At 65.4% G+C, this 55,231-nt stretch carries 59 protein-coding genes, 1 tRNA gene and 1 pseudogene; 34 read left to right on the forward strand and 27 right to left on the reverse strand.

Translation table 11 applies throughout. From position 1 onward, the window contains the following. The 3 genes and pseudogenes from NO347_RS15500 to cydB all read left to right on the forward strand — a co-directional run. Positions 1–227: pseudogene (locus tag NO347_RS15500) on the forward strand (peroxiredoxin); the annotation flags it as partial. A 71-nt stretch (positions 228–298) separates the two neighbouring features. After that, entirely contained in the window at positions 299–1,705 is a 1,407-nt protein-coding gene (locus NO347_RS15505) for a cytochrome ubiquinol oxidase subunit I (RefSeq protein WP_256290580.1), read from the forward strand. Continuing rightward, positions 1,698–2,714 (forward strand): cytochrome d ubiquinol oxidase subunit II, encoded by a 1,017-nt coding sequence (gene cydB, locus NO347_RS15510; protein WP_256290582.1) that lies wholly within the window; start codon positions 1,698–1,700, stop codon positions 2,712–2,714. The genes NO347_RS15505 and cydB overlap by 8 nt, the downstream gene beginning before the upstream one ends. Before the next feature lie 18 nt (positions 2,715–2,732). On the opposite strand, the gene NO347_RS15515 is transcribed toward cydB, so the two are convergent. Together NO347_RS15515 and NO347_RS15520 are read right to left on the reverse strand one after the other, a co-directional pair. After that, positions 2,733–2,927, reverse strand: coding sequence for a DUF8073 family membrane protein (locus NO347_RS15515; protein WP_256290584.1), 195 nt, complete (start codon positions 2,925–2,927; stop codon positions 2,733–2,735). A gap of 229 nt (positions 2,928–3,156) precedes the next feature. Beyond that, entirely contained in the window at positions 3,157–3,366 is a 210-nt protein-coding gene (locus tag NO347_RS15520; RefSeq protein WP_256290585.1) for a hypothetical protein, read from the reverse strand. 231 nt (positions 3,367–3,597) lie between these two features. On the opposite strand from NO347_RS15520, the gene NO347_RS15525 reads away from it, so the two are divergent. After that, complete coding sequence (locus tag NO347_RS15525; protein ID WP_256290586.1) at positions 3,598–3,780, forward strand: hypothetical protein; 183 nt, start codon at positions 3,598–3,600, stop codon at positions 3,778–3,780. Positions 3,781–3,817: 37 nt separating this feature from the next. Here the strand turns inward: NO347_RS15525 and dpsA are convergent, their stop codons facing one another. Then, positions 3,818–4,363, reverse strand: a complete 546-nt coding sequence (dpsA, locus tag NO347_RS15530; RefSeq protein ID WP_256290587.1) for a DNA starvation/stationary phase protection protein DpsA — start codon at positions 4,361–4,363, stop codon at positions 3,818–3,820. Positions 4,364–4,576: 213 nt separating this feature from the next. Further along, on the reverse strand, positions 4,577–5,368 hold the full coding sequence (locus NO347_RS15535; protein WP_256290589.1) for a GTP cyclohydrolase III: 792 nt from the start codon (positions 5,366–5,368) through the stop codon (positions 4,577–4,579). Between the two features lie 164 nt (positions 5,369–5,532). On the opposite strand from NO347_RS15535, the gene NO347_RS15540 reads away from it, so the two are divergent. From NO347_RS15540 to NO347_RS15550, 3 genes are all read left to right on the forward strand, one after another. Continuing rightward, entirely contained in the window at positions 5,533–6,399 is an 867-nt protein-coding gene (locus tag NO347_RS15540) for an HAD-IIA family hydrolase (RefSeq protein ID WP_256290590.1), read from the forward strand. A 65-nt stretch (positions 6,400–6,464) separates the two neighbouring features. After that, a complete protein-coding gene (locus NO347_RS15545; protein WP_121570834.1) occupies positions 6,465–7,055 on the forward strand; it encodes a DJ-1/PfpI family protein in 591 nt (196 codons plus the stop codon). Between the two features lie 60 nt (positions 7,056–7,115). Further along, positions 7,116–7,289 carry a hypothetical protein gene (locus NO347_RS15550; RefSeq protein ID WP_199723118.1) on the forward strand — a complete coding sequence of 58 codons (174 nt, stop codon included), beginning with the start codon at positions 7,116–7,118 and terminating at the stop codon, positions 7,287–7,289. A 105-nt stretch (positions 7,290–7,394) separates the two neighbouring features. Here the strand turns inward: NO347_RS15550 and NO347_RS15555 are convergent, their stop codons facing one another. Next, positions 7,395–7,793, reverse strand: coding sequence for an OsmC family protein (locus tag NO347_RS15555; protein ID WP_256290591.1), 399 nt, complete (start codon positions 7,791–7,793; stop codon positions 7,395–7,397). 92 nt (positions 7,794–7,885) lie between these two features. Then, a complete protein-coding gene (locus NO347_RS15560; RefSeq protein WP_256290684.1) occupies positions 7,886–8,602 on the reverse strand; it encodes a metal-dependent hydrolase in 717 nt (238 codons plus the stop codon). 120 nt (positions 8,603–8,722) lie between these two features. Between NO347_RS15560 and NO347_RS15565 the strand changes: the two genes are divergently transcribed. The 8 genes from NO347_RS15565 (at position 8,723) to NO347_RS15600 (ending at position 16,452) form a co-directional block, all read left to right on the forward strand. Continuing rightward, positions 8,723–9,400: a TIGR00266 family protein gene (locus NO347_RS15565; protein ID WP_256290592.1), complete on the forward strand. Its 678-nt coding sequence runs from the start codon at positions 8,723–8,725 to the stop codon at positions 9,398–9,400. A 231-nt stretch (positions 9,401–9,631) separates the two neighbouring features. Then, positions 9,632–10,363 carry a fumarylacetoacetate hydrolase family protein gene (locus tag NO347_RS15570; RefSeq protein WP_256290593.1) on the forward strand — a complete coding sequence of 244 codons (732 nt, stop codon included), beginning with the start codon at positions 9,632–9,634 and terminating at the stop codon, positions 10,361–10,363. A gap of 124 nt (positions 10,364–10,487) precedes the next feature. After that, complete coding sequence (locus NO347_RS15575) at positions 10,488–11,093, forward strand: gluconate 2-dehydrogenase subunit 3 family protein (protein WP_256290594.1); 606 nt, start codon at positions 10,488–10,490, stop codon at positions 11,091–11,093. Between the two features lie 40 nt (positions 11,094–11,133). After that, positions 11,134–12,720 (forward strand): GMC family oxidoreductase, encoded by a 1,587-nt coding sequence (locus NO347_RS15580; RefSeq protein WP_256290686.1) that lies wholly within the window; start codon positions 11,134–11,136, stop codon positions 12,718–12,720. Between the two features lie 300 nt (positions 12,721–13,020). After that, a complete protein-coding gene (gene hisC / locus NO347_RS15585) occupies positions 13,021–14,118 on the forward strand; it encodes a histidinol-phosphate transaminase (RefSeq protein ID WP_256290595.1) in 1,098 nt (365 codons plus the stop codon). After that, positions 14,115–14,657: an adenylate kinase family protein gene (locus tag NO347_RS15590; RefSeq protein WP_256290596.1), complete on the forward strand. Its 543-nt coding sequence runs from the start codon at positions 14,115–14,117 to the stop codon at positions 14,655–14,657. Before hisC ends, NO347_RS15590 begins: the two co-directional genes overlap by 4 nt. After that, positions 14,654–15,274 carry a CDP-alcohol phosphatidyltransferase family protein gene (locus NO347_RS15595; RefSeq protein WP_121570841.1) on the forward strand — a complete coding sequence of 207 codons (621 nt, stop codon included), beginning with the start codon at positions 14,654–14,656 and terminating at the stop codon, positions 15,272–15,274. The genes NO347_RS15590 and NO347_RS15595 overlap by 4 nt, the downstream gene beginning before the upstream one ends. A 77-nt stretch (positions 15,275–15,351) precedes the next feature. Continuing rightward, positions 15,352–16,452: a S1C family serine protease gene (locus NO347_RS15600; protein WP_256290598.1), complete on the forward strand. Its 1,101-nt coding sequence runs from the start codon at positions 15,352–15,354 to the stop codon at positions 16,450–16,452. 105 nt (positions 16,453–16,557) lie between these two features. Here the strand turns inward: NO347_RS15600 and NO347_RS17495 are convergent, their stop codons facing one another. Then, complete coding sequence (locus tag NO347_RS17495; RefSeq protein WP_484494535.1) at positions 16,558–16,692, reverse strand: DUF8138 family protein; 135 nt, start codon at positions 16,690–16,692, stop codon at positions 16,558–16,560. Between NO347_RS17495 and NO347_RS15605 the strand changes: the two genes are divergently transcribed. The 3 genes from NO347_RS15605 (at position 16,628) to NO347_RS15615 (ending at position 18,692) form a co-directional block, all read left to right on the forward strand. Further along, positions 16,628–17,134, forward strand: coding sequence for a multiprotein bridging factor aMBF1 (locus NO347_RS15605; protein ID WP_484494536.1), 507 nt, complete (start codon positions 16,628–16,630; stop codon positions 17,132–17,134). The two genes, NO347_RS17495 and NO347_RS15605, sit on opposite strands and share 65 nt — an antisense overlap. A gap of 124 nt (positions 17,135–17,258) precedes the next feature. Beyond that, positions 17,259–17,903 (forward strand): triose-phosphate isomerase, encoded by a 645-nt coding sequence (gene tpiA, locus NO347_RS15610; protein WP_256290601.1) that lies wholly within the window; start codon positions 17,259–17,261, stop codon positions 17,901–17,903. A gap of 33 nt (positions 17,904–17,936) precedes the next feature. Beyond that, the gene (locus tag NO347_RS15615; RefSeq protein WP_256290602.1) at positions 17,937–18,692 is read left to right on the forward strand and encodes a DICT sensory domain-containing protein; all 756 of its coding nucleotides are present in this window, start codon (positions 17,937–17,939) and stop codon (positions 18,690–18,692) included. A gap of 100 nt (positions 18,693–18,792) precedes the next feature. Here NO347_RS15615 and NO347_RS15620 read toward each other — a convergent pair whose 3' ends face one another. The 6 genes from NO347_RS15620 to aroC form a co-directional block, all read right to left on the reverse strand. Next, positions 18,793–20,544 carry an ATP-binding protein gene (locus tag NO347_RS15620; protein ID WP_256290603.1) on the reverse strand — a complete coding sequence of 584 codons (1,752 nt, stop codon included), beginning with the start codon at positions 20,542–20,544 and terminating at the stop codon, positions 18,793–18,795. A gap of 84 nt (positions 20,545–20,628) precedes the next feature. Next, the gene (locus NO347_RS15625) at positions 20,629–22,041 is read right to left on the reverse strand and encodes a DNA polymerase Y family protein (protein WP_256290604.1); all 1,413 of its coding nucleotides are present in this window, start codon (positions 22,039–22,041) and stop codon (positions 20,629–20,631) included. Positions 22,042–22,275: 234 nt separating this feature from the next. After that, positions 22,276–22,704 carry an HTH-type transcriptional regulator LrpA1 gene (gene lrpA1 / locus NO347_RS15630; RefSeq protein ID WP_256290605.1) on the reverse strand — a complete coding sequence of 143 codons (429 nt, stop codon included), beginning with the start codon at positions 22,702–22,704 and terminating at the stop codon, positions 22,276–22,278. A 117-nt stretch (positions 22,705–22,821) separates the two neighbouring features. Further along, positions 22,822–23,760, reverse strand: a complete 939-nt coding sequence (locus NO347_RS15635; RefSeq protein ID WP_121570849.1) for a thiamine pyrophosphate-dependent enzyme — start codon at positions 23,758–23,760, stop codon at positions 22,822–22,824. Between the two features lie 2 nt (positions 23,761–23,762). Beyond that, a complete protein-coding gene (locus tag NO347_RS15640; protein ID WP_256290607.1) occupies positions 23,763–25,658 on the reverse strand; it encodes a 2-oxoacid:acceptor oxidoreductase subunit alpha in 1,896 nt (631 codons plus the stop codon). Between the two features lie 210 nt (positions 25,659–25,868). Continuing rightward, a complete protein-coding gene (aroC, locus tag NO347_RS15645) occupies positions 25,869–27,020 on the reverse strand; it encodes a chorismate synthase (RefSeq protein ID WP_256290609.1) in 1,152 nt (383 codons plus the stop codon). 119 nt (positions 27,021–27,139) lie between these two features. On the opposite strand from aroC, the gene NO347_RS15650 reads away from it, so the two are divergent. Continuing rightward, positions 27,140–27,601: a pyridoxamine 5'-phosphate oxidase family protein gene (locus NO347_RS15650; RefSeq protein WP_256290610.1), complete on the forward strand. Its 462-nt coding sequence runs from the start codon at positions 27,140–27,142 to the stop codon at positions 27,599–27,601. A 21-nt stretch (positions 27,602–27,622) separates the two neighbouring features. Here the strand turns inward: NO347_RS15650 and aroA are convergent, their stop codons facing one another. Beyond that, positions 27,623–28,924, reverse strand: a complete 1,302-nt coding sequence (aroA, locus tag NO347_RS15655) for a 3-phosphoshikimate 1-carboxyvinyltransferase (RefSeq protein ID WP_256290611.1) — start codon at positions 28,922–28,924, stop codon at positions 27,623–27,625. 282 nt (positions 28,925–29,206) lie between these two features. Next, positions 29,207–30,340, reverse strand: coding sequence for a PGF-CTERM-anchored ABC transporter substrate-binding protein (locus tag NO347_RS15660; protein ID WP_256290612.1), 1,134 nt, complete (start codon positions 30,338–30,340; stop codon positions 29,207–29,209). Between the two features lie 63 nt (positions 30,341–30,403). On the opposite strand from NO347_RS15660, the gene btuC reads away from it, so the two are divergent. From btuC to NO347_RS15675, 3 genes are all read left to right on the forward strand, one after another. Beyond that, positions 30,404–31,423, forward strand: coding sequence for a vitamin B12 ABC transporter permease BtuC (btuC, locus tag NO347_RS15665; protein WP_256290613.1), 1,020 nt, complete (start codon positions 30,404–30,406; stop codon positions 31,421–31,423). Next, positions 31,420–32,853 carry a heme ABC transporter ATP-binding protein gene (locus NO347_RS15670; RefSeq protein WP_256290614.1) on the forward strand — a complete coding sequence of 478 codons (1,434 nt, stop codon included), beginning with the start codon at positions 31,420–31,422 and terminating at the stop codon, positions 32,851–32,853. Before btuC ends, NO347_RS15670 begins: the two co-directional genes overlap by 4 nt. Positions 32,854–33,163: 310 nt before the next feature. Further along, positions 33,164–34,231: a transcription initiation factor IIB gene (locus NO347_RS15675; RefSeq protein WP_256290615.1), complete on the forward strand. Its 1,068-nt coding sequence runs from the start codon at positions 33,164–33,166 to the stop codon at positions 34,229–34,231. A 50-nt stretch (positions 34,232–34,281) separates the two neighbouring features. On the opposite strand, the gene NO347_RS15680 is transcribed toward NO347_RS15675, so the two are convergent. Beyond that, a complete protein-coding gene (locus NO347_RS15680) occupies positions 34,282–34,779 on the reverse strand; it encodes a halocyanin domain-containing protein (protein WP_256290616.1) in 498 nt (165 codons plus the stop codon). A gap of 101 nt (positions 34,780–34,880) precedes the next feature. Here NO347_RS15680 and NO347_RS15685 point away from each other — a divergent pair, with 101 nt between their 5' ends. The 4 genes from NO347_RS15685 (at position 34,881) to NO347_RS15700 (ending at position 37,231) form a co-directional block, all read left to right on the forward strand. Beyond that, entirely contained in the window at positions 34,881–35,210 is a 330-nt protein-coding gene (locus NO347_RS15685; protein WP_256290617.1) for an Htur_1727 family rSAM-partnered candidate RiPP, read from the forward strand. Further along, on the forward strand, positions 35,207–36,421 hold the full coding sequence (locus NO347_RS15690; RefSeq protein WP_256290618.1) for a TIGR04347 family pseudo-SAM/SPASM protein: 1,215 nt from the start codon (positions 35,207–35,209) through the stop codon (positions 36,419–36,421). The genes NO347_RS15685 and NO347_RS15690 overlap by 4 nt, the downstream gene beginning before the upstream one ends. A gap of 263 nt (positions 36,422–36,684) precedes the next feature. Next, positions 36,685–36,915, forward strand: coding sequence for a hypothetical protein (locus NO347_RS15695; RefSeq protein WP_256290619.1), 231 nt, complete (start codon positions 36,685–36,687; stop codon positions 36,913–36,915). 121 nt (positions 36,916–37,036) lie between these two features. Further along, positions 37,037–37,231, forward strand: coding sequence for a hypothetical protein (locus NO347_RS15700; protein WP_256290620.1), 195 nt, complete (start codon positions 37,037–37,039; stop codon positions 37,229–37,231). 8 nt (positions 37,232–37,239) lie between these two features. Here NO347_RS15700 and NO347_RS15705 read toward each other — a convergent pair whose 3' ends face one another. The 5 genes from NO347_RS15705 to NO347_RS15725 all read right to left on the reverse strand — a co-directional run bounded on the left by NO347_RS15705 (position 37,240) and on the right by NO347_RS15725 (position 40,801). Then, the gene (locus NO347_RS15705) at positions 37,240–37,908 is read right to left on the reverse strand and encodes a DUF7546 family protein (RefSeq protein ID WP_256290621.1); all 669 of its coding nucleotides are present in this window, start codon (positions 37,906–37,908) and stop codon (positions 37,240–37,242) included. A gap of 81 nt (positions 37,909–37,989) precedes the next feature. Then, positions 37,990–38,202, reverse strand: a complete 213-nt coding sequence (locus NO347_RS15710) for a CbaC protein (RefSeq protein ID WP_121570864.1) — start codon at positions 38,200–38,202, stop codon at positions 37,990–37,992. Beyond that, positions 38,202–39,998, reverse strand: a complete 1,797-nt coding sequence (locus NO347_RS15715) for a b(o/a)3-type cytochrome-c oxidase subunit 1 (RefSeq protein ID WP_256290622.1) — start codon at positions 39,996–39,998, stop codon at positions 38,202–38,204. The genes NO347_RS15710 and NO347_RS15715 overlap by 1 nt, the downstream gene beginning before the upstream one ends. A 1-nt stretch (position 39,999) precedes the next feature. Beyond that, a complete protein-coding gene (locus tag NO347_RS15720) occupies positions 40,000–40,515 on the reverse strand; it encodes a cytochrome c oxidase subunit II (protein ID WP_256290623.1) in 516 nt (171 codons plus the stop codon). 4 nt (positions 40,516–40,519) lie between these two features. Continuing rightward, positions 40,520–40,801, reverse strand: a complete 282-nt coding sequence (locus NO347_RS15725) for a ba3-type terminal oxidase subunit CbaD (protein ID WP_199723121.1) — start codon at positions 40,799–40,801, stop codon at positions 40,520–40,522. 99 nt (positions 40,802–40,900) lie between these two features. Between NO347_RS15725 and NO347_RS15730 the strand changes: the two genes are divergently transcribed. The 7 genes from NO347_RS15730 (at position 40,901) to NO347_RS15760 (ending at position 47,543) form a co-directional block, all read left to right on the forward strand. Then, positions 40,901–41,122, forward strand: coding sequence for a DUF8131 family protein (locus NO347_RS15730; RefSeq protein WP_121570867.1), 222 nt, complete (start codon positions 40,901–40,903; stop codon positions 41,120–41,122). A gap of 24 nt (positions 41,123–41,146) precedes the next feature. Further along, the gene (locus tag NO347_RS15735; RefSeq protein WP_256290624.1) at positions 41,147–41,968 is read left to right on the forward strand and encodes a sulfite exporter TauE/SafE family protein; all 822 of its coding nucleotides are present in this window, start codon (positions 41,147–41,149) and stop codon (positions 41,966–41,968) included. Positions 41,969–41,972: 4 nt separating this feature from the next. Beyond that, positions 41,973–44,573: a heavy metal translocating P-type ATPase gene (locus NO347_RS15740; protein ID WP_256290625.1), complete on the forward strand. Its 2,601-nt coding sequence runs from the start codon at positions 41,973–41,975 to the stop codon at positions 44,571–44,573. A 5-nt stretch (positions 44,574–44,578) separates the two neighbouring features. Then, positions 44,579–44,998 (forward strand): hypothetical protein, encoded by a 420-nt coding sequence (locus NO347_RS15745; protein ID WP_256290626.1) that lies wholly within the window; start codon positions 44,579–44,581, stop codon positions 44,996–44,998. A 45-nt stretch (positions 44,999–45,043) separates the two neighbouring features. Continuing rightward, positions 45,044–45,895: a universal stress protein gene (locus NO347_RS15750; protein WP_256290627.1), complete on the forward strand. Its 852-nt coding sequence runs from the start codon at positions 45,044–45,046 to the stop codon at positions 45,893–45,895. A 527-nt stretch (positions 45,896–46,422) separates the two neighbouring features. Next, entirely contained in the window at positions 46,423–47,415 is a 993-nt protein-coding gene (locus NO347_RS15755) for a class I SAM-dependent methyltransferase (RefSeq protein ID WP_256290628.1), read from the forward strand. 55 nt (positions 47,416–47,470) lie between these two features. Beyond that, positions 47,471–47,543: transfer RNA gene (locus tag NO347_RS15760), tRNA-Thr, on the forward strand. Between the two features lie 61 nt (positions 47,544–47,604). Here the strand turns inward: NO347_RS15760 and NO347_RS15765 are convergent. Next, a complete protein-coding gene (locus tag NO347_RS15765) occupies positions 47,605–49,395 on the reverse strand; it encodes a PAS domain-containing protein (RefSeq protein WP_256290629.1) in 1,791 nt (596 codons plus the stop codon). 193 nt (positions 49,396–49,588) lie between these two features. Then, positions 49,589–50,731 (reverse strand): mechanosensitive ion channel family protein, encoded by a 1,143-nt coding sequence (locus tag NO347_RS15770; RefSeq protein ID WP_256290630.1) that lies wholly within the window; start codon positions 50,729–50,731, stop codon positions 49,589–49,591. An 83-nt stretch (positions 50,732–50,814) separates the two neighbouring features. Between NO347_RS15770 and NO347_RS15775 the strand changes: the two genes are divergently transcribed. Beyond that, positions 50,815–51,099 (forward strand): hypothetical protein, encoded by a 285-nt coding sequence (locus NO347_RS15775; protein WP_256290631.1) that lies wholly within the window; start codon positions 50,815–50,817, stop codon positions 51,097–51,099. Between the two features lie 844 nt (positions 51,100–51,943). Here NO347_RS15775 and NO347_RS15780 read toward each other — a convergent pair. From NO347_RS15780 to NO347_RS15795, 4 genes are all read right to left on the reverse strand, one after another. Further along, positions 51,944–52,600: a lactate utilization protein gene (locus NO347_RS15780; protein ID WP_256290632.1), complete on the reverse strand. Its 657-nt coding sequence runs from the start codon at positions 52,598–52,600 to the stop codon at positions 51,944–51,946. 207 nt (positions 52,601–52,807) lie between these two features. Continuing rightward, entirely contained in the window at positions 52,808–53,068 is a 261-nt protein-coding gene (locus NO347_RS15785; protein ID WP_256290633.1) for a hypothetical protein, read from the reverse strand. A gap of 174 nt (positions 53,069–53,242) precedes the next feature. Next, on the reverse strand, positions 53,243–54,487 hold the full coding sequence (locus NO347_RS15790; protein WP_256290634.1) for an ABC transporter permease: 1,245 nt from the start codon (positions 54,485–54,487) through the stop codon (positions 53,243–53,245). Positions 54,488–54,489: 2 nt separating this feature from the next. Continuing rightward, complete coding sequence (locus tag NO347_RS15795; RefSeq protein ID WP_425492401.1) at positions 54,490–55,221, reverse strand: ABC transporter ATP-binding protein; 732 nt, start codon at positions 55,219–55,221, stop codon at positions 54,490–54,492. Positions 55,222–55,231 lie beyond the last annotated feature (10 nt).

Genomic DNA, 55,231 nt, shown 5'->3' on the forward strand with positions numbered 1-55,231 from the left:
TCGGCCGCAACATCGACGAGATCCTCCGCTCGCTGCGCGCGCTCCAGATGAGCGACGAGGAAGGCGTCGCCGCCCCCGCCGACTGGCCCGAAAACGAGAAATTCGGCGACCGCGTCCTCCTGTCGCCACCCGGCACCGACGCCGACGCCGAAAAGCGGACAGCCGAAGCCGAAGACGACGACGAACTCGACTACTACGACTGGTGGTTCGTCACCAAGCAGCAGTAACGCTGCCCACGAAACGGCGTCGCACGTAGTACAGCCAGTCAACCGAAATCCATCCGCACTCCCACACGAGAATGATCGACCCAGTCATCGCCAGCAGACTTCAGTTTGCGGTGACGACGATCGTCCACATCATCTTCCCAGTGATGAGTATGGGTCTCGCGCCCTTCCTCATCTACTTCACGTGGAAAGAGATTCGGACAAACGAACAGATATACGAACAACTCAGATCCTTTTGGACGAAGATCTTCGCGATCAGCTTCGTCGTCGGTACCGTCACAGGAATCGTCCTGGAGTTCGAGTTCGGGACGAACTTCGCCGCGTTCTCGAAGACTGCGGGCGAACTGTTCGGCGGGCCGCTCGCGATCGAAGGGATGATGGCGTTTATGCTCGAGGCGACGTTCCTCGGCATCTTCATCTTCGGCCGCGAGCGCGTCTCCGATCGGCTGTATATGCTGTCGAGCGTCCTCGTCGGTCTCGGAACGTGGCTGTCGGCGGTCTGGATCCTGATCGCGAACTCCTGGATGCAGACCCCACGCGGCTTCGAGGTCGCGATGGAGAGCGGCCAGCCGATCGTCTCGCTGGTCGACCCGATCGCCGCCTACGCCAATCCGCGGTTCCCGTGGATGTACGTCCATATGCAGAACGCGGCCGTCCTCTCGGTCGCGCTGTTTATGGCCGGCGTCGCCGCCTACTTCGTCTGGCAGAACCGCGACACGGAGTTTTGGCGCAAGACGATGAAGATCGCGATCGCGGTGCTCCTGGTCTCGGCGCCGTTCCAGGCCATCCACGGCGACGCCTACGGGCGACACGTCGCAGAGACCCAACCGCAGAAGTTCGCCGCGATGGAGGCCCAATACGAGACCGACTCCTCGGTCGGGTTGAAACTCCTCGCGTTCCCGACGAGCGTGGAGAGTCTCACCGATCCGCGCGCGGAGAACCTCTTCGTCGTGGAACTGCCGTTCCTCGCGTCGATCCTGGCCAGCGGGGGTGATCCGGGAGCCACCATCACGGGCTTGAACGACGTTCCGACGGAAGCTCCGCCGGTCGCCATCGTCTTCTGGGCGTTCCGCGCGATGGTCGGCCTCGGGATGTGGTTCATCCTGCTCGCGTTCTGGGGTGGCTTCCGCTGGTACCAGGGAACGCTGTTCGAGGACGACCTGCTGGCGAAAGCGCTCGTCGGCTCGTCGGTCCTCGGCATCCTGACAGTAGAGTTGGGCTGGATCGTCACCGAGGTCGGCAGACAGCCCTGGGTCATCCAGGACGTGTTGAAGACGCACGCTGGCGTCTCGCCGGGCCTGACGGGCGCTGAAGCGCTCGTGACGCTGGCCGGCTTCGTCGGCGTGTACGCCGCCCTGCTCGTACTCTACACGTACGTCATCGCGCGCATCATCCGCAACGAAGCACCGACGAAGCCGCCGACGCCCGAACGCGAGCGCGACGCGCCCGATTCCGTGGGGGTCGTCCCGAGCGATGACTGACCTCCTCGCTGCGACGACGCTCTCCACACTCGCGGACGGCCCGCTGTTCGGGCTCCCGTTAGCGAAGCTCTGGTTCGGTCTCATCTTCGCCGTGCTCGGGACGTTTCTGTTCCTCGACGGCTTCGACTTCGGCGTCGGGGCGCTGTTCGCGACGCGGAAGACGGACGCCGAGCGCGAGCAGTTGCTGGCGGCGATCGGGCCGTTCTGGGACGGGAACGAAGTGTGGCTCGTCGTCTTCGGCGGGATGCTCTTTGCCGTCTTCCCGACCATCTACGCCGACCTGTTCAGCCGGCACTACCTGCTGATGTTCGGCATCCTCGGCGCGCTCATCCTCCGCGGGCTCGCGCCGGAGATGTACGAACAGCGGCACGACGAGGCCTGGCAGCGGTGGTGGGGACGTTCGTTCGTCGTCGGCAGCGTCACCGCGCCCCTCTTTTTGGGGATCTTCACCGGCAACTGGCTGTTCGGCGTCGACGGCTTCGTGTCGGTCGCGAGCCTGCTCGTCGGCCTCGCAGTCGTCGCGCTCACGATCGTCGACGGCGCGGCGTACCTCGGCGTGAAGACGCGTGGTGACGTCCGAAGCGAGACGCGGGCGATGGGGCTGCTCGCACAGGTCGTGTACCTTCTGCTCGCGGTGGCTGCCGTGGTCGTCGGCTCACAGACCGCAGATCACGTCGCGTTGCTCTCCGGACCGGTGCTCGCGCTGCTCGGCGCGACGGTCCTGCTCGCGGCCACGTACGCTGTCGCCAGCCGATTCGGCCGCTGGTACGTCGCGTTCGTGGCCGTCGCCGGGCAGGTGTACGGACTCGTCGCCCTCGTCGCGACACTCCTGTATCCGATGATCGATCCGGTCACCGGACTCGCCGTCGGAGAGGCCATCGTCTCGACGCTGCCGCTCAATCTCACGTCGATCGGGGCCGCGTTCTTGCTGCCCCTCATTGCGACGTACTTCTATGTCCTCTACTCGGCGTTCAGCGGTCCGGTCGAAGAAGCAGAATCCTACGCCTGAACGCCGCCCGCCGCTTTTTTACTCGCTCCAGCGCCGATAGAACCCGACGCTGAACGCCAACAGGATCACGCCGATCCCGAGGTTGCGGAACAGGTTCCCGGGGTCGCCAGTGAGCGTGTACTGGAGCACGCCCACGCCGATCAAGAACCCGATCACCAGGAGTGACAGCAGTAGCATCAGCGTCTCGGTCTCGAAGGCGCCGCGGTCACTCACGACGACAGCACCTCCGTCGTGCCGCGGTGCTCGCGCGTCGGTGTCGGCTTCGACGCAGTCGGTGACCAGTACGTCGTCGCTGCGGATCGGTGCTGATGGAAGGAGACGGGTATCATCGCTGGGATGGGACAGGGAGGGGAACGAGTAAATCGTGGGGGACGACACCTCCCGAGAGGTGTCGGTTCGTCGTCGTGGTACGTCGTCGATACCGATCGGCCTCGGAGACGGCTCAGAGCGTCGCCTTCTTCGAGAGCCCGATGCCGCTCATCAATACGCCGGCGGCGATGAGAAGGCCGAGGCCCAGCGCCGTTACGATGTCACCGAGGCTGAGCATCCAGGCGGCTCCGATGACGCTCGCGAGGATGACCGCGACGCCGGCGACGAACAGCGAACTGTTGATTCGGTCTCGGTCCTGCCGCAGCGAACCCAGTTGACTCATATCTAGTTTTAACGCTCGAGCGGCCTAAAACACACAGTTGCGGGTGATTATCTGATCGTCTTTTCGAAGGGAAGCAGATCTGTCGGAAATAATTTCACAGCGTCTCATTTCTGAGGGTCATCTCCGTGGTAGCAGGCCTCACGGAGCTGAGAAGCCCCCTCTCGACTGCTCGTGGCAGTATTTTAGGCTCACCAAAAAAAGTTATATCCGGTGGAGCGTCACTTTCCGATAATGGATAGTACCGACGCGGTGAACTCCGAACCCACGAACGAACGCGACGAAGCGGCCGCCGATTCGACGGTTGACATCTCAGCACACCAGTCCTCACCCGACCGTGTCGTCTTCACCGAAGACGGCAACAGCGATGGATGGATCGCGTTCGACGCCGAATCCGTCGTCGCACTCCACCGCTGAGGAGCGCGCTCGGACGACGGTACCCCCCTGAACGACGCTACTCCGACTCCGTACTGACGAGCGTGTCGTCTTCGAGGTAGTGTTCGATGTGGTGGGCCGCTTCTTCGACCTCGATGAGATTCTCCCGGAGGAGATGTGCGGTCGTCTGATCGCCGAGGTTCGCCGCGAGTTCGATGTGCTCGCGGAGCGTCTCGATGATGTCGCCGTACATCTCCATATCGTTCCGGAGCGACGTGCGGACGTCGTAGACGTCCTCGTCCTCGGCTTCGACCGGCGCGTGCTCGGTGAGTGTCGTCATTCCGGCTATGGGGACGCCGCCGAGCGCCTGCACGCGCTCTGCGAGTTCGTCGGCGAACTCCTCGGCGTCTTCGGCCGCATCGCCGAGGAACAAGTGAAGGTCGCGGAACTCCGCACCCTCGACGTTCCAGTGGTGCTTTTTCAACTGGTGGTAGAGAACGTACGTCGACGCGAGGTCCGTATTCAGCGCGTCGACGAGCTGTGATGCTTTCTCAGCGTCGATGCGGAGCGCCTCGCTTCCCTCGACTTCGTCGGCGTGCTGTCGGACCGTCTCTTGGGTGCTCATCGCAGCCAACGGTTGGTTCGCGACGGACTTAATACTTCGACCTACAGAAACATCTTTTTGGTAAAAACAAATATATTCTATGCCCGGTGGGACCAGCGACGGCAGATCGAGTCCTGCCGTCGAGAGTACCGATCGTAGGGAGTACCGCAAGTCCGCATAGATGTCTCGCCGGACGGTACGGCGCGAATCTCCGAACGGTGACGATAACCCCTATCAGTCGGTCGTGATGCCGATATCTTCCTGCGGGTAGCTCATCTCCACGATCGTCTCGTGGTGGCGGCACTCTTCGAGCGCGTGCTTGGCGTCCATTCCCGCGGTGTGCGGGTTGTCGGCGATCCCGACGCCGACTTTGAGCTCGACGCCGGCCTCGGCCTCGACGTGCTCGATCGCGTCGCGGTAGTCGGCCTCGTCCATCGCTGGACAGATCGAGATGATGTTGTCGCCGCCGACGAAGAACGAGAGCGCGCCGTACTCCTCGCGGAGGTAGCGCATCACCGCCGCGTACCCCTGTTCGATCTGGATGAAGGAGTCGAACTCGTTGAGCCGGTCTGTGTACTTGCCCGTCGCGTCGTTGACGTCGAAGTGAGCGATCTGGACGTCGCCGGGCGCTCGGCGGCTCTCGGTGAGGTACTCACCCGCGAGCACCTCGCGGCGGTCGCCGTCCTGTGCGGAACCGGCGCGCTGGAGCCCCGCCGTCGCCGATTCGAGCGCCTCGACCGGCGATGGGTCGGTCCCCGTTCCCAGACTGATGGTGACGGGATAGCGGTTGCCGATCGACTCCTGGAGGAGTTCGTGGTCCGCCTCGTCGAGCCCGTTGGTGATCGCGACCATATTGTCGAAGCGCGTGAAGAAGGCGTAGCCGTCGCGACTCCCGATGAACTGCGCGAGGTCGGCGAAGAGGCGAGACTGGAGGGTCTGGAGGTCCATCTCGCGTCGCGGTTCGGGCGTCACGGTCCACGGCCCGTAGTTGTCGATCTGAACGAGAGTGAGCTGGGAGTTCGTCACATCTGTCCTCTGGGACGTAGCGTATATCGTTCTTTCCGTATCAGATTAGACCACCGTCTCACTTCTGGAACGTGTTGTCTGCTAACGAACGAGGACAGTACCGGCCGGTCGACTCCACCGTTGCACCCGCTACGTTCAACACCACCAGGTCCCTACCACCGCCAATGGGTGTTCGCGGAGTCATTTTCGACGTGGACGGGACGCTAGTGCGGGGGAACGAACCGATCACGGGAGCAGACGCCGGCCTCGCGGCCGTCGAACGCGCCGGCCTCCGCCGACTGTTCGTGTCGAACAATCCGACGAAGCCGCCCGCAGCGTACGAGCGCCGACTCGGTCGCGCCGGAATCACAGCGGAGGCCTCCGACGTCATCACTGCGGGCACCGTGACTGCGGCGTACCTCACCGAGCACCACGCGAGCGACGAGATCGCCGTGGTCGGCGAATCCGGCCTCGTCGACCTCCTTCGCTCGGCCGGCCTCTCAGTGACTGTAGTCGGATCCGGGACGGACACCGCGGGTGCCGCGTCTTCGGCCGACCGCGACGCCGAAGCACAGATGGACGGCGGTGCCACTCCCGACGTCTTGGTCGCATCGGTCGACCGGGACTTCAACTACGAGACGCTCCGGGAGTCGCTGTGGCTCCTCGAAGACTCCTCTGTCACGTTCGTCGGCACGGATCCCGATATCGTCATCCCCGCTCCGGAGGGTGACGTTCCCGGGTCTGGTGCGGTGATCGACGCGATCGCGAACGTCGCCGGGCGAGATCCCTCGATCGTTCTGGGCAAACCGAGCGACACGGTGCGGACGATGGCGCTCGATCACCTGGACCTCCCGCCCGAGGACGTGCTCGTCGTCGGCGACCGACTCGACACCGACGTCGCTCTCGGCGAGCGCGCCGGAATGACGACCGCGCTCGTCCGGACCGGCGTGACCGACGAGGCAGACCTCGCAGCGTCGCCGATCAAACCGGATTACGTGCTCGACTCGCTCGCGGGACTTCCGGAACTTCTCGCGGATACGGGTGACGTGTAGTTCGAGAACACATTCGTTTCGGACAATAAGTATAACAGATCTCGGTCCGTCTAGCGCGATGGATTATGGGCAAGAAGATCCTGATGATAGTCGGCGACTTCGGTGAAGACTACGAGACGATGGTTCCGTACCAGGCGCTGGAGATGGTCGGCCACGACGTAGACACGGTCTGTCCGGAGAAAGAAGCGGGCGAGACGGTCAAGACGGCGATCCACGACTTCCGCGGGGATCAGACGTACCTCGAAGAGCGCGGGCACGACTTCGAGGTGAACACGACGTTCGCGGAGATCGACCCCAGCGACTACGACGCGCTTGTCGTCCCCGGCGGGCGGGCACCCGAATATCTCCGCACGTACGACGCGGTCCTCGACGCAGTCAGGCACTTCTTCGAGGAGGACAAACCGGTGGCGGCAGTCTGCCACGGGCCGCAGATCCTCGCGGCCGCGGGCGTCCTCGACGGTTACGAGATGACCGCTTATCCGGCGGTACGCGCCGAAGTCGAAGCCGCCGGCTGTTCGTGGGTCGACGAGGTGACCGTCGACGGCAACCTCGTGACGGGGCAGGCGTGGCCCGACCATCCGGAGTGGCTCGCCGCCTTCCTCGACCTCCTCGGGACCGAGATCGACGCTGGCGTTCCGGCCGCCGCAGACGACTGATAATTGTCGTGTGGTAACGTCTGACAAATATTTATATACTATCGTGGCGTTCCTCACAGTATGGAAAGTCAGCCGAACAGTCCGTACGTCTACTCCGAGGACGCCCCGGAGCCTGCCGAACCGTACGTCTCACACGACGAAGTCGAAGAAGCGGCCCTACCGGATCCGGAGGGCCGAGACGTGATCATCGCCGACGGTCAGGCGATGAGTTTCCGCGCCTATCACCGGCGCTGAACGCGGGTTTCGAGTCGGTCGTAGTTATAGGGCTTATCGTCACCGTTCGGAGATTCGCGCCGTACCGTCCGGCGAGAAATCTATGACGACGTACGATAACCCCTATTAGAAGGCGTCGCCGTGAACGGTGGCGTCCGCGCGGAGTTCTTCTCGGAGCGCGGAGTGGACGTGACAGACGTCCTTCGCGCGCTCGAGGATCGTCGCGAGCGTCTCGTCGTCGAGGTCCGCTTCGACGTAGATGTCGAACCGGATGGCTTCGAGGTCGTCGTCCTCGTCGAGGTCGGCGTCGGCGTCGATCTGGACCTTCCCGAGGTCGTCGTGGCCGCGCTGCTGGCCGCCCACGCGGAACGCGGGGAGGAAACAGGAGGCGTAGTCGGCGACGAGTACCGCGTTCGGGTTCGGCCCAGCCTCGTCGAGCGCGTCGATGGTGAGTTCGAATTCGCCCACCTGACTGGTACTCGCGAAGCCTTCCTCGCTGACGGTCGAAGTCTGAATGTCGCTCATTCCGTCCGGAGGGACGGAAGGGACCGCCCTAAAGGTTACTTACCGTACCGAGCGGTGGCGCTCGAACCGCACTGTGACGGTCGTTTCGGGACTCACTCCAGCGTGAACGATTCGTCGCCGTCGAGGACGTGGACCTCCGCGGAGGCTCCCGTCGCTTTGACCTCGCGGACGACGTCGTCGGTGTCGATCTCGATCGGCGGGAACGAGTCGTAGTGCATCGGCAAGAGGTGATCGACGCCGAGCCAATCGGTCGCGATGGCGGCCTGCGCCGGCCCCATCGTGAAGTGATCGCCGACCGGGAGCGCAGCGGCGTCGGGTTCGAGGTAGGGTCCGATGACGTCTTTCATCTCGGACATCAGGCCGGTGTCGCCGGCGTGATAGAACGTCGTCGCGTCCGCGTCCGACTCCTGGGTCGGCTTCTTGTCGCTGATGATGAAGCCGGCGGGCATCCCGAGGCTGTGTTCATAGCCCGTATTGAGTCCGTTCGTGTGATCCGCGCGGTGCATCGTCACGAACGCTTCGCCGCACTCGACGGTACCGCCGATGTTCATCCCGATGCTGTCTGTAAAGCCGACTTCCTCCTCCATATACCCGGTCAGCTCCGGGACAGCGACGACTGTCGCGTCGGTGAACGCGTCGGCGTCGCCGATGTGATCGGCGTGGCCGTGCGTCAAGAGGACGTAATCCGGCGTCTCGACGTCCGAAGCCGAGAGTTCGGTCTTCGGGTTCGAGAAGAACGGGTCGATCAGGAAAGTCGTGCCGTCGACGTCGACGTGCCACGTGGAGTGGCCGTGCCAAGTGAGTTCCATCGTCATCGTCCGCTAGCATATTCTTCCGGATCGACAATAAAGCGTACTGTCGATAGAGAGAAATGTGCACAAGTGACACTCGTCGATCACGTATATATTCTCGGCCGTCGACGTGTGAGTATGGACCACGAGATCGACTACCAACCCTCGTTCGCCCTCCTGACTGTTTCACTCGACGCCGAGGAGTCTATTCGAGCGGAGGCGGGCGCGATGGTCTCCCACGACACGACGATCGAGATGCAGACGAACGCCACGGGCGGCTTTCTGTCCTCGATCAAGCGCTCGCTCGCCGGCGAGAGTTTCTTCCAGAACACCTTCACGGCGAATGCCGCCGGCGACGTCCAGTTCGCGCCCCCGCTGCCAGGCGACATCACTCACCTCGACCTCAGTGACGAGACAGTGTACGTCCAGTCCGGGTCGTACCTCGCGGGTGACGCCGACCTCGACGTCGACACGGAGTTCGGCGGCGGACGCACGTTCTTCGGCGGCGAAGGGTTGTTCCTCCTGAAGGTGAGTGGGAGCGGCCCGCTGTTCCTGTCGAGTTACGGGGCAATCCACCCGGTCGACGTCGCAGAGGAAGCGCCGTTCGTCATCGATACGGGTCACATCGTCGCCTTCGAGGAGTCGCTCGACTTCACCGTCCGTCGGGTCGGTGGCCTGCGATCGACGCTCACGAGCGGCGAGGGCCTGGTCTGTGAGTTCAGCGGCACCGGAACAGTCTGGCTCCAATCGCGGAGTATGGACGCGTTCGTCGCATGGCTCGCGCCGCAGTTACCGGCGCAGTCGAGTGGCAACTGATAGGGATTATCGTCACTGTTCGGAGATTCTCGCCGTCCCGTCCGGCGAGACATCTATGGAGACGTACGATAACCCCTATGAGCGTCGGCAGCGACGACGCCCTCGCAGCGCTGCCCGCGCTTCGCCGACAGCCTCCGAAACTCTTTCGTGAAACTCAGCATACGGGTGTGGAAGCCCCTCGTCGTTTCCGAGATAGAAAGAACGAAACACCGCCGCGCCGTCGGTTCCGACGTGCACACCGTTAGATTCCGAGACCCGGCAGGGTCGATCCGACAGGGCGAATGGCACGGTGAGGAAGTCTCCTTCGGCGGCGAGACGTACGACCTAGAGGAGGTCGACGTACTCCCACCGAGCGATCCGGACAAGATCGTCTGCATCGGTCGCAACTACGCCGACCACGCGGCTGAGATGGACAACGAGATCCCGGACCGACCGCTCCTGTTCCTGAAGCCCCCGAACACACTCGCGGGCCACGGCGATACGGTAACGCTGCCCGCCGGGAAGGACCAGATCGACCACGAGGCCGAGATCGCTGTCGTCATCGGCAAGCAGGCCCGGAACGTCGATGCCGCGGACGCGATGGACTACGTCGCGGGCTTCACCTGCCTGAACGATCTCTCGAATCGCGACGACCAGCGCAAGGAGAAGAACTGGGTCCGCGGGAAGGCGTTCGATAACGCCGCGCCGATGGGGCCGGTCCTCGCGAGTCCCGACGAGGTCCCCGCCGATGCCGACATCGAACTCCGCGTCAACGGCGAGACGAAGCAGTCGTCCTCGCGTGACCATCTCGCGTTCCCCGTTCCCGAACTGATCGAGGAGATCACGACGTATCTGACGCTGGAACCGGGCGACATCATCGCGACTGGCACGCCCGCGGGCGTCGGCCCGCTCTCGGACGGCGACACCGTCGAAGTGGAAGTCGAAGGGGTCGGCGTCCTCGAACACGACGTCCGAATCCCGTAGCGGCCACCAACGTTCTCCGTCGACATTCTCCGGTTATTTCGAGGACGAGCGGACACATCCGAGCGACTCTCCTCGGCGCCGACGAAGGAAAATCCATAAGTTTAGGCTCGCCTAATCCGGTTTCGTGGAACTGACTCGACGCGATGCGCTGGCGGCGCTGGCCGCTGTGGGGGCGACTGTCGGTGGCGGTGTTCTCGCCGGACGGTACGATCCACCACGGGCAGACGCCGCATCGGACGCCGGTAGCGGGTCGGCAGCGGAACCGACGCTCTCGACAGACCTTCTCGATCTACTGGACGCGGCCGCCGAGGTCGTCTATCCGAGCGGCGTCGACGGTCGCCGCACGTTCGTCGAAACGTACGTCTTGGGTCGGACCGAGAACCAACCGGCGTACCGCGAGGGACTTCAGGAGGCGGCGGCCCAACTCGACGCCGTGGCACGTGACTGGCGCGGGCAGCCCTACGCCGACCTCGACGCCGACGTCCGAGACAAACTGCTCCGCGATCTGGGTGTCGAGACGGCGGAACCGGTGGCTGACGGGACGATCACCGAGCGGATCCGATTCTACGTCGTCAACGACCTGCTCTTTGCGTTCTACTCGTCGCCGACGGGCGGTCGCCTCGTCGGCATCGAGAACCCGATCGGTCACCCCGGCGGCATCGAGAGCTACCAGCGCGCGTCGATGTCGCCCTCGTCGGCCGAGCGCAGTGGAGGGACAAATGAGCGCTGACGGCGGCAGTGGCGGATCTGACGGTGGTGTCGGCGACGGTATCGACCGAACGCCCTCGCCCAGCGCGGACGTCTGTGTCGTCGGCTCAGGGCCAGCGGGTGCGCTCGTCGCGCACCGACTCGCAGACGAGGGCGCGAACGTCGTCGTCCTCGAAGCGGGACCGCGCTTCGAGTTCTCCGAACGCACTGCACAGCAGGAACAGCACATCCGCCCGGGGATGGAAGACCCGTGGGAGATGGGCGGTCCGCGCGACGCCTACAGCACCGAGGGACGACACTATCCGCTGAACGCGGCGCGCGTGAAGGGCGTCGGCGGGTCGACGCTACACTGGCAGGGGATGGTGATGCGCCTCCACGAGCGCGACTTCGAGATGCAGACGCGCTACGGCGTCGGCACTGACTGGCCGATCGACTACGACGACCTCCGGCCCTACTACGCCGACGCGGAGCGCGCATTCGGGGTCGCGGGCGCGATGGACAACCCCTACGCGCCGCCACGCGAGGAACCGTTCCCGCTCCCGGCGTTCCCCCCGTCGTACTCGGATTCCCTCTTTGCGGAGGCCTGCGAGCGTCTAGAGATCGATATGCACTCGGTGCCGAACGCGCGTAACTCCGAGCCCTACGATGACCGTGCCCCGTGTCTAGGCTACGGGACGTGTAAGCCGGTCTGTCCCTCAGGGGCGAAGTACACCGCGGAATCGCACGTCGCGAAAGCCGAAGCAGCCGGCGCACGGGTGATCGACCGGGTGCCGGTCCAGCGCCTCGAACACGACGACGCGGGCGAGACGATCGAGGCCGCGGTGTATGCGACGCCCGATGGGACTGAACACCGACAGACTGCGGGGCAGTTCGTCCTCGCCTGTGGCGGCGTCGAGAACGCGCGGCTGTTGCTGCTGTCGGCGTCCGAGCAGCATCCCGACGGGTTAGCGAACTCCTCGGGCGCTGTCGGACGCTTCTTTATGGATCACCTGTTCGCTGGCGCTGGCGGGCGTCTCGACGAACCGACTCGGCAGAATCACGTCGGCTTCAACACCAGCGAGACGCACCAGTTCTACGACGACACGGAGCCGGTCGAAGGGCTGAAGCTGGAGTTCCTCAACTACGCTGGCCCCTCGCCCGTCATCGAGGCGCTCGGTGCGGACACCTGGGGCGACGAGCTCGCAGAGCAACTCAACGAGTCGTACGGCACCCACGTCGCGGTCGGCGGTCTCGTCGAGCAGTTGCCCGACGCCGAGAACCGGATCACGCTCGATCCGGACCGCCGCGACGACCACGGGAATCCGGTCCCGCACGTCGAGTGGTCGCTCGGTGAGCGGACCGAGCGAGCGATCCGGCGCGCGAACGAGATCCAGCACGCCATCTTGGGGGAACTCGGCGCGTCGATCGAGTGGACGGTCGGCCCCGAGAGCACCGGTCCCGCGTACCACCAGATGGGAACCACGCGGATGGGGTCGGATCCCGGACAGAGCGTCGTCGACGCCGACTGCCGGACGCACGACCTCTCGAACCTCTGGGTCGTCGGGTCGTCAGTGTTCCCCACGGGCGGTGCGATGAACCCGACGCTGACCATCGCCGCGCTCTCGTTACGGACGGCCGAGGCGCTGTCGGCGTCGCTGTCGGACCCCTAGTGGCTTCTATTGGCGAGCAGTCGGCACAGAGGCTGATAGGGATTATCGTAACTATTCGGAGATTCTCGCCGTCCCGTCCGGCGAGAACTCTATGAGGACTTACGATAATCCCTATGAAATCCCGCGTCGACGTGCCGAACGACCGCGGCCCGACGCGGGGTAGACGCTACGTCACGGGGGTCGCTGGCCGCGTCTTTGTATATAAATCTCTGTTGACACCGGGAATCCGCGGGTCGTTCCGAGAGCGCCAGCCGCTACTGAGACGCACCCTTAAAGACCCGCGGGCGACAGCGTACGAGTATGCAACCGAGGGACCTCTCCGCGCACGAGGCGTACGTACCCGGACGCGGAGCCGAGGAGGTGGCCCGCGACCTCGGGATGGACCCCGAGGAACTGACGAAACTGTCGTCCAACGAGAACCCGCACGGACCGAGTCCGGACGCGGTCGCGGCCGTCGAGGCCGCCGCGCCCGACGTGAACGTCTATCCGAAGGCGTCACACACGGATCTCACCGACCGGATCGCCGAGCAGTGGGGCCTCGACTCCCCGCAGGTGTGGGTGAGCGCCGGCGCCGACGGCGCGATCGACTACCTCTCCCGGGCGTTTCTGGAGCCTGGCGACGAGATTCTCGTCCCCGAACCGGGCTTTTCGTACTATCCGATGTCGGCGCGGTACCACCACGGCGAGGCGTCGTCGTACCGCATCTCGAAGGCCGACGACTTCGAGCAGACGGCCGACGGTGTCCTCTCGGCGTACGACGGCGAGCGGATCGTCTTCGTCACGACGCCGCACAATCCGACTGGCTCGGTCCTGCCGCGCGAGGAGATCCGCGCGCTCGCCGAGGGCGTCGCGGACCACACGCTCCTCGTCGTCGACGAGGCGTACGCCGAGTACGCCGACGAGCCCTCTTCGATCGACCTCCTCGACGAGTACGAGAACATAGCCGTCCTGCGGACGTTCTCGAAGGCCTACGGCCTCGCCGGTGTGCGGATCGGTTACGCCGCCGTCCCGGAGGCCTGGGCCGACGCCTACGCCCGCGTGAATACGCCTTTCGCTGCCAACGAGATCGCCTGTCGCGCCGCGCTCGCCGCGCTCGACGACGACGAGCACCTCGAACGATCGGTCGAGACCGCCCAGTGGGCCCGCGAGTACTACCACGAGCACCTCGACGTGCCGACGTGGCCCTCTGGCGGCAACTTCGTCCTCTGTGAGGTCGGTGACGCGACCGCGGTCGCCGAGGCGACCCAGGAGCGCGGCGTCATCGTCCGCGATACCTCCAGTTTCGGCCTGCCCGAGTGCGTCCGGATTTCCTGCGGCACCCGTGAGGAGACCGAGCGCGCCGTGGCGGTCCTCAACGAAGTCGTCGCCGAGGTCCGGCCGGAGGCGACCGAGCCGTGACGCGCATCGCGCTCACCGGAACCCCCGGAACGGGAAAGACGACCGTCTCCGAACTGGTCGCCGAACGGACGGGCGTCGACGTCGTCCACCTCAACGACGCGATACGCGAGGCAGACCTCTTCGAGGAGCGCGACGTCGAGCGCGACTCGCTGGTCGCCGATCTCGACGCCGTCGAAGCGTGGCTCGACGAGCACGAGGACCGCGTTGCCGACGAGAGCGACGCGGATACGCTCGTCGAGTCACACCTGTCGCACCTCTTGGACGCCGACCAGGTGATCGTGTTGCGCTGTCGTCCCGACGTGCTGAAGCCCCGGCTCCGCGAGCGCGGCGAGTCCGAGGCTTCCGTGGCTGAGAACGCCGAGAGCGAGGCACTCGACGTGATTCTCGCCGAGGCGGTCGAACGCCACGGAGAGGGGGACGTCTGGGAGATCGATACGACCGATCGAACGCCCGACGCGGTCGCCGACGACGTCGTCGCCGCGATGGAGGGCGAAGTAGAGCCCCGAGTGGGAATCGTCGACTTCATCGACTACCTGTGACTCTCGATCAGTACCGGGACCTCGCAGACCGACTGCTCGCGCCGTTCGTCGCCGCCGCCGACCGACTCGGGCTGAGTCCCGACGGCGTAAGCGTCGTCGCCTTCGGGTTCGCGGTCGCGGCCGGCGGCGCCTTCTACCTCGCGACGCCGCTTTGGTACGCCCTCGGCGCGTTGTTCGTCTTCGCCAACGGCTGGCTCGACCTGGTCGACGGCGCGCTCGCACGGGCGCAGGGCGTCTCCAGCGAGGGCGGCGACCTGCTCGATCACGTCCTCGACCGCTACGCCGACATCGCGATGCTCGTCGGCCTCGCCGCCGGCATCGACGGCTACGCCCTCGGTCTCGCGGCGGTCACGGGCGTCCTGATGACCTCGTATCTGGGCACGCAGATCCAGGCCGTGGGACTCGGCCGCGAGTACGGCGGCCTCGTGGGGCGCGCGGACCGCCTCGCACTCATCGGCGTGGCTGCAGTCGTCGCTGCCGTCTCGCTCGCGCTGGCTGCCGTGCCGGTCCGCGTCGTCGGCCTGAGCGTCGTCGGCTGGCTGTTGGTGTTCTTCGCCGTCGTGGGACACCTCACGGCGCTCCAGCGCTTCTGGGGCGCGTGGTCCGACCTCTCATAGCGCGTCGGGCCAAGAACGGCACGTCTGCCGGCGAGTCCGGAGTACACAAAAGCCCGTCCCCCGAACCGCTAACAAGGATGGCCGATCCGACCACGACTCGCAGGCGCCTGCTCGAACTCGGCGGGACCGCGATACTCGCCGCGCTCGCGGGCTGTAACACGGCGGCACCGCGTACGGGGACCGACACGCCCGCCAGCGCGATGTCGTCGGAGACGCCGGGGACTGAGACGGCGACCGAAACGCCGACCGAGACAGCGACGAGCCCCTACACTCGCGTGTATCGCCAGGTCAGCGACTCGGTCGTGCTCGTGCGCACCGACACCGGGCAGGGAAGCGGGTTCGTCGCCCGCCCCTCGTACGTCGTCACCAACGCGCACGTCGTCGACGACGCCGCGACGGCAGAGATCAGATTCAGCGGCGGCCGGTGGAGCCGGGGAGAGATCGTCGGCACGGATCCCCACAGCGACCTGGCGGTGATCGCGCTCCCAGGGTCGGCGCCGGACGCCGAGGCGCTCTCGTTCGCCGAAGAACCTGCCGTCGTCGGCCAGGAGGTCGTCGCGATCGGGAACCCGTTCGATCTGGACGGCTCCGTCACGGCCGGGATCGTCAGCGGCACTGATAGGTGGATCCCGGCCCCGACGGGGTCGCGCATCCCGGATGCAATCCAGACTGACGCGGCCGTCAACCCGGGGAACAGCGGCGGCCCGCTCGTGTCGCTCGACGGTCGGGTGGTCGCCGTGATCAGCTCCGGCGGCGGCGAGAACATCGCGTTCGGTATCTCGGCAGCCCTCGCTCGTCGGGTCGTGCCGGCGCTCGTCGAGGACGGCCGCTTCGAGCACCCCTACATCGGCGTCACGTTGCTCGGCCTGACGCCCGATCTGGCTCGCGCCAATGGGATGGCGACGCCCCGCGGGGTCCTCGTGACCGCGGTCGACGAGGACGGCCCCGCCGCGGGCGTCGTTCGCGGCGGCACCGAAATCCGCGTCGTTGACGGGCGGCGCGTGCGAGTCGGCGGCGACGTGATCCTAGCGATCGACGGCGAGCGGATGCAGACGACAGAGGACCTCGGGAGCTACCTCGCGCTCCAGACGCGCCCCGGCGACACGGTCGAACTGACACTGCTCCGCGACGGGACCGAACTGACAGTCGAGGTCGAACTCGGGGCGCGACCCGCCTGAGTCGCTGTCGTCGCCCGCGTTCGTGCTCGTGCCCGTTCCTGTTCCGTGTCGTCGTCTGCGCTCGTGGCGCTGTCTGGCGCCGCGGGCGCACGGCCGGCGTGTCCTTTATATCGCCCCCTCGACTACGACGGAGTATATGCCCCAGTGCGAGATGTGCGGCAAGGAACGGCCGTCCCTGACGACGGTCAAGGTCGAAGGGGCCGAACTCGAACTGTGCGACGACTGCAAGGAGTTCGGCACCGAGGTCCGCACTGAGTCGAGTTCCTCTCAGTCGACGAAGTACTCGACGTCGAGTTCCTCAGGCGAGTCGTCGGGGTCCTCCAGCGCGTCGAGCACGTCCTCGTCTGCCGGCGGCGGGTCGTCCGGCGGCTCCGGCCGACGGCGACGCGATATGTTCGACGATATGGACGAGATCGCTTCGGACTACGACCGCCGGATCCGCGAGGCGCGCGAAGACCGCGGACTGAGTCAGGAGGAGCTCGCGCAATCGCTCAACGAGAAGGCGAGTCTCATCCGCAAGCTCGAACGCGGCGACATTCTCCCCTCCGACGAGGTACAGAAGAAACTCGAACGCGAACTCGAAATCTCGCTCGTCGAAGGCGGCGACGGCGAGGACAGCGAGTGGTCTGGCGGTTCGTCGACGACCACGACGCTCGGCGACGTCGTCAAGCGCAAGGACTGACGCGGCTCTGTCTCGGTTTTGCGCTTTCAGTGCGTTTCAGGGAGCGGGAGCGACGCGCTCGCTCCGACCCAGAGCCAGCACGTGAGGAGCAACCTATTTTGTGTCGTGGGACCCAGGAGGGAACGTGTTCATCTTAGTCAATCTCAAAGCCTATCCCTGTGACCCCATCGAGGTCGCGACCGCCGCGCGCGACGTTTCGGAGGCCTCCGCCGTCCGAATCGCCGTCTCCCCGCAGGCGGCCGACATCGCCCGCGTCGCAGACACCGGCGTCGAGACGTGGGCCCAGCACGTCGATCCGAACGGTTACGGAAGCCACACCGGTAGCACACTGGCAGAGTCCGTCGCCGACGCCGGCGCGGTCGGCACGCTCATCAACCACTCCGAAAAGCGGCTGAAACTCGCGGACATCGACGCCGCCGTCCGCGCGGCCGAGCGCGCTGGCCTGGAAACGTGCGTCTGTGCGAACAACCCCGCGCAGATCGGTGCCGCGGCCGCGCTCGCCCCCGACAGCGTCGCCGTCGAACCGCCGGAACTGATCGGCGGCGACGTCTCGGTGGCGACGGCCGATCCCGAAGTTGTCGAGGACGCCGTCGCCGCCGCCGGGAACGTCGACGAGGCGGTCGACGTCTACTGCGGCGCGGGCATCTCCTCCGGCGAGGACGTCGCGACCGCGGGCGACCTGGGTGCGTCCGGAATCCTCCTCGCTTCGGGCGTTGCGAAGGCGGACGACCCGCGCGCAGCGCTCGAATCCCTCGTCGAACCGCTTTAAGACCCGCACAGACCCTCATTCGGTACCATTCTGATGTCACTGAGACAGTTCCTCGACGCGATCGAGTCGCCGGAGCGGTCCCTCGTCGTGCTCGATCGAGACGCGCCGGAGCCAGTTCAACGAATGCTGGAGAAGACGTTCGCGGACCAGCCGATCGACGTCGACGAGGTCGACCTCGTCGACGAAGGTGAGGACGTGGTCTTGATCGTCGAAGACGGGACTGTCGTCGCCAGGTCGTCGCTCCGAGACCTCCAGGACGCGATCCTGATGGTCAACTCCGATCTCTTCGTCACCGGCGCACGGCAGTTAGAGGACGTCGAACTTCCAGCCGTCCTGCAGGAGCTAGACGAGATCCCCTTCTTCCTTCGCGGTTACCCCGAATCGCACTCCGAAAAGCTGCTCTTGATCTTGGTTTCCCGATACATCGAACAGACCGCGTGGGAGCAGCAGTCGGGGACGCTGCGCGCGTCGTTTCAATCCCTCTCGCGGATCGAAGACGAGATCGGAACGCACCAGGTCTACCGGCGACTGGACGACGCTCCAGTCGATGTCCACGTCTACGGCGCGCCGGGGTGGGAACCGTCGCCGCAGTCGACGATCACGATTCACGCCGGATACGAACAGGACTTTCTGGAATCGTGGTTCGTCGTCTACACGCCGCCGGCGGGCGGCGACGAACACGTCGCGCTGCTCGCGCTTGAAGAAAGCCCAAACGAGTGGACCGGATTCTGGACGTACCGGCCGTCGCTGGTGGATGAGATCAACGAGTACATCATCCGTCAGTTGTGACTAAGGGGGCGAACTACCCGCTCGTAGTAGTTATCGCGACTGTTCCTCGATTTTCGCTATGCCGCTCGGCGAGAATCGACGCGGGCTCCCGAACTCAGTATCAGTCGTCGCCAGCTTCGACGTCTCTGTCCTGTCCGTTTACAGTGGCCTCGCCTGCTGCTTGCTCAGACGTTCCGGGGCGGAACGCGGCTTCGACGGCCGTGACGACCTCCCGTAGCTCTTCGTCGTCGAGCCGGTCGGCGAACTCCTGGCGAACGAGGTCCGGGAGGGCGTACGCGTAGCGGCCGCGGCCGACGTGTTCGACGAACCCCGCGCGACGGAGCGGCCGGTTGCGACTGTAGGCGAGTTGTTTGTCGCCGACCTCGCCGGCGGCGACGTGGGCGTCGACCGGATCACAGGCGTCGATCTCGCGGTAGAACGCGAGCATCCGTCGGGACGCCGGCGGCAACGACGACACGACGTTCCGCAAGCGTTCGATGACGTCTGCTCGCCCGGTCAGCATCGCCGTCCCCTCGTGAGCGCGCTCGGGTGCTGTGTCGGCGTCCGTCGACGGTTGGAGCTCAACGTCGCCGTCGGCGCCGACGTCGGCGTCGAGTCCTGGGTACGCGCCGGCGGCGGCCGCTGTGACGGCCTCCTCTTGCCCTTGGCTGGCGTCAGCCGTGGCAGTCGTGGGCGCCTCCTCGGTCCCGCCGTCGCTCGACGCCCCGGCTCGTTCCCCTTCGTCGTACTGATCGAGCGCGGCCTGCTGGTCTTCAGTCCGGGCCAGGTTCCGGCCGTCGCCGCCGCGGTACGGCGCTTCGGCCGTCTGGAACATCGCTTGGGCGAACTGGTCGGCCATCTGTGAGAGGTCTTTCGCCTCTTCGAGTTCGCGTTCGAGCTGTCGGATCTTCGCCTCCTTCTTCTCTAACTCCTGTTTGAGATCGGCGATCTCGCTTTCGCGGCGGGCTTTCTCGTCGGAGATGTCCTGCAGTTCGGAGACGAGGTCGCCGTCGACGGACTTCAGGTCCGGGCGCTCGAAGTCGTCGAGGCCGGGCGTCGCGCCCGCATCGAACGTCTGCTTCTTGTGGAATTTGACCCGCCGAAGCGACTCCGACCAGTCGGTGACGAGGAACGCCTCGCCGTCGTCCATCTCCTCGATCGCGTCGGCGTACTCCGAGCCGAGGATCCGCCCGACGACTTTCGTGTCGTTGTTCCAGGTCAGGCGGTGCCAGACGAGCCAGTCGCACTGGGTAATGAAGTCCTTCTTGACGTCGGCGGGGCGCTGGGAGATGCCGACGATCCCGAGGCCGTGTTTCCGCCCGCGCTTGCCGATCTTGATGAGCATCTTGCCCGCCTCGGTCATCCCGCCGCCCTCGGGGATGTACTCGTGGCACTCCTCGATGAGCATCAGGAAGGGCTTCTTGAGCTTCTTCTCTTTCGCGAAGAGTTTCTTCGCGACCTCCGTCAGCAACTCTTGAGCTTCGTCCTCGTCGAGGTAGCCGGAGACGTCGAGGATGATCGGGACGTTCTGTTCGAGCGCGAGATTCGCGAGCTTTTCGGCGTGCTCGGGGCTGACGACGATGTCGCACTCGTCGTCGGCGCCCGCGTGCAGTAGCTCGAACTGCTCTTTGAGGCCGTAGTACTCGCCGTCGGTGTCGACGATGAGTACTGGGAAGTTGTTCGAGAGCAGATTCTCGATCATCACGGACGCCGTGTTCGACTTCCCGGACCCGGATTTGCCCGTGATGAACCCTCGTCCGGTGAGGATGTCGACGACTGGTAGCTCGACGGACGTCCCCGGTTCGTGGTCCCCGTCGCCACCCGGACCCGCGCTGACGTTCGCGACGGCGATCGTCTCCGTATCCTCGGTCATCTATCGGGTGCTCGCCCTCGCGGGGCATAGTTCCTTCCCCGTGCGGCGACGACGCTGGCCGCTCGGCGATGCGCGCCTCCCCGACTACTCGCCGGGATCGAACTGGTCCAGCGACGATTGGCCGTCGCCGTACCCTGGTTCCTCGGAGACGCCGCGTCCGTCGGGGCGGGTCTCGGCACCGACCTCGCTGTCGGTGTCACCGCCGACGCTGCCGTCGACGTCGGCGGCCGCTGACCCGGCCCCCTCCCACCCGTCGAGTTGGGACTGTTCGCCGTCCGCGAAGGAGAGATTCGAGACGCGGACGCCGACCTTGCGGGCGTCGTCGTCTTCGAACTCCGCGAGCAACTCTAAGGCGACCTCCTCGACGAGCGCGGGGTCGTCGACCGGACCGGGAAGCGACCGCTCGCGGGTGTTGACGTCGTACGGCGGCACGACCACTTTGATCCCGATCGTACGGTACGTCGCGCCGCGGTTGCGAGCGCGTGCAGCGACGTCGGCCGCGAGCGCCGTCACCGTTTCGCGCTTTCGTTCGTCGTCGTCGGCCGCCTCCGAGAACGCCGACTCCCGAGAGAGGCTCTTGGGTCGGCCGGTCGGCGTCACCTCGCGGTCGTCGATGCCGCGGGCGCGGTCGTGGAGTTCCGGCCCGCGCGAACCAAACGCGTCCCGAAGCGCGGTCGGATCGGCCTCGGCGAGGTCGCCCGCGGTCTCGACGCCCATCGACGCGAGCCGGTCCGCCGTCACGGGGCCGACGCCGTGGACGGCGTCGACTGAGAGCGGGGCCAGGAAGTCGCGGACGGTCCCCGGTTCGACGACGACGAGACCGTTCGGTTTGTCGTGATCGGAGGCGATCTTCGCGGCGGACATATTCGGTGCGACGCCGACGCTCGCGGGAACGCCGACCTCGCGGGCGATCCGCTGTTTCACGTGCCGCGCGTAGCCCTCCGCGAGCGTCCGGTCGCCGTCCGGGGCGCGTTGCCAGGCGGTTCGGTCGGTCACGTCGAGGTACGCCTCGTCGATGCTGACCTCCCGGACGACGTCTGCGCACTCGTGAAGGATCTCTTTGACCGACGCTGCAACCGAGCGGTAGAACTCCAAATCGACCGGCCGGTAGTAGCCGACTGCTTCGGCATCGGTGTCGCTGACGGCTGCCTCGCCGGTGGGGGCTGCCTCGCCAGTGGGGGCCGCCTCGCCGGCAGTGGCCACCTCGCCGGCATCGTCGCTGTCTCTCTCTTGGCTCTCGGCGCGCGGGAGTCGACCGAGCGCCTGTGAGATCGGTTGGGCGCTCTCGACGCCGTATTCGCGGGCTTCGTAGCTCGCGGTGGCGACCGCCCCGAACGTCTCGCCGCGCTCGTAGCCCATCCCGACGACGACGGGCTCGCCTCGCAACAGAGGTTCGCGAAGGCGTTCACAGGAGGCATAAAAGCAGTCCATATCCACGTGGAGAACGATCCGCGATGGATCGCGCTCTGTGACGCCCGGCAGGGTTTCGCCGCTCATCGGTGCCCCCGGACGGCCCGCACGCTATGCAGAGTGCGCTTGGTCCGTCGACAGCGGGAGCGGTCGGAAGCCATCACGGTCTTTCGCCCGTCGTGAAACGAACGTTGGGACGTAGACGGCGAGCGCACTATAGCGTTCTCAAAGCGGAGTGAAAGTAAAGCGAATAGGGGAAGTGGCGCGGTCGCGACGTCCGAGATCCTCGACGTGCGTCGCTGCAGCGGGCGGTCAATCGAGTTACTTCAGCCGTTCCTGTAAGAACGAGGGGTGTGCCGCCGTGATCCCCTCGATCGAGAGCACCCGCTCGGAGATGACTTCGCCGAGCGCGTCGCCGTCGGGCGCACGAACTTCGGCCATCAGCATATGATCGCCCGAGGAGGTGTACAGCGACTCGACGGCGTCCAGTTCCTTGAGTTCACGCGTCGCTTCGACGTACCGCTCGGAGGCGACGTCGAGTCCCACGAGAGCGATAGACGTCTCCGAGAGTTTCTTCGGGTCGACGTCGGCCGAGTAGCCGACGATGATACCCTCCTCTTCCATCTTCCGGATGTACTTTCGAACCGTCGGCTTCGAGACGTCCGCCCGCTCTGCGATCTCAGCGTACGACGCTTGGGCGTCGTCCTCGAGAACGTCGAGGATCCGGCCCTCCGTCGAGGTAGTCTCCATACCGGTATGTTTCGGTTGCCGGAAAAAATACCTTCCGAATAGAAAAACCGAACTCCCAACGCCGAAACAACCCCGAAACGGGGCGCGTGAGCCGTCGATACCGCCGGTTCAGCGCTGTTACTTGTGCTTGTCGAGGAACGTGTCGTAGACGCGTTCCCACTCGTAGTCGTCGTCGAAGTATCGCTCTGCGAGCGGTTCTTCGGGGATCTCACCGATACGCTGTTTCTCCTGCTGGTAGGACGGGCGGTCCTCGTCGACGTAGTACCGGCCCGTGAGGACGGTGCCCTCGTGGAGCACATTTTCCGTCTCGAACATCATCTCGGACGCTTCCGAGCGGTCGGTGTTGTCGAACTCGTAGTCGTCGGACTCGTTGACGTCGATGTAGGGGACGTACTGCTTTGCGTCCTTGTTCCAGGTCGGACACTGGGTGAGGAAGTCGACGTGGGAGAACCCGTCGTGTTCGATCGCCTCGACGATGATGTCTTTCGCCTGGTTGGGGTTGACTGCGGCCGTCCGGGCGACGTACGATGCGCCGGCGTTCAGCGACATCGACAGCGGCCGGATCGGGTCCTTCGCGGACCCGTGCGGTTGGGTCTTCGACTTGTGGCCCTTCGGCGACGTCGGCGACGTCTGGCCCTTCGTCAGCCCGAAGATCTCGTTGTTGAACACGATGTAGGTGATGTCGTGGTTCTCACGAGCCGTGTGCATGAAGTGGTTGCCACCGATACCGTAGCCGTCGCCGTCGCCGCCGGCCGCGACGACCGTCAGGCCGGGGTTGGCGAGTTTGGCCGCGCGCGCGATCGGGAGCGATCGGCCGTGGATCGTGTGGAAGCCGTAGCTGTCGAAGTAACTGTTCAGTTTGCCCGAGCAGCCGATGCCGGTGGAGACGAGCATCTCCTCGGGGGAGAGGCCCAGTTCGGCCGCCGCGCCCTTCAGGGCCTTCAGGACCCCGAAGTCGCCACAGCCGGGACACCAGGTAGGCTGCGGTTCGAGGCCGGGCGTGTACTCGTTACGGTCGTGTTCGGCGTGTTCGCCGATTGCACTGAATGCGCTCATAGTTAATCACTCGCTGCGGGGACGAACTTGGTCTCGTGGCCGGGCAGCGTCCCGTCCTCGACGATGCTGGTGACGAACCCGTCGACGATCTCGGCGGGCTCGAAGGGATTGCCGTTGTACTTCAGGAGACTCGAGAGCTTCTCGCCGTAGCGACCGAGTTCCTTCTGGGTCAGGCCGCGGAACTGCGCGGAGGCGTTCATCTCGACGACGAGCACCTCGTCGACGCTCTCGACGAACTCGGTGACTTCTTCGACCGGGTACGGCGCCATCTCGGAGACGCCGAGCATCTTCACCGAGTGGCCGTCGTCGTTCAGTCGGTCGACGGCCTCCTCGACGGTACCCTGCTGGGAGCCGAACGTCATAATGCCGTATTCGGCTTCTTCGGGCCCGTAGTGGGTGTTCGTCTCCTCGTCGGCGTCGAGGTCGGCGCGGATGGCTTCCATCTTCTCCATCCGTCGGTCGACCTGATTGACGCGGTTGTCGGGGTCCTCTGCGATGTGCCCGGCGGGCATATGCTCGTTCCCGGTCGCGAGGTAGCGGCCGCCCTTCTGGCCCGGAATGGACCGGGGGCTGACGCCGTCCTCGACGTCGTGCTGGAAGCGGTTGTACTTCCCGGAGGGGTCGTGCGGTGCGTCGACCAGTTCCTCCTCGGTGATGACAGAGCCGAGGTCCGCGTTCGGCTCCTCGTCGAAGACGCTCGCAGGCACGTTCTGAAGCTCGCCGCCGTTCTTCTGGTCGTAGAGGACGATCGACGGGATCTGGTACTCGTACGCGATCTGGAACGCGCGGCGCGTCTGTTTGTACGCCTCCACGGCGTCAGACGGCGCGAAGACGACGCGGTGGGAGTCGCCCTGCGAGGTGTAGAGGACGTGTTCGAGGTCGGCCTGTTCGGGCTTCGTCGGCATCCCGGTCGAGGGGCCGGCGCGCATCGCTTCGACGAGGACGACCGGCGTCTCGGTCATCTCGGCGAGGCCGAGCGGTTCGGACATCAGCGCGAAGCCGCCGCCCGAAGATCCGGACATCGCCTTCACGCCGGCGTGTGAGGCACCGAGTGCCAGCGCCGCCGCCGCGATTTCGTCTTCGACCTGCTCGGAGATGCCGCCGACCTCGGGGAGGTTCTGCGACATAATGGTGAAGACCTCGGTCCACGGCGTCATCGGGTAACCAGCGATGAAGCGACATCCCTCGTCGAGTGCGCCGTAGGCGATGGCGTCCGAGCCGGAGATGAGGACCTGCTCTTCGTCGTGTTCGCCCTCCGGAACCGACACGTCGGGTGCGTCGGCGTCGTACTCTTCGAGCACAGTCTCGTAGGCGTCGTCGAAGACGGCCATATTCGGCTCGAAGATCTTCTCGGGCATCGTGTCGTCCATCAGACTCTTGATGACTTCGGGTTCGATGCCGGCGATGGCGCAGGTGACGGCGACGCCCGCGGTGTTCCGCATCACTTCGCGGCCGTGCTCGCGGGCGATCGTGCGGAGGTCGATGTCGTAGACGTGCCAGCCGTTCTCCTCGACGCGCTCGTCGAAGTTCGGGATGTCGTCGGTGTCGAGCAGTCCGGAGTCGTAGACGATGACGCCGCCTTCGTTGAGTTCGTCGAGGTTCTCCGAGAGCGGCTTGACCTCCTCGTTGCCGTAGTATGCGTTCTCCTGGGGGTTCCGAGCGAAGGAGTCGCCCAGCGCCAAGAGGAAGTTATACCCGTCACCGCGCGATTTCACGTTGTCCGCGGAGACGCGGACTTCCGTATAGGTGTGGCCACCACGGATGCGCGACGGGTAGTGACGATGCGTGAATACGTGCAGGCCCGCTCGCATCAGGGCCTTCGCGAAATTCTGGCTCGTCGAGGCGATCCCGTCGCCGGAACCACCCGCGATTCGCCAGATGAGTTCGTCGTCAGTCATATCTGAGCTCACGGCCCGTGTGGGCCACTACCGAAAACTTTCGGAAGGAATCGATTAAAGCCTTTGCTATAAGTTACCAAGGAAAGATGATGATGGACCTAATATGTGAACGTTTAGCACGCTAGTCGGTAAAATAACTGGACGTTCACAACCATTTTGCAAAAAGACTCAGCAATTATTTGTTATTCTCGTCGCTCGCCCGCTAGACCGTCACTCGTTGTCGGGGCTTGAGGGGTGATACTCGGTGTCGTATCTGCCCGGCTGATCGTCGAGCCGATCGGGGTTCATCCGGCCGCTGAGCAGCATAAAGTCGAGTATCGTGAGATTCAGCATCGCCTCGACGACCGGGACGGCACGCGGCGGCAGGACGGGGTCGTGACGGCCGACGACCTGGATGTCTTTCTCTTCTCCGGTCTCCCAGTCGACGGTCTTCTGCTCTTTCGGGATCGAGGTCGGGGCGTGCCAGGTGACCTCGCCGTAGATCGGCTGGCCGGTCGTGATGCCGCCCTGGAGGCCGCCGTGTTTGTTTCCTTCGGGCACCGGGTCGCCGTTATCGTCGAACTCCCAGTCCTCGTTACGGTCTTTGCCGGTCCACTCGCGGGCTTCCGTCCCGAGACCGAACTCGAACGCCGTCGTCGCCGGAATCGACATCATCGCCTGGCCGAGCCGAGAGGGGAACGAGTCGAATCGCGGCGCGCCCAGGCCGCGCGGGACGCCGCGCGCCTCGAAGTAGATCGACCCCCCGATCGAGTCGCCCTCTGTCTGGTACTCGTCGATCAGGTCGCGCATCTCTTCTGCGGTCTCGGGGTCCGCACAGCGAACCTCGTTCTCCTCTGTGTGTTCGAGCATCTCCTCGAACGACACTTCCGGCGCCTCGATATCGCCGATCTGGTTCACGTGCGCTTTGACCTGTACGTCCTGCGTTTCGAGGAGTTTCTTCGCGACCGCGCCGGCCGCGACCCAGTTCACCGTCTCGCGCGCCGACGAGCGGCCGCCGCCGCCCCAGTTGCGCGTGCCGAACTTCGCCGAGTAGGTGAAGTCGCCGTGGCTCGGGCGCGGAGCCGTGACGTAGGGCTCGTACTTGCCCGAGCGGGCGTCCTTGTTCTCGATGACCATCCCGATCGGCGTCCCCGTCGTGTAGCCGTCCTGGACGCCGGAGTTGATCACGACCGCGTCGGGTTCGCCTCGTGAAGTCGTGATCATCGACTGTCCCGGCTTGCGCCGGTCGAGTTCGGCCTGCACGTCGTCTTCGTCGAGTTCGAGCCCTGCCGGACAGCCCGAGACAGTCACGCCCATCGCATCGCCGTGGCTCTCGCCGTAGGTGGTGACCTGGAAGAGCCGGCCGAATCGGTTCCCGTTCATTACCTCGCCGTCGTGGTTCCGGCCATATATACGTTGCAGAAAGGCGCAATCGCCGGGCGGGGGAACGAATATACTTCCAGGCGACGAAGCGTGACACACCGAATTTTTCGGAGCACCGTATGGATCACATCGAATACGCATACACCCTCGGAATGGACGACGCGGCGGTCGAAGAGCGACTGGAGACGACAGGGACGGGCGTCCTCTCGCTCGCTGACGGCGACGACAGCTACGCCATCCCGCTGGCGCACTACTACGACGGCGACGGGCTCTACTTTCGTCTCGGAGTCACAGACGGGAGCCGGAAACAGGAACTCCTCGAGACGACAGACACCGCGTGCTACGTCCTCTACGGGACGGAGGATACTGACGATCCGCGGGGTATCGAGACCTGGAGCGTCCTCGTCACTGGCCGTCTCACTGAACTCCCGGATTCGGAGCACGAGCGGTTCGACACCGCCGAGATAAACGAGCAGTTCTCGCCGATCCGCGTGTTCGACGAGGACATCGACGAGATGGAGATCGTCATCGTCGAACTCGAAATCGAGTCGATCACCGGACGCCACACGCCGGAGGCCTGATCCGAGCGGAATCTCGCCGGGCTACTCGGCCCGCTCGACGGCGACGCCGAGCGACGCCATCGCGTCGAAGAAGTTCGGGAACGACACGTCGACGTGCTCACCGCCCTCGATGACGGTGTCGCCGTCGGCGACGAGGCCCGCGACGGCCAGCGACATCACGATCCGGTGGTCGCCGCGGCCGTCGACGCGTGCGCCGACGAGGTTACTCTCGCCGCCGTGGATCGTCAGTCGGTCCCGCTCCTCTGTCACTGACGCGCCCATCTTGCCGAGCTCTTCGGCCATCGCGCTCACGCGATCGGTCTCTTTGTAGCGGACGTGCTCGCAGTTCTCGATGACGGTGTTGCCGTCGGCGATCGCACCGAGCGCGGCGATCGTCGGCAGGAGGTCCGGCGTGTCGCCGACGTCCACGGCGGTCCCCGACAGCGACGCGCGAGAGATCGCGATTTCGCCCGCCTCGCGGTCCCACTCGATGTCTGCACCCATCGCGTCGAGGACGTCGACGATGGCGCTGTCGCCCTGTGCGCTCGGGCGTGCGCCCTCGACGACGACCGTTTCACCGTCGGCGGCGGCGACGGCCCCGGCCGCGAGGAGGTACGACATCGACGAGAAGTCGCCGGGGACGGCGTACTCACCGCCCGCAGGGTCGTAGGACTGCCCGCCCGGCACCGAGAATCCGTCCTCGGTCCGCTCGGCCTCGACGCCGAAATCCGCGAGCACTTCGAGCGTGATGTCGACGTACGGCGCGGACTTTAGCTCGGTTTCCAGTTCCACGTCGATACCCTCGTCGGTGACGGCGCCGGCCATCAGGAGCGCCGTGATGTACTGTGAGGAGACGTCGCCGGGGATCGAAACACTCCCCCCGGGCGTGTTGCCGCCGACGACGAGCGGCGCTTGGCCGTTGCCGCGGGTCGATTCCGCGCGCCCGCCGAGCTGTTGGATCGCGTCGAGCAGCGGTCCCTGCGGGCGTGAGCGGAGGGACTCGTCACCGGTGAAGACACAGAGCCCGTCGGCGAGCGCGCCACAGGCCGTGACGAGCCGCGTCGTCGTCCCCGAGTTCGCACAGTCGATCACGTCGTCGGGGACCTCGGGACGACCGTCGAAGCCCGAGACGGCGAGTTCGGCGTCGTCGGCCGCGCGGTCGACCGTGCCGCCGAACGCTTCGACTGCCCGCATCGTCGCGCGGGTGTCGGCGCTCACGAGTGGGTCTGTGACGACCGCGTCGTCGCCGTAGCCCGCTGCGAGAATCGCCCGGTGCGTGTAACTCTTCGAGGGCGGCGCGCGCACGCGTCCCTCGACGCGCGACTGCGAGATAGTGACGTCCATACGGGTCGTTCTCGCTGGCGTGGGTATGATACTTACTGTCGAGTGGGCGGGGATTTATACCGGAAGACGCGGCCAGCGCTCCCGTGACGTAACGACGACCCCGCACCGGTCAGCGGTTGCCCGGCACGTCGGTGCGGGAGTGGAGGTGCCGGCTGTCCGCTCTATTCCTCATAGGGATTATCGTAACTGTTCGGAGATTCTCGCCGTCCCGTCCGGCGAGACATCTATGGAGACTTACGATAACCCCTATCACCGCACGGAATCGAAAGGGGTGCGTCGCAGTTATCGACGGAGCGCCAGGAGCGCGGCGGCCGCGAGCGCGACAACTGACACCGAGAGACCGAACCCGGGGGAGTCGGTCGACGTCGTCGCGGGCGCGTCAGTCTCGGCCGTCGTTGTCGTGGTCGCCGCCTCAGTGGTCGCCGCCTCTGTGGTCGACGTCTCCGCCTGGGTCTGGAGCGTCTGGTACTCCTCGTAGGCGTCGGGATGGACCGCTTCGAGAATCGTCTCCGCCGCGCGAACCGAACGGGGCGCGGGCTGCTGGAGGTAGTTCGTGTTCACGCGGACGACGTTGCCCTCTTGAATTGCCCTCGTGCTGTTGTACGCCTCGTTCTCGGGGATCGGGCTGTCTTCGGGGGCCACGATCCACTGCGGGTCGAGTTCGACGACCGTCTCGTCGTTGATCATCTGAAAGCCCGTGATGCCGGCTTCTGCGGCACCGTTCCGCACACCGGCGCTCTCCATCACGTCGCCGATGAACGTGTTCGCCCCCGAGGTGTAGCCGTGGAAGACGTTGAGCGCGAGCGGCCGGTCTTCGTCTTCGAGCGCCTGCTCCATCAGCGCGATCGACTGCCGCATCTCGTCGGCGCGTTCGACACCACCCTCGCAGTTTCCGGTGAGGCGGCCGATGCGTTCGGTTTTGTTAGCGACGGCTGCCAGCGACGTGGGCTGTCCGAAAACGAACACCGGAACGCCCTGATCACGGATCTGCTCGACGCGATCGGCCGCGAAGCCGTAGGTGCTGTTCGGCACCAAGACGAGGTCCGGATCGGCGGCCAGCACCCTCTCGACGCTCGGCCCGCCCGCACCGGAGACATTGACGCGGTCGCCCGATTCGGCTCCCTCGAGGTAGGTCGCGTACTGCGAGAACCCGACGACTTCGTCGCGGGCACCGATCTCCCACATCGTCTGGGCAGCACTCGGATTGAGCGTCACGATGCGGTCGGGGTCGGAATCGAGCGTCACCTCGGTTCCGGTCGCGTCAGTTGCGGTATACCGGAACGAACAGGTCACAGACGGCCCTGTGTGCGATGCGTCGCCGACAGCGGCGGGAGTCGCGCCCGCAGCGACACCCGACGCCGGCCCGACGGCCGCGAGGACGAGTAGCACTGCGAGTACGAGCACGCGGGATTGCATACCTCTGTCTGATCGTCGTTGCAACAAGTATTTGCCTAATCCAAGTGAGTTTGTGAACGTACCGTGACCCTCCGAACACGCACGATCGGGTGGTCGATCGCGCTGACAGTCGCTCTCGCCGGCGTCGTCGTCGTCAGCGCCGGCATCGGTCCGGTGTCGATCTCGCCAGTCACGGTCGCGAAGATACTGCTCTCGGCGGACCCGTTTCCGTTCGGATTCGCCGCCGCCGACACCAGTCGGATCATCGTCCTCGACGTTCGGCTGCCGCGGATCGTCCTCGCGGCGTTCGTCGGATTCGCACTCGCGACGGCGGGCGTCGTGATGCAGGGCTTCTTCCGCAACCCGATGGCCGATCCCTCGATCGTCGGCGTCTCCTCGGGCGCGGCCGTCGGCGCGGTCGCGACTATCGTGCTCCCGTTCGCGTTCCCGTTCGGGCTCGAACTACAGGGTGCGGCGTTCGTCTCCGCAGTGCTCACCGCGTTCGGCGTCTACCTCATCGCCACGCGCGACGGCCACACACCGACGGCGACGCTTTTGCTCGCCGGCGTCGCTGTTCAGACGTTTCTCGGTGCGATGATCTCGCTGCTGCTCATCCACAGCGGCCAGAGCCTCCGCCGGGTCGTCTACTGGCTGATGGGCCACCTCGGGGGCACGACCTGGGACGACGTGCTCGTGATCGCCGTCATCCTGCCGCCGCTGTTCGTGCTCTTGCTGCTCTACGCGCGGGACCTGAACGTACTCCTGCTCGGTGAGGAAGACGCCCACGCGCTCGGCATCGAGGTCGAGCGCACGAAGCGACTGCTGCTCGCGGCGTCGAGCGTCGTCACCGCGGCGGCCGTCGCCGTGACCGGCGTGATCGGCTTCGTCGGCCTCATCGTCCCGCACGCGATGCGCCTGATCGTCGGCCCGGATCACCGCATCCTCCTCCCGACGAGCGCGCTCGCCGGTGCGTCGTTTCTCGTGGCCACCGACACGCTCGCGCGCTCCGGTGCGACGGAGGTTCCGGTCGGCATCGTGACGGCGGCTCTCGGGGCCCCGTTCTTCCTGTATCTCCTCCGCTCGCGGGAGGTGACACGGCTATGAACGATCCAAACGGCCCTCACGACCCCTCGGCTGACAGCCCGGCTGCGGCGCCGGAGGAGCCGCTCGTCCGGGTCGAAGACCTACAGATCGGATTCGGCGACACGACCGTGCTCGACGGATTCGACGTCGCCATCGACTCCGGCACGTTCGTCGGACTCGTCGGGCCGAACGGGGCGGGCAAGACGACGCTGCTCCGGGCGCTCAACGGGACGCTCAGTCCGACCTCCGGAACCGTCCGCGTGGCCGACGAATCCGTCCCCGACCTCTCCTCGAAGGCCGCCAGCCGACTCGTCGCGACCGTCCCCCAGGACACGACCGTCGCCTTCGAGTTCGATGCCCGCGCCGTCGTCGAGATGGGACGAAACCCACACCGGTCGCGCTTCGGCGGCTGGACAGCGGACGACACCGCGGCCGTCGAACGCGCCCTCGACCGAACAGACGCGCAGCGCTTCGCGGACCGGCCGGTGACGACGCTCTCTGGCGGCGAACGACAGCGCGTCCTGCTCGCGCGAGCGCTCGCACAGGAGACGCCACTCCTGCTTTTGGACGAGCCGACGGCGAGTCTCGACATCAACCACCAGGTCCGAACGCTCGAACTGGTGCGAGAACTCGTTTCACAGAACAAAACAGCAATCGCGGCGATTCACGACCTCAACCTCGCGGCGCACTACTGCGACGAACTGCTTCTCCTCTCGAACGGTCGCGTCGCCGCCCACGGTCCGCCCGAGTCGGTCCTGACGGAGACCGCGCTCGAAGCCGCCTTCGACGCCAACGCCGTCGTCTCACAGCACCCTGTCACGGGTTCGGTGTACGTCACAGCGCTGCCGGACGGCGACAGAGTCACCGAAAGCGAGCCGAGCGCCGACGCTGACGAGCGGAGCGGTCACGTCCACGTGGTCGGCGGCGGCGGAACGGCTGCACGGCACCTCTACGTGCTCGATGCGGCCGGCTTCGACGTCTCTGCAGGCGCGTTGAACGAAGGCGACACCGACACGGAGGCCGCTCGGAACCTCGCGCTCGACGTCGTGACAGTCGACCCGTTCGCCGGCGTCGGACCGGAAGCCCGTGCGGCCGTCGAGCGGCGAGTCGAGGCGGCCGACTGCGTCGTCGTCGCCGACGTCGAAGTGGGGACGGGCAATCTCCCGAATCTCCGGGCTGCCACGGCCGCAGATCGCGTCGTCCTCGTCGAGGACCGTCCGTTCGCCGAACGGAACTACGTCGGGGCCGAGGCAGAGCGAGTCTACGAGACGCTGCGCGACCGGGCTCGGGTCGTCGATCCCGCGGACGTACCTCGCGCGGTCGCCGCGGCACTCTCGGGCGGCGATGCGAGCCGCTTCGGCGTTGACTCCGACGACGACTCGGCGTCACGCGTCCAACCGGAGTCGACGCGCGTGGCGGAAGAGTTGCCGCCAGACGACGTCGAGTCGTAATCTCTGACTCCGAACGTGGCCGATCGACGTCGAACGTGGCCGAAAGTGTCGATAAAATGGTCTGTCTTCGCTGGCGGGGACTGTTCCCGCTGTCGAGGGTAATCGGTAGACGGCTACACACGGGCCACCGTGGGATTAATTACCATCGCCGTGGTAGTTCTGTATTCCCCTCGATTACTTCCTACGACCACCAACGTATCGGCTCGGTATTGTGTTCGCACACGGCCGACAGATTTTTTAGGCGCGCCTGATAACGTATGGTTGAGAACGAGGCGGTGGTTCGGTTCTCACCGGCCTCCAGTACAACAAAATGAGTGACGCCCTTCACGCGCGCACGCGAGACAGCACAGAGGAGCAGGAGCGAAAGTGGCGCGACCACAACGCGGCGGCTGATGCGACCCGCTCCGAAGCGACGAAGCGATCGGAATCGACAGAGAGCGAAGACGAGACCCTCCAGTGCCCCGAGTGTGGCTCGACCGACCTCGTCACGGACGACGAGCGCGGCGAGACGGTCTGTGCGGACTGTGGCCTCGTCGTCGACGAGGACTCGATCGACCGCGGCCCCGAGTGGCGGGCCTTCGACAGCGCCGAGCGCGACGAGAAGTCTCGCGTCGGCGCGCCGACGACGAACCTGATGCACGACAAGGGGCTGTCGACCAACATCGGCTGGCAGAACAAAGACGCCTACGGCAACTCGCTGTCGTCGAATCAGCGCCAGAAGATGCAGCGGCTCCGCACCTGGAACGAGCGCTTCCGGACGCGCGACTCGAAAGAGCGCAACCTCAAACAGGCGCTCGGCGAGATCGACCGGATGGCCTCGGCACTCGGCCTCCCCGAGAACGTCCGAGAGACCGCCTCTGTCATCTACCGCCGCGCGCTCGACGAGGAGCTGCTCCCCGGCCGCTCCATCGAGGGAATCGCGACCGCATCGCTGCACGCCGCGGCCCGAATGGCGCAGGTACCGCGGAGTATCGACGAAGTCGCGCGCGTCTCGCGCGTCGACGAGGACGAGTTCGAGCGGGCGTACCGCTACGTCGTACGCGAGCTCTCGCTGGAAATCCAGCCGGCGGACCCCGCCGAGTACGTCCCGCGGTTCGCCTCGGATCTCGACATTCCCAAAGAGACCGAGCGAACGGCCAACGAACTGCTGGAGAACGCGAAGCGCGAGAACGTCCACTCCGGGAAGTCGCCGGTCGGCCTCGCGGCTGCGGCGCTCTACGCCGCAGCCCAGTTGACCAACGAGGAACTGACACAGGCGGACGTGAGTGACGTGACGGACATCTCGGAGGTCACGATCCGAAACCGCTACCAGGAGCTACTCGAAGCCTGGGACCTCGACTCGCCGTACGGCGGTCGCAGCAGCGCGGCCGAGGCATAGGTCCGCCTCTGTTCCCGCTGGAGTAGTCTCTTTTCGGCGAGACGGTCCGATTATTCGACGACGACCACGCCCTTCATCCCGAGCGTCCGGTGTGGTGTGCAGTAGTATTTGACCACCCCTGACTCCTCGAAGGTCTGCGTGTAGGTGTGGCCCGCACCATTCCGCTGCTCGGAACTGAACGACCCGTCTTCGGCAACGACGTCGTGTGGGCCGCCGCGCCCGCTCCACTCCCAGACGACAGTGGTCCCGGTCGACACCCGAACGGCAGCGGGGCCGTAGCCCCAGTTGCCACCGTTAGCCTCGGCGCCGGCAGTGATCGCAACCTCCGAAGTTCTGGTTTCGTCGACGATTCCATCGTAGTTCGACGCATTCGAGAGATAGCCCTCGAAAGCGGGGGCCGACCCGGATCCGTCAGCGTCCGTATCATCGCTCGAACCACCCGCTTCGGAGGTGCCCGACGTACTGCCCCCAGAACAGCCGGCGAGACCGGCAGCGAGTGCCGCGGCCGCCCCGACGACCGTCCGACGCGAGAGCTGCGTTCGTGCCATCGCTTGGGGTAGGGGGTTCACATAATAAGGAGCATCCATTCGTTCTCAATCTCCGAAAACGGGCAGAACCGGTTCGCCTATGCGGTTCTTCGCCCCGATCGATGACTGACTCGACAGAGATGCGCGTGACCGAACCGCGGAGCGACGCGACTCCGGGGTGGGAAGTGTTCCTGCGCTCCGAAGAGAGCGAACCGCTACAGCACGTCGGGAGCGTCACGGCCCCGAGCGAGGCCGTCGCCCGCGAGCAGGCGACGTCGCTGTTCGAGTGGACGGCGCACACGCTGTGGCTCTGTCGTGCGGACGACGTCGCGCGGTTTACGAACCGTGACCTGGGCGAGACGCACGTCGACGACGCGCCGCCGGAGGCGTCGGTGCCGAACGCATCGACGCCCGATACGGGGGCAGACGTTCCGGGGGGTGCATCGCAGTGATCTCGATCAGCAAACTCCTGTGCGACCTCGATGCGGAGGGTGATGGCCTCCGGTACGACGACGGAGCGGACTCCTCACGCGAGCAGATCACCGAGGAGCGAACGACGAAGCCGGTCGTCGTCTGGAACGTCACGCGGCGCTGTAACCTCTACTGCGAGCACTGCTACGCCGGTGCAGACCTCGATGCCGCGTCGGGCGAACTGACGACGGCAGAGGGGAAACAGCTCCTCGACGAACTCGCGGACTACGGCGTGCCAGTCGTGCTGTTTTCGGGCGGGGAGCCGCTCGTCCGCGACGACCTCGAAGAACTCGTCGCGTACGCCTCAGACGCCGGCATCCGCCCCGTCCTCTCGACGAATGGGACGCTCGCGACGCCGGAACGGGCCGCCGCGCTTCGCGAGGCGGGCCTGAAGTACGCGGGCGTCTCCGTCGACGGGATGCCCGAGCGCAACGACGCCTTCCGCGGGCAGGACGGCGCGTTCGACGCCGCCGTCCGCGGCATCGAGAACTTCCTCGACGCCGGGCTGAAGACCGGCCTCCGCTACACGATCACCGAGAAGAACGCACCGGATATGGAGTCAGTCGTCGATCTCCTCTCGGACGTCGGCCTCGATCGGTTCTGCTTCTATCACCTCGATTACGGCGGTCGCGGGGGCGAGATCGCCGATGCGGACCTCTCGCCGACAGAGCGGCGGGAGGCCGTCGAACAGCTCTGTGAGATGACGCTCGAGTACCACGACGAGGGCGAGGAGATCGAGACGCTCCTCGTCGGCAACTACGCCGACGCGGCGTTCCTCGTCGAGTACGCTCGCGATCAGTTCGGGGCGGCGAAGGCCGACGCCGTCCGGCGGTATCTCGAAGTCAACGGCGGCGATCCAACCGGCGAGCGCGTCGCCGACGTCGACTACCAGGGCAACGTCCACCTGACGCAGTTCTGGCAGGGCTACAGCCTCGGCAACGTCCGCGATCGGCCGTTCGGCGCGATCTGGGAGGACGAGTCGAACCCGCTGTTGGCCGCGCTGCGGAACCGCGAAGACCACCTCACAGGAAAGTGCGCCAACTGTCGCTATCAGGACGTCTGTCGCGGGGGCTCGCGACTCCGGGCGATCGCGGCCGACAGCGACGTGTTCGGCCCAGATCCGCAGTGTTACCTGACGCCGCAGGAGCGCCTCGGATCGGCGGCAGACGTGGGCGGCTCAGCGGCGGACTGATAGGGGTCATCGTGAGTCCTCATAGCTTCTCCCGGACGGTGAGAAGCTATGAACGGTTACGATAACCCCTATGATACTGTCGGATACGAGTCCGGCAGTACGAGCGGGCCGGTAGTCGTGAAAAGACCCTGCACGACATACGCGTGGCAGTCTACGTTCTTCACGGGCGGAATTGGCTATCACGACCCATCAGGACGACGATTCCCGGCAATTGAGAAGCGGATTCTGTTTATATGCCCTTTCGGCTCGTAGTAGAAACTGTAATGAGCCACTCACGCCCCACCCAATCGGTCGGAATCGACCCCCTCAAGATCGCCCTCGGCGTGTTCGTCCTCGTCGGCGTCGCCCTGACGGCTGTGGCGGCGTACGCACTGGTCAACACGATGGCCGGCGGCGTCAGCGCGCTTCCCCCGGAGCTCGCGATGACGCTCATCTTCGGCGCAGCGCTGCTCGCCACCGGCGCTGCTGTCCGCCGAGTCATTCCCGCGCGGTAAGACGACTTTTCTGAAAATCGCAAACGCTACTGTAGTACGCTACCGGCCGCTGCTGACTCGTTCGTTCTGGGACGGCCAGCGCAAGCCTTAGGTCTCTCGTCGTGGTAACGAGTACCAGACAATGGAGGGTATCGACCCCGAATTCCCAGAGTGTTGTGCCACCTGCCCGCACCGCGATTCGTTCAAATCGACCTGTACGCACGAGCTTCGACAGTCGGTCGTCTGGGAGGTCGACGGAACGCGCCCCTGTCCCGTCTACGCACACGAGAAGACGGACGCGATGCGGAAGCTATCGAACTCGCTGTACGGACAGTAGCTCGGATTCTATCGCCCGAGCCCGAGCGTTCGCCAGAGTGCGGCGACTGTGAGGACGAACAGCGCGGTCGAGAGGTCGTAAGCGTACGCGCCCGTCGTCGCGCCGACGATCGCTGTCGACGCACCGCCGACGAACCCCGAGAGCACCGCCGCGATTACGGGACCGACGCAGCTCACACACGTCACGAGTCCGACGAGCCCCGAGAGCACTCCTGCTGCGGCACGAGCGACTCCCACGTACACGAGAACCGAAAGCGACAGGTAGCCGATGGTCTCGAATGGAACGAGCGCGAGCGAGATCGGCCCATCGACGAGCACGACTGGCCCCCAGCCGGGGAATGCCGGGACGAGCCGCGCCGATAGCGCACCACCGGAACCGGCGCCGATCAGTCCGCTCGTCCACCCGAGAACGACGAGGTAGCCGACCGCGACGCCCCCGGCCACGGCGGACCGGCGGGTCGTCGGCGCGGGGACGTCGACGGCGCGGACGGCGAGGATCCCGACGTTGACCCAGACGAACGGGTACGCCGCGTGGCGAACCGAGAGTATCGCCGACCCGGTCGCGAGCACGTAGCCCGCGACGAGCGCGAGCTCGACTGCCAGTAAGAGTCCGAGGAGGCGAATCGTCCGCAGTGCTGGTCGCGGGAGCGAACGTCCGAGCGTCGGTGTCGTGGGCATCGTGTGTCGGGGCGAACGTGTGTTCGTATCGGTGTTGGTCGGAGGAAAAGATGTTCGTCGTCGAGACGGTTCGTGCGCCGGCTACGGCGTCGCCGCGCCTTCCTCGTCGTCCGGCGAGAGCCGGCCGAGGACGTAGACGGCGATGAGAATCGCCAGGAGTAGGATCTCGAAGACGACGACGGCGATGAACGGCAGGTCGATGCCGAAGAACCCGAACACGGTCCGGAGTTCGACCGCGACCGGGATGGTGAACGCCGCGAGCACTAAGAACAGCGCGGGAGAGATCCGCCGCATCAGCGGCTCACCTCCTGCAGACTGTCAACGACGGCATCGACCGGCGCGACGCCGGCGAGAGAGTCGAGCGAGACGTTCGTGACCGCAGCGACAGTGGCGTCGACGAGCCACTCCAGCGAGAAGGCGACCGAGAAGCCGCGGCTCCCACCGAAGAGCCCGGCGTCGCTGATGATTCCCGCGAGCGGCAGCGTGTACGCGAGGATCACGAGGACGACGGCGATCCCGGTCCACAGCGCGAGGTTGTCGAGGACGAGCGGCGCCCCGCTCGACGAGGAGAGCGGCTCCGGAATGGTGTCGTCGACCGGCGTGTCGACGCGGTCGTCAGCCCACGTCGCGGCGACGTTGAACAGGAAGATCACGACGCTGACGAACAGCAGCACGCCACCGAGCGCGATCTGCATCCGGATCTCGCCGATGCTCCCCACCGCAGCGACGAAGTCGAAGTTCTGATACTGCGGTTCGGCCGTCCGGCGCGGGATACCGAGCAGGCCGCCGCGGTGCATCGCGTTGGACATAAAGACCATCCCGACGAACCAGGTGATGACCTGAAGTAGCCCGATCGGGCGGCTGTACACCGGCTTTCCGGTGAGTTGCGGCAGCAGCCAGTAGGTCCCGGCCATCATCGTCAGCGCCACGGCGGTCCCCACGGTCATGTGGAAGTGTCCGGGGACCCACAGCGTGTTGTGAACGAGGTAGTTGATGTTCATCCCGGCGTTGATCATCCCCGAGAAGCCGCCGGCCGCGAACATCAGTCCGGCGAGCGCCATTCCTGCGAACGCGGGGTCGCGCCACGGGAGCGCGCCGAGCCAGCGCAGGTAGCCCTCGCCACCGCGCTGTCGTGCCCCGTGTTCGACGCTCGCGACGACGGTGAACGCCGTCAGGAGCGACGGGAGCAGGAGGAACATCGTGTTCGTCATTGCGATGAACTTGAAGCCCTCCGCGATGCCGGGGTCGAGGTACTGGTGGTGGATCCCGACCGGCGTCGACAGCAGAACGAACAGCACGAAGACGACGCGGGCGAGCGGGTCACTGAACAGTCGACCGCCGGCGAGCTTCGGCAGCACCGTGTACCACAGGAGGTACGCCGGCATCAGCCAGAAGTACACGACCGGGTGGCCGAAGTACCAGAACAGCGTCCGCGTGAGGAGCGGATTGACCGTGTCGATGATCCCGAGCGACCACGGGATGAGGAAGACGACGACGGAGACGGCGACTCCGAGCGTCGAGACGAACCACATAATCATCGTCGTCAGGACCATAAACGCCTGCAGCGGGATCCGCTCGTCGGGGTTATCCTGCCGCCAGCCGCGGTAGGCCAGGAACCAGTCCGCCCCGGCGATCCACGTGCCGACGATGAACATCGCGGTTCCGATGTAAAACACCGGGTGCGCCTGCAGCGGCGCGTAGAACGTGTACAGGACGTCCGCGCTCATCGGGATCTCGGGAACGAAGCCCGCGAGGATCGCGGTCGTCGCGAGCACCGCGCCTGTCGTCATCAGACCGACCCACGCCCACGTCAGGCGGATGTCGGGGACCGGCCGATCGAAGCCCTTGACGATCGCCCACGTGAACAACCCGACCAGGAAGAAGATCGTGAACCACAGCGCGAGCAGGACGCCGTGTCCCGTCAGGACGGTGTAGTAGTCGACCGAGTCGATGACCCGGAGGACGTTCGTCCGATGCAGTGCCTGAATCAGCCCGAAGAACGCCCCGATCCCGAGCGAGATGAACGAGACCACGAGCGTCGCTTGGACGACCTTCGCTTCCTCTGGATACCTATCTACGAACGTAGCCATCTCAGTTCACCACCATCGTCTCGTTCCATTCGCTCTGCGGGACGACCTGGATACTGCCCTCCATCGCGTGGTGAGCAGAGCCACAGTATTCGTTGCAGAGTAGCCCGTACTTCCGCGGTTCGTTGAACTCGACGGTCATCGTCGAGACCTGTCCGGGAACCGCCATCGTGTTCGCGTTCGTGCCGACGATCTCGTAGCCGTGGATCACGTCGGCCGAGGTCACGTGGAACGTCACCCTGGAGTTCGCCGGAACCCGTATCGGCTCGGAGGTCCCGGGCTCGTAGAGGAACTGTTTCGCGATCACGTAGACGTCGTACTCGTTCGGTCCGGTCTTGTAGGTGCCCGGCTCGCTGAACTTCGGATGCTCGTCGAGCGCCGTCGAGTCCACCTGGCCCCCTTCGTCGTTGATCATCTCGATGCCGGCCCCGACCGCGCCGTACGAGACGGTCGCGATGAAGCCGACGATGAGAAGCAGTGCCCCCGCAAGCCAGATTTTTTCGTATCTGTGTATCTCCATAGTGTCACCCGATAACCGTCAGATCGCCGCCGAGGAACTCGACGAAGTACATAAATATCCACATCGCGCCGACGATAACCATATAGATCGCGATGAGGACGAGTGTCCCCACGGGGTCGAAGTCGTCGTGCCCGAGTTGCCTGACGACGCCTGATCGCCCCGACCCGATGACGAACCCCTCGTCGTCGATGGATTCCGTGTCCGGTACCGGAGTTCCCGTCTCTCCGGTGCCATCTCCGGCGGGAGTCGCCACCTCGCCCGTCTCAGTATTCGATTCCGCTGGCATATCGAAGCGTATCGACCGTACGTTCTTGAACGAGGCGTCAGATTCCTACACCGTGGGAATCGACGAAATGTGGAATCAAACCGATCCAGAAGGTCGAGTATGGAACTCACGCCGCGACTCGCAGGAATGATCGGCCTGTTGTCGATCCTGCCGGTGATCGCGTTCGGCATCTTCCGGACGTGGTGGGCCGGGCTCATCACCCTCGTCAACGTCATCGTCATCTCGATCGCGCTGTATCTCCTGTTTTCTCCTACAGAGGGGGAGGAACACGGCGGCCACGGCGAAAACGGGGCCGGTGCGGCGGGCGACGAGGCGCTCTGATCGGTCGTGCTCTCACCGCCGGCTGTGTCGCTCCCGTCGGTCGCCGGAACGTTACTCTCTGCTGTCGGCGTCGGCGAGGTGTCGGCATCAAACGTCGAGACCGGCGTCTTCCTCGTGATCGGCGCACTCGGCGGCGCACACTGTCTGGGGATGTGTGGGCCGCTGGTGAGCGTCTACGCCGACCGGATCGAAGCGACAGACGACAGCGACGTCGGTCTCTCGCCCCATCAGGTCCGCCAGCACGCCCTGTTCAATCTCGGACGGGCGGGCGGCTACGCGATCGTGGGTGCCGTTCTCGCTCTCGTCGGCGCACTCACCGTCGGCGCGGCCGATTCCGTCGTCTCGATCGGCAACAGCATCCGCGCGGCGACCGGCATCCTCGTCGGTGCACTGATTATGACGACCGGCGCGTCGTACCTGCGCGGCGGTGCTGGGGCGACGGTGCGGTTGCCCGGGCGACTCACCGCCGCGTTCTCTCGGGTCAGCACCGCGCTCACGAGCCGCGTCGACGCGCTCGTCGGTGACGCTCGTATCGCGGGGCTCGGCTTTGGACACGCCTTCCTGCCGTGCCCGATCACGTACCCCGCGTACCTCTATGCGTTCGTGATCGGCGACCCACTGCGGGCGGCATTCCTCCTGTCGTTGCTCGGACTGGGGACGATCCCGACGCTGTTCGTCTACGGGACGGCGCTGGGAACGCTGTCGACCGGCCGTCGTCGCACGCTGCATCGGGTGCTCGGCGCGGCGTTTCTTCTCCTCGGGTACTTACCACTGGCGCACGGACTGATGCTCGTCGGGATCCACCTCCCGCATCCGATGATACCGGTCTATCAACCGCTTGGGTGACACGATGACTGACAGAACCGACGCCGACGTGTGTTCGCTGTGTGATCTGCCGACGCCCGATCCGCCCATCACCGACGACGAAGTCGAGGGCGAGTACTGCTGCCGCGGGTGTCTGGAAGTCGCCCGAGCGCTCGGCGGCCCCGACAACGCGGCCGACGCCGACATCGAATCCGAACTCGGCGCGGGGACGGACACCAGCGAGGTTGAACCGCCGGACGACGCCGAGCAGACGTACCTCTCGGTCGACGGGATGCACTGTGCGACCTGCGAGACGTTCATCGAATCCACCGCTGCGAACGACGAGGGAATCTACGCGGCGGAGGCGTCCTACGCGACAGATATGCTCTCGGTCACGTACGATCCCGAGCAGACAGACGTCGACGATCTGGGAGCGCTCCTGCACCGCTACGGCTACGACGTAGACGACCCAGAGGCGACCGACGAGGAGGAGCGATCCGGGCTCGCGACGTTCCTCATCGGCGGCGGCGTCTTCGGAATGATGGTGATGGTCTGGTACGCCGTCTTCCTGTATCCGACCTACCTCGGCTTCCAGCCGCTCGTCGACCTCGGCGGCTTCGACGGACTCTACGTCCTCGGCAACGTCTGGGTGATGTCTTCCATCGTTCTCTTTTACACCGGCTACCCGCTGCTCCGCGGCGCGTACGTCAGCCTCCGAGCCGGCCAGCCGAATATGGACCTGCTCGTCGCGGTCGCGGCCGTCTCCGCGTACGTCTTCAGTATGGGTATGATGCTCGCCGGCCGCACACACGTCTACTTCGACGTGAGCGTCGCCATCGTGCTCGTGGTCACCGTCGGCAACTACTACGAGGACCGGATCAAACAGCGCGCCGCGAGTCGGCTGACAGACCTGACGAGCGCCCGCGTCAGCGACGCGACGCGGCTCACGGCCGACGGAGGGACCGAGACCGTTCCCGTCGACGAACTCGACGCGGGCGACAGCGTCCTCGTGCGACCGGGAGAACGGGTCCCCGTCGACGGCGTCGTCGTCGATGGCAGCGCAGCGATCGACGAATCGCTCGTCACCGGAGAGTCGCTGCCGGACCGTCGCGGCCCCGGCGACGACGTCCTCGGCGGCACCGTCGTCACCGACGACCCGATCACGGTCGAGGTGGGCGAGGCGGCAACGAGCACGCTCGATCGCTTGGTCGAACTCCTCTGGGAGATCCAGTCCTCGCGCTCGGGCGCCCAGCGGCTCGCGGACAAGCTGGCGACAGTGTTCGTTCCGCTCGTCCTCACGCTCGCCGTGCTGACAACGGTCGGTTTCGTCCTCACCGGGACGCCCCTCACCCAGTCGATCCTCACTGGATTGACGGTGCTCGTCGTCTCCTGTCCGTGTGCGCTCGGCCTCGCGACGCCGCTCGCCGTCGCGGCGGGTGTTCGCGACGCGGCCGAGGCGGGGGTCGTCGTCGCCTCCGACTCCGTCTTCGAGGACGCGCCCGACGCCGACGTCGTGGTCTTCGACAAGACCGGGACGCTGACCGACGGCCGGATGCGCGTGGTCGACGCGTACGTCCACGGCGACGACACGGACGGCGGGGGCCGCGTCCCGCCGACAGCAGCAGACGGCGGCGAGGTTCGATACGCGTCGGACGAGACTGCGGCGCGCGCACTGGCTCTCGCCGCCGCGGTCGAACGCTACGCCTCCCATCCGATCGCGCAGGCCGTCGTCGACGCCGGTCCCGACGTGCTCCCGGACGTGACTGACCCGAGCACGCATCCGAAAGGCGTGACGGGGACGGTCGACCTGCCCGACGGTGCAGCGAGCGGCGACGACACCGACGAATCCACGACAGTCGTCGTCGGCCACTCGGAACTGCTCTCCGAGCACGGAATCACGATTCCCGACGCGCTTTTCGACGCCGCAGAGACGAGTCGGGCTGACGGTCGCGTCCCGACGTTCGTCGCCTGGGACGGCCGCGCGCGGGCCGTTCTCGACGTGGGCGACGCGCCCCGCGCCGAGTGGGAGTCGGTCGTCGATGACCTCGGCGCGGACCGCGAGGTCGTCGTGCTCACGGGGGACGACGAGCGCGCCGCCGAACGGTTCCGTCGACACGCCGCGGTCGACGAGGTGTTCGCGGGCGTGCCGCCCGAGGCAAAAGCCGAGACTGTACAGCGGCTCCGCTCGCGAGGGACCGTCGCGATGGTCGGCGACGGTTCGAACGACGCGCCGGCGCTCGCGAGCGCCGACGTCGGAATCGCACTCGGCTCCGGGACCGACCTCGCCGGCAGCGCGGCGGACGCGGTGATCGTCGAGGAAGGACTGCACGCGGTGCCGGCGGTCTTCGACGTCGCGAGCGGGACGCACCGACGGATCCGAGAGAACCTCGGTTGGGCGTTCGTCTACAATCTGGTCGCGGTCCCACTCGCGATCGCGGGCGTGCTCAATCCGCTCTTGGCGGCCGTCGCGATGGGCGCGAGCAGCCTTCTGGTCGTCACCAACTCCTCGCGTTCGATCGCGGACCTGGACTCCGGGACGGTGACGGACGAGCGGTCGGTGCCGACGTCCGCCACCGACGGGCGGCCAGCAGCGAGCACGGGTCCCGAATCGGGAGTTACAAGTTCTGAGCCCCCTACCGTCGAGTGACCGTAATGACCGACGAGGGACGCTCCGGCGGCGCCGACGACGCAGGCGCGGACCCGTTCGACGTCGAACTGCCGCCCGGGTGGTCGGCGCAGCGACGCGACGGGACGACAGCCTACCAGAACGGATCGGGCGATCACCGCGTCCGAATCGTCGAATTCTCGAAGGGCTTGTCGCTCTACTGGTGGGTCGACGTCTACGTCTACGACGAGGGGTGGGAACACCGCGAAGTCGGTCTCGGCGACAGCTACACCGATCCCGACGACGCCGCCTCGGCGGTCGAAGCTTACATCGAACGCGTCGCACAAGGCGGCACGACCGAGACGAGCGACACCGGGTCCGACGTCGGCGATCCCGATGTCGAGGCAGCGCCGACCGCGGAGCGTCTCGAAGACTTCGATCCGACGGACCGCTCTCCTGAGAAGTGACTGACGAGGGCCGGATTTTTCTCCGCACCCGACGAACGGCCACCTATGAGCCAGCACGCGGCCGTCGACGTCGACCGAATTCTCGTCCCGACCGACGGGAGCGAGGGGGCGACGTCGGCGCTCGATCACGCGGTCACGATCGCGACGGAGACGGACGCGACGATCCACCTCCTGGCCGTCGTCGATCCGTACGGACTGTCGAGCGTCACGGAGCGGCGCGAAGTCGAAGCGGAACTCGAAGCGGTCGTCGCCGACGCCGCCGAGCGGGTCCGCGACGCCGGTATCACGGCCGAGACGGCAGTCGAGGCGGGCTTTCCCCACAAGGAGATCCTGAACGCGGTCGAAGACTACGGCGTAGACCTGGTCGCGATGGGGACGCACGGCCGGACCGGACTGGATCGCTACGTCCTCGGGAGCGTCGCCGAGAAGGTCGTTCGCCTCTCGCCCGTCCCGGTGCTCACGGTCCGCGTCGACGCCGCGGGTGAGCGCCCGTACCGCGACGTCGTCCTGCCGACGGACGGCAGCGACGCCGCAGCACCCGCCGAGCGATGGGGAGTCGATCTCGCCAGCCAGTTCGACGCGACCGTCCGGGCGCTGTCGGTCGTCCCACGGGGCCGGATCCGATCGAGTGAGACGGAGGCGGCCTACGAGGAGGCCGCACAGAAAGCACTCGACCGCGTCAGCGAGCGCGGGGCGGCGGCGGGAGTGGCCGTCCAGACGACGCTCGAACACGGCGTACCGCACCGATCGATCCTCGAATACTGCGACGACACAGACGCTGATCTCGTCGTACTCGGGACCCACGGCCGCACCGGCGTCGAGCGGTTCGTCCTTGGGAGTGTCGCAGAGAAGGTCGTCCGTCTCTCGGAGACGCCCGTCCTCGTCGTCCCCGCATAGCGTCGCAATCGGGGCAGTCTGTGGATTTTAGTTTTCAGCTCTCCTCTGTGAGTAGTCACTGAGTGGTTTGGAGCGTCGTTCGGCGTCACGGCTCGGAGGTCGAACCGCCGAGTTCGGCGACGAAGTCGGTCCGGATCGTGTGACAGTCCGTTAGAGACGAGCACCCCGGCGTATCTGATTATATTTACTATCGTTTCGTTTGTATTCACTGATTTTAACGATATTGGGGCGAGTACGACCCGTAGACGGAGATCAGTGAGTCTGACACTCGTCGAGGCCGCTTCCGTCTGGAGAACCACAAACCGTGTCCGTTGACACGGACGACAATGCTCCGTGGTACCACATCCTCGCCGCAACGGTTCACACCGCCGGCGAACGAGCCAAGGGGGACTGTCTTCGTCGACGTGCCCATCCTCGTGCGAGCGGGTGAGGGTGACAGACCACAGACGTAGTGACCCCGTCTTCGTCTCTCGCCTCGCTCGCGTCGAAACGTCACGCTTACTCCGGTCGCTCGCCACCCTCGGGTAATGACCGTTCCGTGCGTCCGCGTGCCGACGAGCGAGGGCGAGGAGACCCGTCAGGCGCTCGCGGACCGCGACCTCATCGATCGCGAGCGCGAGATCACGGTCGAGTCGGGATCGCTCTACATCCCCGTCACCGACGCGGCCGCGGTCCCGGCCGCGTACGACGTGGTCGATCACGACGCCCCCGCGCGGGAGACGCAGACGACGCCCGCGGAGGTGCTCGGCTTCGAACCCTCCTACGAGCGCCTCGGCGACGTCGTCATCCTCGACGAGGACGACGCCGACCGCGCCCGCCGGATCGCCGACGCCATCGTCGAATCGGATCTCCGCGCGCGGACGGTAGTCAATCGCGCCTCGAAAGTCAAGGGCGAACTCCGGGTGCGCGAGTGGGACGTCCTCGTGGGCGAGTCGACCGAGACCGTCCACCGGGAGTACGGCTACGAGTTCGCACTCGACATCGCCGAGGTCTACTTCTCACCGCGCCTCGCGACCGAGCGCCACCGCGTGATCTCCCAGGTCGGCGCCGGCGAGCGCGTGATCGATATGTTCGCCGGCGTCGGCCCGTTCGCGGTCCCGATGGCCGGCCGCGACGCGGACGTCGTCGCCTGCGATCTCAACCCCGTCGCCGTCGAGTACCTCCGGGAGAACGCCCGCCGCAACGGCGTCGAAGAACACGTGACGGCGATTCAGGGGGACGTCCGCGACCTCGCCGCCGACTACGCTGGCTGGGCCGATCGGCTCGTGATGAACCTCCCGCACAGCGCCGGCGACTTCCTCGAGACGGCGATGGGACTCGCAGGCGAGGGGTGTATGCTCCACTACTACGACATCCAGCACGAAGACGACCCGTTCGGCCCGGGAATCCGGGCGATCAGAGAGGCCGCGGCGGCCGCCGACCCGGCGTACGACGTCGCGGTCGAAACCGAGCACGTCGTCCGCTCGTACGCGCCACACGAGTACAACGTCTGTCTCGACGTTCGGCTCACGTCGCGGTGATTCGGAAGCCTTTTCTTACTCATCGCAGTACGGTCGAGTGCGTCCGAACGACCGCGCCGGTGTAGCTCAGCTGGCAGAGCGATTCCTTCGTAAGGAATAGGCCGAGGGTTCAAATCCCTCCACCGGCTTCTTTCTGCCGCACGTCACCCACACTGTGAACGGCTCGTATGTCGCACCTAGAACGAGGTGTTAATCTTCCGAACTGGTCGCTCTCGGCAATTCGACGACAGCGACCGTTCCCTCCGGTTCGTTGTCTTTCAGGGAGACGCTGCCGTCGTACTGTGAGACGAGTGTATCCACGAGATAGAGGCCGACGCCAGCCGCCGGATCGTCCAGACCAGCCTCGGTCCGCCCGAAGACGGCGTCTTTCTGCCCATCGGGAATCCCGGGTCCGTTGTCGGCGACCCGGACGACGACCGTCTCCGATCGAACGTCGCCGTCGATGCTCACGCGCGCCGTCTCCTTGTCGTTGTGCTGGACGGCGTTGTTCAACAGATTTCGGAAGACGGACGTGAGCAGTTCGTTGGCTCTCACTTCGGCCGCGGGTATCTCGGCGGCGTCGAGTTCGGCGTCCACGTACGCCGTCGTCCAACTTTCGAGGACCTGCTCGACGACCCGTTCGACGTTCACGGCCTCCAGCGTCGGCTCTGCGTCCTCTTCGAGCGTCTCGACGAAGTCGCGGACGGTCTTCGTGAGATCGATGACGTGTTGGTCGTGTTTGCGGATCCGGTCGACGATTTCGTGACCCTCTTCGTCGAGGTGCTCTTTCAGCATCTCACTCCAGCCGAGCGAGACGGACATGTCGTTGCGGATGTCGTGTCGAACGATCCGGTTGAGAACCAACAGCTGTTCGTTTCGCATCTCGAGTTCTTTTTCGTACGACTTTCGCTCCGTGATGTCTCGGGAGGTGACGACGATGCCGCCGATTACCGGATCGTCGAGCAGGTTCGTTCCGACCGATTCGAGACACCGCCAGGACCCCGACGCGTGTTTGAACCGCAGCTCTATCGAACGGGTCGGCCCGCCGCTTTCGACGTCGGCCGAGAACCGCTCGATAGCGCGCTGGCGGTCCTCGGGATGCACGTACTCGAAGATCGGCTCGCCGACGAGGTCGTCCGGTGAGTATCCGAGCACCCGTTCGATCGCCGGACTCTCGTACAGTACCGTCCCGTCCGCAGCGACGAGTGTGACGATGTCCTGGGAGTTCTCGATGAACGCCTCGTAGCGCTCCAGCTCGCGTTCGCGCTCTTTTCGCTCGGTGATGTCGACCGCGACACCGATGACACGCTCGACAGCCCCCGATTCGTCGAAGACGGGCCGATACAGCGTGTCGAACGTCGCGTCGTTGACAGTCACTTCGTCTCGGACACGGGCACCGTCGAGTGCGCGAGTGACGTTTTCGAGTATCGCCGGCGAGTCCCCGTAGACATCGAAGATCGACTCGCCGACCACCTCGTCTGCTGTCAGCCGTAGTTCGTCCAATCCTCTGCCCTGCGAGCACGTGAACACGCCGTCTGTATCGAGCGCGAAGAGGACGAGCGGTGCGTTCTCGAGCATCACCGAGAGCCGGTCCCGTTGCTGTCGCAGTTGCGCTTCGTACTCCTGCCGCTCGGTGACGTCCCGTCCCACGCCAGCGACCAGTCGCGTCCCCTCCTCGGTCGTCAGCGGAACCACGGAGAACTCGTATGGGACGTAGTCACCGCCCTCAGTTCTGAGATCCGCTTCGACGGTGGTGCGGTCGTCCGCCTCCAGTGCAGTCGAGATTGCGTCCGCAACGCGCGTTCGATCTCGCTCCCCGAAGAGATCCGTCGCCGAACTCGATTCGAGTTTGGCTTCCTCGAAGCCACTCACCGCGGCGAGCGCGTCGTTCCAGTAGACGAGATCACCAGCGGGTGTGCACACGCAGAAGGCATCGTCGAGAGCGTCGAGAGCGGCCGGGAAAAGAGAGAACTCTGCACTACGAGCATCGGCGTCTGTCATCTGTGCGTCCAGTGGGATTTCGACGAGGATGCGTGCCGGTTCATTGCATTCGCGTATCGTATACCTAGCGTTGCTGGTTCAAAGACACTGTGGTCCGAAACGTGCAGACGAGGCTCGAAGCGGCTGTCCCATATGCTGATACTGTCGGACAGAAGTTCGTGAACTGTGTTGGCGAAGCCGGAAAAACGCACGGCTATGTGGTCACGTCTCCGGATTCGCCGGGGGCTTCGTCAGCCGTACGGCGTTCGGACGTCGCAGTCCCCCCGGCGACAGCGGGACGGTCGGCCGCTGGTGTTACCGTCACCTCGCGCTTGGGATATGGGATCTCTATGCCGGCATCGTTCAGCGCCTTGTAGAGCGACCGGTTGAGTTCGTGTTGGGCACGTCGTCGCCGCGTCGGGCCGTTAACCCAGCAGAGCAGTTCGTACTGGAGCGCGGAGTCGCCGAACGATCGGAAGCGGGCGCGGGGCTTCGGCGAGTCGAGGACGAGAGATTCAGCGGCAGCAACGTCGACGGCGAGCTCCTCGAAGGCGTCGATGTCGGTTCCGTAGGCGACACCGATCGGAACCCGGACGCGACGGCGGCGCTGGGGTGCCGATTCGTTCGTCACTTTCGCGGCGTTGAGCGTGGCGTTGGGCACGGTGACCATCACTTCGTCGCGAGTGAGAAGCGTCGTCGATCGCACGCCGACCTTGACGACCGTCCCCGCGGTGCCGTCGTCGAGGACGATGTAATCGCCGATCTTGTAGGTGTCGTCGAAGTACAGCGCGATGCCGCCGAAGAAGTTCGCGACCGTGTCTTTCGCCGCGAACCCGACGGCGATACCGGCGACGCCCGCCGCGCCCAGCAGCGGCGTGATCTCGATCCCCCAGAGCCACAGCAGCGTGCCGGCGCTCCCCAGCAGGACCGACAGCGTCCAGACGTTCGAGAAGACGGGGGCGAAGTCGAATCGGCCGCCCTCCTCGTTGACGGCGGCGACGAGTCGGTTCACCACTTCGTTGGCGGCGTAGGCCCAGACGAGAACGATGACCGAAAGCGAAGGCTTTCCGAAGGCCACATCGAGCGTCTGGGCATCCAGGAGTACCGACGAACGCACCGCGGGGACCTGCGTGAGTACGTACACTCCAACGAGCGCCGCGGTGATGACCAGTGGGGCCCGTAGCGAGGAAATGACGATGTTGTCGTACTCGGTGCTGGTGTTCGAGACGTAGCGCCTGGCGATGCGGAGGATGACGAACTCCATCACGATGGCGCTCGCGAACGAGAGGACGAGCACGAGGGCCGTCGCTTCGATCGCAGAGAGCCCCTCGAACAGTTTCACCAGCGGCGAAAGCATACGGAACCGACGCGATGGGGTGGGATAACCATTTCTGCGCTGTGCATCGGACGCCCTCTGCCGCTGGAGAGGTGGGTACCGCGGTGACGTTCGACAACCAACAGAACCGGGCGTCCGACCCCCAAGTCGTCGTCAGAAACGCGACGGGCGGGACCGTCATCGATCGGACGACGACCATCGACAGCAGGACCTCCGGCCGATCGAGATATCCGGTCGATACCGAAGGTGAGTACCCCGTGACCGTCCAGGGGCGCGACCGATTCGAGACGACAGTGCAGTGGAACACCGAGGAGTGTGAAACGCTCCAGATCCAAGTGCGGATGGCCCCCGACGGCGTGAACGCGGCGAGCCGTTGTGCAGAGAACTGATCGTGGTTATCGTACCCCTGCATCGATTCTCGCCGAACAGGATGGCAAGCATCGATGCGGACTTCCGATACTCATACTGTCGGACAGCAGTTCGTGAATGATGTTGGCACCCACGGGGTGCCGATGATTTTCACACAGTTCTGTCCGACAGTATCACTATGAGCCGACTGTCAGGTCCGTGGGGGTCGCTTCCGCGAACGAAGCAGCGCGCCCGTCGGCAGTATCAAACGCCAGTGCGTCCCACGCTATCGACGTGCTCCTGTACCGACACACAACTTAGCTCAATTATTTCTTGTACTTTGGAGTGGCTATTCGCAAAACAAGTAATTATTTCCCGTAGGTGGATGATGCTTAAACGGGCACAGTAGAGTGCCCGCCGCAATTCGGTACCCCCCATACCGGGTCGGGTGGCTGTGGACAGCCTTCGCATCACCTCCTACAGTGCCAAACTGTCCACCACAGCCCCCGACTGCTACCGTCGAACTGCCCGGCCGTTCGCCGTCGAGAGACCACCGGCGAGCGACTGCTGCGGAGCGAGAGCACCCAGTCGGAAAAGGGAGCGTGACCGTGTGGTTCGTATCGGAGCGAGTCGCGGCGCGCTCAGGCGTTGCGACGTCCCCGGCCGCGCTGACGGCCAGCGGTGTTGACATACTCGATGGCCGGATCGAACAGAGTGCCGAGAACGAACTCACAGTGGCGATTTTAGCGATTGCCAGCACGCCACACCGGCGATTTTCGAGAGAGTCATAAGTGGCATCGGTCCGGTAGTAGCGTTGGCACGGCTTCTCATCCGGTCACACAGCGTCGAGCGGCCGACTGAGTAGCCGGGCTACACGCGCTCTGGTCAGTATCCGAGCTGGTCACGGACGAGCACGACCGTCGTGCGTCCGTCTTCGAGTTCCTGCCGGAAGATCAGTTGCTTTGCGATCGCGGACTCGACGCCGTAGGCCTCCTTGGCGCGCTCGTTTTCGAGGGGGTACGCGACGGATTCGAGCCGGTCGAGCGCGTCTTCGAGCGTGGGGACGATCTTGTTCACGCCGCTGACGATGACGACGTTGCTCGCGGCGAAGGGATACGCGCCGATTCGACTGCCCGAGCGATCCGCGGCGACGAGTTCGCCCGTCTGCGAGATGGCGTTGATACCGCCGAGGAAGTAATCGGCCGTCTGGGACTCCCGGCGAGCGGCCTGTCGCTCGGCGTCGTCGTCGATGCTCCAGATTTCGTCCGGGAGGCTCTCCCACTCGTGGTCGCCCTCGGTCAGGTACTCGGCGAAGCCGACCTCTTCGAGCGTCGTCGAGTGACCGTTCATCACGGACGCGCCCGCCGGGATGTGAGACTGCAGCGTTTCGAGCGCCTCGTCGGCAGAGTCGACGACGGCGACGTCGAACCCGTTGGCTTCGAGGTTTTCGACCGTCTCCTCGATCGTCTCCTCGTCGGCCTGCTCGTCGAGTGTTGCGTCGATGTCTGCGTCGTCTACGTAGTCAGATTTCTGCTGTGACATATGGGTGATCGGTTTCGACGATTTACCCTAGTCACGGGTGTTACTTAACGAATCGCGGACACGAGTGTTAGGTGGTTACGCCCACGTCACTTTCGTTTCATACAGTCGGACAGAACGAGGTGAAAATCATCGGCACCCACGGGGTGCCAAAATGGTTCACGAACTGCTGTCCGACAGTATCAGTCGTCGGACGGTGCCGTTCGACGGTTACTTCAGAAACTGGACGGAGACCAGCGCCGTCGGGATGAGAATCGGAATCGTCAGGATCGCGCCGCTGATGACGACGAACGGCGCGACGCCCTGGACGGGGTAGGTGAGCAGATCGACTGCGACCCAGTTCACCACGTTCGCCATTACAGAGTAAGACACGGCGGCAAGTAGCACGATCACGCTGAACGTTCCAGCCACGACGGTCGCGGCACCGGGCGCCGATTCGTTGCTCGTTTCTGTCTGCTCTTGTACACTCATTTCGTATTAATCACTATTGGTATTGTAATAACTGAGCACACTTAAAATGCTTCGTATGCATCTGAGCCCGATTCAGACAGTTATACGGCGCATTTTGAACTACTCACTTCTGGACGTCGGTATCGAGATTGGGAGAAAGTAACAATATTATCCGGGTTCGACCAACCGTTGTGCTCACTCGTAGCGGAGCGCCTCGATGGGATCGACTTTCGAGGCCCGCCACGCCGGATAGAGTCCGGCGACGACGCCGACGCCGATCCCGACGATCACGGCGAAGACGACCCACTCGCCCGCGATCGTGAACCCGACCTCGGCGAACCGCGTCGCGCCCCAGGCGACCACGAGACCGACGGGAACGCCGACGACGGCCCCGACAGTCCCCAGCAAGGCCGACTCCGTGAGGAACAGCTGCATCGTGTCGCGGTTGGTCGCCCCGACTGCTTTCATAATCCCGATCTCCTTGGTCCGCTCTGTGACCGACACGAGCGTGATATTGGCGATGCCGATCGCTGCGACGACCAGCGAGATCACCGCGATCCCGGTCACGAAGCGCGTGATCCGATTAATCACTTGCTGGATCGTCTCGACGATGTCGCCGCTGGTCTGCACCTGGATTTCGGTGCCGTCAGAGAGGAGTTCCGCGGCGTCGGACTCCGTCGTCAGATACGTCTCGGTCGCCTGCTTCACCGACTCGACCGCGTTCGGGTTCGCGACGACGGTCACCTGGGGGTAAGCCCGGACGTCCGCCCCCACCGAGGGGCTCTCGACCGTCGTCGGGTAGAACGGATCGACCGGCAGGTACACGCGCGGAGTCACCTCGCCGAACCCGGAGACGAAGCCCCCGCGCGTCCCCGAGGTGATGCCGACGACCGTGACGTTCCGCGTCTCACCCGTGGCTAGCGTGAGTTGAACCGTCGAGCCGACGGTGACGTTCCGTTCGAACGCCCTCGCCGCGGCCTCGTTGAGAACGGTCTCGTTGGCTCCGAGTTCGAATGCCTCGCCGCTGACGAGGCTGTCGTCGGTAAATGTCGCCGGCACCGTCGCGGTCGCTTGCCGCTGGGCGATCGTCTGATCGCCGTACGCCATCGTCGAGACGCCGACGATCCCCTGTGGGATGACGGCCTCGACGCCTTCCTGTTCGCGGAGGGTCTCGACGTCGATCTCCGTGAACACGGGCTGACCGAAGCCGGAGACGCGACCGGGCGGGCCATCGTCTCCGCTCGCGGGCGTGGCGAAGACGTTGTTCGCGTTCGTGTCTCCGATGTCGGCGATGACGGCGGCCTGCACGCTCGCGCCGAAGGTCGCGAAGACGACGACGGAAGCGATCCCGATCACCATCCCGACGACTGTCAGTCCCGAGCGCAAGCGGTGTGCTCGGATCGATCGCGCCGCAATCCGCAGCGCCTCGCGGAACTCCATCGTCAGTTCCGCCCCCGCCTCGTGTCGCGCGAATCGTCGCCGGACGCCGGCGTCGACGCCGAGTCGGGGACTTCCTCGACGCCCTCGATTCGACCGTCGCGGACGTGGACGATCCGTTCGGCGTGTTCGGCGATCCGCCGGGAGTGGCTCACCAGCATAATCGTGTTCCCGCGGTCGTGGATCTCGCCCAGGAGCCGCATAATCTCCGCGCCGGTTTCGGTGTCGACGTTCCCAGTCGGTTCGTCGGCGAGTAGGATGGACGGCTCGGGCGCGAGCGCCCGGGCGATGGCGACCCGCTGGCGCTGCCCACCGGAGAGTTCGTTCGGCTTGTGGTCGTACCGCGCGCCGAGGCCCACGTCGTCGAGGACTGTCCGCGCCCGATCGAGCCGGTCGTCCCGGTCCCAACCGTCGAAGACGAGCGGCAGCGCGACGTTCTCGACGGCGGTGAGACGCGGCATCAGATTGAACGTCTGGAAGATGAATCCGATGTCAGTGCCTCGCTTCTCGGCGCGGCGGGACTCAGAGACTGCGCCCAGGTCGTCGTCTGCGACGCGAACGCGACCCTCGTCCGCCGTGTCGAGTCCGCCAACGAGGTTGAGAAGCGTCGACTTGCCGGACCCGCTCGGCCCCATCACTGCAGTGTAGGAGCCAGAATCCAGCGACAGCGACACGTCGTCGAGCGCCGTCACGGTCCCGCCGAGTTGGTACCGTTTCGTCACGCCCGCTAACTCCACGAGCGGCGTC

It is taken from the genome of Halobellus inordinatus (assembly GCF_024464655.1).
GTDB lineage: Archaea > Halobacteriota > Halobacteria > Halobacteriales > Haloferacaceae > Haloquadratum > Haloquadratum inordinatus.

What these genes read in the sequence shown, in the direction of transcription:
- NO347_RS15505 (WP_256290580.1), top strand. Translation starts at nt 299, where the DNA reads ATGATCGACCCAGTCATCGCCAGCAGACTTCAGTTTGCGGTGACGACG.
- cydB (WP_256290582.1), top strand. Translation starts at nt 1,698, where the DNA reads ATGACTGACCTCCTCGCTGCGACGACGCTCTCCACACTCGCGGACGGC.
- NO347_RS15520 (WP_256290585.1), bottom strand. Translation starts at nt 3,366, where the DNA reads ATGAGTCAACTGGGTTCGCTGCGGCAGGACCGAGACCGAATCAACAGT.
- NO347_RS15525 (WP_256290586.1), top strand. Translation starts at nt 3,598, where the DNA reads ATGGATAGTACCGACGCGGTGAACTCCGAACCCACGAACGAACGCGAC.
- dpsA (WP_256290587.1), bottom strand. Translation starts at nt 4,363, where the DNA reads ATGAGCACCCAAGAGACGGTCCGACAGCACGCCGACGAAGTCGAGGGA.
- NO347_RS15540 (WP_256290590.1), top strand. Translation starts at nt 5,533, where the DNA reads ATGGGTGTTCGCGGAGTCATTTTCGACGTGGACGGGACGCTAGTGCGG.
- NO347_RS15545 (WP_121570834.1), top strand. Translation starts at nt 6,465, where the DNA reads ATGGGCAAGAAGATCCTGATGATAGTCGGCGACTTCGGTGAAGACTAC.
- NO347_RS15550 (WP_199723118.1), top strand. Translation starts at nt 7,116, where the DNA reads ATGGAAAGTCAGCCGAACAGTCCGTACGTCTACTCCGAGGACGCCCCG.
- NO347_RS15555 (WP_256290591.1), bottom strand. Translation starts at nt 7,793, where the DNA reads ATGAGCGACATTCAGACTTCGACCGTCAGCGAGGAAGGCTTCGCGAGT.
- NO347_RS15560 (WP_256290684.1), bottom strand. Translation starts at nt 8,602, where the DNA reads ATGGAACTCACTTGGCACGGCCACTCCACGTGGCACGTCGACGTCGAC.
- NO347_RS15565 (WP_256290592.1), top strand. Translation starts at nt 8,723, where the DNA reads ATGGACCACGAGATCGACTACCAACCCTCGTTCGCCCTCCTGACTGTT.
- hisC (WP_256290595.1), top strand. Translation starts at nt 13,021, where the DNA reads ATGCAACCGAGGGACCTCTCCGCGCACGAGGCGTACGTACCCGGACGC.
- NO347_RS15600 (WP_256290598.1), top strand. Translation starts at nt 15,352, where the DNA reads ATGGCCGATCCGACCACGACTCGCAGGCGCCTGCTCGAACTCGGCGGG.
- NO347_RS15615 (WP_256290602.1), top strand. Translation starts at nt 17,937, where the DNA reads ATGTCACTGAGACAGTTCCTCGACGCGATCGAGTCGCCGGAGCGGTCC.
- NO347_RS15620 (WP_256290603.1), bottom strand. Translation starts at nt 20,544, where the DNA reads ATGACCGAGGATACGGAGACGATCGCCGTCGCGAACGTCAGCGCGGGT.
- NO347_RS15625 (WP_256290604.1), bottom strand. Translation starts at nt 22,041, where the DNA reads ATGAGCGGCGAAACCCTGCCGGGCGTCACAGAGCGCGATCCATCGCGG.
- lrpA1 (WP_256290605.1), bottom strand. Translation starts at nt 22,704, where the DNA reads ATGGAGACTACCTCGACGGAGGGCCGGATCCTCGACGTTCTCGAGGAC.
- NO347_RS15635 (WP_121570849.1), bottom strand. Translation starts at nt 23,760, where the DNA reads ATGAGCGCATTCAGTGCAATCGGCGAACACGCCGAACACGACCGTAAC.
- NO347_RS15640 (WP_256290607.1), bottom strand. Translation starts at nt 25,658, where the DNA reads ATGACTGACGACGAACTCATCTGGCGAATCGCGGGTGGTTCCGGCGAC.
- aroC (WP_256290609.1), bottom strand. Translation starts at nt 27,020, where the DNA reads ATGAACGGGAACCGATTCGGCCGGCTCTTCCAGGTCACCACCTACGGC.
- NO347_RS15650 (WP_256290610.1), top strand. Translation starts at nt 27,140, where the DNA reads ATGGATCACATCGAATACGCATACACCCTCGGAATGGACGACGCGGCG.
- aroA (WP_256290611.1), bottom strand. Translation starts at nt 28,924, where the DNA reads ATGGACGTCACTATCTCGCAGTCGCGCGTCGAGGGACGCGTGCGCGCG.
- NO347_RS15660 (WP_256290612.1), bottom strand. Translation starts at nt 30,340, where the DNA reads ATGCAATCCCGCGTGCTCGTACTCGCAGTGCTACTCGTCCTCGCGGCC.
- NO347_RS15670 (WP_256290614.1), top strand. Translation starts at nt 31,420, where the DNA reads ATGAACGATCCAAACGGCCCTCACGACCCCTCGGCTGACAGCCCGGCT.
- NO347_RS15675 (WP_256290615.1), top strand. Translation starts at nt 33,164, where the DNA reads ATGAGTGACGCCCTTCACGCGCGCACGCGAGACAGCACAGAGGAGCAG.
- NO347_RS15680 (WP_256290616.1), bottom strand. Translation starts at nt 34,779, where the DNA reads ATGGCACGAACGCAGCTCTCGCGTCGGACGGTCGTCGGGGCGGCCGCG.
- NO347_RS15685 (WP_256290617.1), top strand. Translation starts at nt 34,881, where the DNA reads ATGACTGACTCGACAGAGATGCGCGTGACCGAACCGCGGAGCGACGCG.
- NO347_RS15695 (WP_256290619.1), top strand. Translation starts at nt 36,685, where the DNA reads ATGAGCCACTCACGCCCCACCCAATCGGTCGGAATCGACCCCCTCAAG.
- NO347_RS15700 (WP_256290620.1), top strand. Translation starts at nt 37,037, where the DNA reads ATGGAGGGTATCGACCCCGAATTCCCAGAGTGTTGTGCCACCTGCCCG.
- NO347_RS15705 (WP_256290621.1), bottom strand. Translation starts at nt 37,908, where the DNA reads ATGCCCACGACACCGACGCTCGGACGTTCGCTCCCGCGACCAGCACTG.
- NO347_RS15710 (WP_121570864.1), bottom strand. Translation starts at nt 38,202, where the DNA reads ATGCGGCGGATCTCTCCCGCGCTGTTCTTAGTGCTCGCGGCGTTCACC.
- NO347_RS15715 (WP_256290622.1), bottom strand. Translation starts at nt 39,998, where the DNA reads ATGGCTACGTTCGTAGATAGGTATCCAGAGGAAGCGAAGGTCGTCCAA.
- NO347_RS15720 (WP_256290623.1), bottom strand. Translation starts at nt 40,515, where the DNA reads ATGGAGATACACAGATACGAAAAAATCTGGCTTGCGGGGGCACTGCTT.
- NO347_RS15725 (WP_199723121.1), bottom strand. Translation starts at nt 40,801, where the DNA reads ATGCCAGCGGAATCGAATACTGAGACGGGCGAGGTGGCGACTCCCGCC.
- NO347_RS15730 (WP_121570867.1), top strand. Translation starts at nt 40,901, where the DNA reads ATGGAACTCACGCCGCGACTCGCAGGAATGATCGGCCTGTTGTCGATC.
- NO347_RS15740 (WP_256290625.1), top strand. Translation starts at nt 41,973, where the DNA reads ATGACTGACAGAACCGACGCCGACGTGTGTTCGCTGTGTGATCTGCCG.
- NO347_RS15745 (WP_256290626.1), top strand. Translation starts at nt 44,579, where the DNA reads ATGACCGACGAGGGACGCTCCGGCGGCGCCGACGACGCAGGCGCGGAC.
- NO347_RS15750 (WP_256290627.1), top strand. Translation starts at nt 45,044, where the DNA reads ATGAGCCAGCACGCGGCCGTCGACGTCGACCGAATTCTCGTCCCGACC.
- NO347_RS15755 (WP_256290628.1), top strand. Translation starts at nt 46,423, where the DNA reads ATGACCGTTCCGTGCGTCCGCGTGCCGACGAGCGAGGGCGAGGAGACC.
- NO347_RS15765 (WP_256290629.1), bottom strand. Translation starts at nt 49,395, where the DNA reads ATGACAGACGCCGATGCTCGTAGTGCAGAGTTCTCTCTTTTCCCGGCC.
- NO347_RS15770 (WP_256290630.1), bottom strand. Translation starts at nt 50,731, where the DNA reads ATGCTTTCGCCGCTGGTGAAACTGTTCGAGGGGCTCTCTGCGATCGAA.
- NO347_RS15780 (WP_256290632.1), bottom strand. Translation starts at nt 52,600, where the DNA reads ATGTCACAGCAGAAATCTGACTACGTAGACGACGCAGACATCGACGCA.
- NO347_RS15785 (WP_256290633.1), bottom strand. Translation starts at nt 53,068, where the DNA reads ATGAGTGTACAAGAGCAGACAGAAACGAGCAACGAATCGGCGCCCGGT.
- NO347_RS15790 (WP_256290634.1), bottom strand. Translation starts at nt 54,487, where the DNA reads ATGGAGTTCCGCGAGGCGCTGCGGATTGCGGCGCGATCGATCCGAGCA.